The following is a 57,671-nucleotide window of genomic DNA, read 5'->3' as shown; positions in this document are numbered from 1 at the left end:
GCGTACAGATCCGAGTCGCGCCAGCCATCGCGAATGTACGCGGTGCCGCGCATCCGGCCCTCGTATCGCATGCCGATCTTGCGCAACACCGCCGCCGAGGCGAGGTTGCGCGGGTCGCACGTGCCGGATATGCGGTGGAGCCCATGCTCGCTGAAGCCGATACGCAGCAGTTCCCGCGCCGCAGCCGTAGCTATGCCTTGCCCCCATAGCCGTGGATGCACCGCGTATGCGATCTCGCCGGTGCTCGGGCCGCGCAGCTTCAGCTCGGCGCTGCCCACAATGTCGCCATCGACGAGCACCGCGAAAACCAGCCGGTCTGGGGGTGCCGCCACCGCGGCCCGCACATACGCCTGCGTCTGCTCGTAAGTGTTGGGGCCCCACGCCTGATAGCGGCACGATTCCGGCAAGCAGGCCCAGACGTGGACGGCAGTGACGTCGTCGAGTGCGAGCGGCCGGAGCTTGAGCGTCATGGCGGCACCTTAGATCAGCACGCAACGCTGCCTGAACCCTGTGAGACCGGCGCGGCTAGTCGGACGCGACCGGCTGCGCCGGGGCGAAGAAGTGCCACGAGTTTGAGACTGATCACGGCCGCAATCACTGTGAGACAGAGGAGAAACCGCAGGTTAAAAAAGATCGACATGTCATGCGGTGTGAGACCCTACCCGGCTCCTACGCCTCAGGCTTCCCCGACGAACACGCCTTCGAGACCTGGCTACTGCGCCTGGAACAACTCTCCGACGCCGAACACGCGAAACGCACGATTCCGGCGGCGCCCTCCCCGGTAGCCGGGGACCGTGATCTGAACTCACCCGCCCCTGGGAGCGATGGGAGGTCGGTACGAAGTCGAGGCGACTTGCCCGACGAAAGCTACTTGCTGCCGATCTCCTTCCGGAGCGATGCGGTGAACGCACGCAGCTCTCGGACCAGGTCTTCCTGGTCAATGTTCTTGGCACGCCAGCACGCCTTGACGAAGGCATCCGCTTGAGCGCGGGTCTCTTGAGCGCACAGCAGATGGACGGCCGCGCGCCCCCGTTGCAGCTGGGACTGCCATTCGCGCAGCTCGCTCGGTTCGAACGCTTCGGTCCAGTCCTTGCTGCCTCTGCGGAACTCGTAATTCGGCGCGAGCGTGTTGGTCGCCGTGGCGACTTCGTCGGGGTCGAGCTTCTGGAGCAACCGGGTCAGGACTGTGCGTCGCCACGCCAGCACCTGGTGGACGAGCCTTCTGCCTTCGGCGGTGAGCGCCAGCGTGACCACGCTGCGGTTGTCCTTGCTGAGCAGGCGTTTCGTGACCCGGCTGAGGGAGATGCGCGAACGACCGCACCGGGACGGCGGGCCCAGCGTTCAGGGGCCTAGCGCGTCGCGGCGCCACTGGGAACGATCCGGCCTTGCTCGAGACTGCCTCGGGGCACATGGAGTAGCTTGCTGAGCATGGAAGTGGTTTGGGCAGTCGCTTTCTGGATCGTCCTCATCATCGGGCTCACCTGGTGGCTGCTGTTTCTCATCGCTGCGGGCTACGTCATCAGCGTCGTCGTCACCACCGCCCGGGATCCCCGTGACGCCTGGCGCCGGCCTGAACTTTGGGGGCGGCTCGGCGCCGGCTGCGCGCTCGCCTTCCTAGCCACAGTCGGCTACGGGATTACTTCGATGAAGGGCTCCTTGAGGAAGGACCCCACCGACCCGTGCACCATCGACGATGACCTCATGGGCAATCACCCGATCATGGACTGGCCGCTGAGCGACACCAGTTGTAGCGGGTACGAATCGGTGCCCACCTTCGTGAATCCAGCGATCTGCCTGTTCGCTGTGGTGTCCTTGGCATCGATGGCTGCGGTGATCACGACCCGACGCAGGGCACGGGCTCGGCTGAAGTAGCCGCGTCCGGATAGCGAGCCGCACAGGACTACGACACCGATCACGTGACCTACGCCCTGCACAACGCCGTCCGTCAACTCCGCGCCCGCGAACCGGAAAACCCCGCCTACTGGTCCGCCCACGTCCACATCGGACCGTGAGCGGTTCGGGGCGCTATAGCACCCCGAACCGCTCACGGGCCCGACCTCCGGGCGGGAGTGCCGGCGCGCCCGGCCCGGCGGCACCGGGTCAAGGGCGCTGGTCCGCTGGCCACGGCTGCTCGACGAGCTGCGTCGCGTCCGCATCGTCAAGGTCGATGTCGAAGGTCTCGGACAGGATCTCCGGCAGGTCGGCTCGGTCCACGTCGCGGGTTTCACCGGTTCCGTCCGGATACTGGGTGTTCAAGGTGACGCCGTCGAGCAGGTGGTGGACCTCCGGGTGGAATTTCTGGGCGATGGGTCGCGTGGTGAACGGCGAATGGGAGGACGTCGACACGTAGTGGCTGCCGACCTCGTAGTCGATCCGGTACTGCGGGGTCATCGTGAACGTGCGCCGGTTCAGCCAGCCGTTGCGGGAGAAGTGGTGCAGCGCCCCCACCTGCGCGCCGAGTTCGTCCGCGCCGAGTTCGAGCCGGAACCGCCATCCGCCGATGGTGAGTTCGCCATCGCTCGGGGTCAGCTCGATCGGTTCCATCGGGCCCGAGCCGAAGCCGACGTCGCAGAGCCAGGCTCGATCGTCCTCGGCGGTGGTCACGCGCAGCACCGCGTGCGTGGCGGGCAGCGGCCCGTTGTCCGGGCCGATGAAGATCCGCCCGCCCAGGCCGATGACACCGAAGCCGAGCCTTTCCAGCACGGCCGCGAACAACGCGCTGTTCTCGTAGCAGTATCCGCCCCGACGCTGCCGAACCATCTTGTCCTGCAACGACTTCACGTCCAGCAGCACCGGCCGGCCGAGGACGATCTCCAGGTTCTCGAACGGGATCGTCGTGGTGTGCAGGTAGACCAGCCTGCGCAGCGTCGCCACCGTCGGCGCGCGGTCACCCTCGAAGCCGATCCGGGCCAGGTAGGCGTCCAAGTCCAGGTCCTCACCGCTCCACCGGTAGGACGGATGTGTCGGTGTGCTCATGCTCTCCTCGCCTTCTCTCCCGACTAGGGGGTGTTCAGGCAGCCGCGACCGGTTCGGCTGCTGTGGTGTCGTTGTCCGCGTTGACCGTTCGACGGCTGGGCAGGAGCACCGCGGCGAGCAGACCGAGGAGGGTGAGCGCGGCCGCGACGACGACCGTGGTGCGCAGACCTTCCGCAGTCGCGATCCGCAATGCGTCACCGTCCAGCCCGGCCGAACCGGCGTTCGCGATACCGACGAGCACCGCCAGCCCCACGCCGGTGCCGACCTGCATGGAGGTGTTGGCCAGCCCACCGGCGCTGCCCTGCTCCTGCTCGGCGACACCGGTTCCAGCGGCGGCGAACACCGTCGGGAACACGGTGCCCATCCCCGCGCCGTAGACCAGGATCCCGGTCAGGATCGTCCAGTAGGAGCCATCGGTGACCATCCCCGCGGCCAGGAGCGCACCGCCCACCGCGCCGAGCAGCAGACCGCTGATCAGGGTGGTGCGGATTCCGATCCGGACGATGAGCCGCTCAGCGATGAAGTTCGCGACCGCGATGACCGCCGAAAGGCTCAGGAAGACCAGTCCGGTGACGAGTGCGCTGTACCGCCACACGTTCTGCAGGAACAGCGTGAGGAAGTAGACGACGTTCTGCATGGTCGCGCCGAAAACGAAGATGACGGCGAGCACCGGGGCCAGTTTGCGTGCCAGCCGCAACGGCATGAGCGGGCCGGAACTGCGTGCCTCGATGACCAGGAACGCGGCCAGCAGCACGACCGCCAGCACGCCACCGCCCAGGACAGGTGCCGAGGTCCACCCGGTTTCCGGCCCCTGCGCCACGGTGAACACCAGCAGGGTGGTGCCCACGGTTCCGGTGAGCGCGCCGGGCACGTCGAAGCGCCCACGGTCGCGAGGACCGTCCGCGCGCAGCACCAGGAACGCCGCCGCCGTTCCGGCGATCACGAGTGGAACGTTGACCAAGAACACCGCCTGCCACCCGAACGCACTGGCCAGCACCCCGCCGAGCAGCGCCCCGAGGCTGAGTCCGCCGGCACCGGCCCCCGCCCACACCGCGAGCGCTCGGATCCGCTGCTTCCCCTCCTCGAACATGGTGTTGACCAGTGACAACGTCGCGGGGAACAGCACTGCCGCGCCGATCCCCTGGATCGCCCTCGCCGCGATCAGGGCGGTCGTGGTGGCGGCGAATCCGCCCAGCAGCGACGCGGCGCCGAACAGCACCATCCCGAGCACGAACATCCGCCGCCTGCCGAGCAGGTCAGCGGACCGTCCGCCCAGCAGCAGCAGGCCACCGAAGAAGATGGCGTACGCGCTGACCACCCACTGCATGGAGTGGGCGGAGAAGCCCACGTCGCGGGCGATATCGGGTAGGGCGACGTAGATGATCGTGAAGTCCAGCGAGGTGATCAGGCTGGAGAAGGCCAGCAGGGCCAGGGCTGTCGCCGGTCGTTTCAACATCGGTGCCTCCTTCCGGGCTCAGAACGGGTACGGCTGGGCGATGCGGGCGGCGCGCAGCGCGCGGGCCCACCAGGTGAGCTGGTTGAGCAGCGCCGTCGCGGCGGCACCTGCACCGTCGATGTCCAGCGGCTGGCCGTTGTCGTCGAACTTGTTCCAGCACGAGTGGAAGCTCACCGTGTCGCGGATGGTGACGGCGTGCAGCTCTCCCAACACCTGGCGCAGCTGTTCGGCACCCCGCAAGCCACCTGAGACGCCGCCGTAGGAGACGATGGCGACCGGCTTCGCCTTCCACTCGTCGACGTAGGAATCGATAGCGTTCTTGAGCGAGGCGGGATAGCCGCGGTTGTACTCGGGCGAGACGAAGACGAACGCATCGGCCTGGGCGAGGCGCGGCGCCAAGGAGTCGACGGCGTCGTCGGGGTGGCCCAGGACGTCGGGCAGCCCGGTCTCCGCGAGGTCGATCAGGTCCAGGTCGAGCCCACCGTGCTTGATCGCGTGGTCGTGGAACCACTCGGCCACCGTCGGGCCGAATCGCTGCGCCCGCGTGCTGCCGATGATGATCGCCACGCGCAAGGAGTCGGTCGTCTGCATCGGATCCGCCTTTCCGGCTGTCGTCGTGTGGTCACGACCTTCGCCGGAGCGGCCTACAGCTCTCCTACGGCCGCCCTACCGCGTTCCTTACACGGCGCTCGGGCGGGACCGTATCGTCACGGATATGAGGTTCGGCGTGCTCGGCCCGATGATGGCGTGGACGGATGAGGGTGAGCCGGTCACGATCCCGGCCGGACAGGTGCTGAGGGTGCTCTCCGTTCTCCTCGTCCACCGTGGACGTTCGGTGTCGACCGACCGGCTCATCGACGTGCTGTGGCCGCGGCGGGCGCCTCGTGATGCGCCTGCCGCGCTGCAGGTCAAGGTTTCGCAGCTGCGTGGTGCTCTCGCCGCCGCCGAGCCGAGCGCCCGCACGCTGGTGGTTTCGCGGGCCGCGGGCTACAGCCTGGACGTCCCGGCCGACGCGGTGGACGTCGGCCGGTTCGAGGAGTTGCTCGGGACCGGCGGAGCGGATGCCCGATCTCGGGCCGACGCCCTGAGCACCGCGCTCGGTCTCTGGCGCGGCGCCGCTTTCGCCGAGGTCGCCGACGAGGAGTTCGCGGCGGTCGAAGCGGCCCGGCTGACGGAACTCCGGCTGTCCGCGGTGGAAGCCAGGGCCGAAGCGCTGCTCGAACTGGGCGAACACGCCGAGCTGGTCGGCGAATTGGCGCCCGTGATCGCCGAGCATCCGCTGCGCGAACGATTGCGGGCAGCGCACCTTCGTGCGTTGTACCGCGCCGGACGGCAGAGCGAGGCGCTTGCCGACTTCACCGAGTTGCGGGAGCGGCTGCGCACCGAGCTCGGAGTCGATCCGGGCCCCGAGATCGTCGCCGTGCACCAGGCGATCCTCGAGCAGGACCCGCTGATCGCGCCCCGCCCGGTCGCCACTCCGACGAACCTGCCCGGCCAGCTGACCGAGCTGATCGGCAGGGCCGAAGCGACGCACGACGTGTGCGCGCTGGTCGGCGAGCACCGGTTGGTCACCCTCATCGGGCCCGGCGGCGTCGGCAAGACCCGACTGGGGGTCGAGACAGCGCGTGCCCTGATCGCTGAGCACCCCGACGGCGTGTGGTTCGTCGAGCTGGCCGGGATCGACGTGAGCTCCTCCTCGCACACCGCGATCGTGGACACCGTGCACGCGGTGCTGGGCATCCGCGACGACGGCCGGTCCAGCGCCGGTCCGGTCGACCAGCTGATCACCGCGCTGGACGGCAAACGGGTCCTGCTGATCCTGGACAACTGCGAGCACCTGGTGGCCGAGGTCGCCGAACTGACCGAGCGGCTGTTGCGATCGGTGCCGGGACTGCGCGTGCTGGCGACGAGCCAGGAACCACTCGGCGTATCCGGTGAAGCCCTGTACTCGGTCGCCGCACTCGAACTGCCGCACTCGCCCGCGGACACCGGTGCCGAGGCGTTGCCGAAGTTCAGCGCCGTCCGGTTGTTCATGGCCCGAGCGGCCGCCGCGGCTCCCGGCTTCGCCATCGATGCCGGGAACGCCGCGGCCGTCGCCAGCATCTGTCGCCGGCTGGACGGGATCCCGCTGGCGCTGGAGCTGGCCGCCGCCCGAGTGCGGGCGCTCGGGGTCCGCGAACTCGCCGCGCGGATGGACGATCGATTCGAGCTGCTGGTCGTTGGACACCGGAGCGCGCCCGGTCGCCAGCAGACGTTGCGCGCGATGATCGACTGGAGCTGGGAGCAGCTGACCGAACCGGAACAGGCCGTGCTGAGAAGGCTTTCGGTGCACGCCGATGGTTTCGGGCTGGCCGCGGCCGAGCACATCTGCGCGAGCGAGGAGCTGCCTCGCGGACGGGTCCTCGACCTGCTCGCACGCCTGGTGGACCGGTCGCTGGTCGCGATGACCGACACCGAGGAAGGACCGCGCTACCGGCTGCTGGAGTCGGTAGCGCTGTACTGCTCGGATCGTCTGGTCCAGGCCGGCGAGGCCGACCTGGTCCGAGAGGTGCGCAACGAGTACTACACGACCCTCGCCGAACGAGCGCGCGACCGGCTGCGCAGCGCGGACCAGCGGCGGTGGCTCGCGGTGGTGGACACCGAGTACGCGAATCTGCGCTCCGCCGTGGAGGATTCGGTGCGTCGCGGTGATTCCGGCGGTGCGCTTCGCCTCGTCGACGCGCTGGCCTGGTACTGGTTCCTGCGCGGACGGCTCGCCGACGGTGTCCGGCTGCTCGACGCGGCGCTGAGCACGCCTGGCGATTCCGCCTCAACTCTGTGGGCGCGGGCCAACGGCTGGCGGTCGGGGCTGATGCTGCTCAGCGGCAGCGATTCGGACCGGACTGCGCTGGTGGACGCCGGACTGGCCGGATTCGACCGGGTCAGTGATCCGGCAGGCCGTGCGTTCACCGAATGGCTGCTGGCGGAGGCGTTGCTCGGCGGTGGTGACCAATCGGTCGGCGACACGCTTGCGCAGCGCGCCCTGGCCGGATTCCGCGCGGCCGGGGACAAATGGGGCATAGCCGCGGCCTTGGGCAGCGCCGCCCACCACGCCTTGCTGCGCGGTGACGTTGCGACGATGGAGCGTGACGCGACCGAAAGCGCCAGGGTCTTCGCGGATCTCGGTGATCGGTGGGGGCAGCTTCGGACCGCTGGCCTGCTCGCCCGGAGAGCCGAGGTCATCGGCGACTACGCCGAAGCGGCGCGCCTGCTTCGCGACGGCCTGCGCCGGGCCGAGGAACTCGGGCTGTGGCCGCAGGTGGCCGACATGCTGTCGGGGCTGGGCAGGCTCGCCCTGCTCGCCGGTGATCTGGACCGGGCGCGGCTGCTGCACGAGCGTGCCCGCGATCTCTCGGCCAGTAAGGGCCACGTGACCGGCCGGTTCTTCGCAGAAGCGGGACTCGGCCTCGGTGCCCGACGTGAGGGTCGGCTCGACGACGCCGAAAGGCACATCCGGGTACTGCTGGACTGGAACCGATCAGTGGGCTACGCGCCGGGCATCGCGCACAGCCTCGCCGAGCTGGGCTTCATCGCAGAATTGCGCGGCGATCCGGAGCAGGCGCACGACCTCCACGAAGAAGGCCTGGCAGTGGCCCGGGACACCGGCGACCCCCGCGCGGTCGCCCTCGCGCTGGAAGGGCTCGCCGGAGCCGCCGTCCTCGCCGGGAACGCCGAGCGAGCCCGGCAGCTGTTGGCGGCCGCCGCGGCGGAGCGGGACAGCGCGGGGGCGCCGCTACCTGAGCAGGAACGGGCCGATGTGGACCGCATTTCGGCGGCGATCCGCGCGGCGCAATGACCGGTCCGTGCAAGTCATCGGCAGAACGGCACAGGCCTACTGCTCGAACAAGAACGCATTGCCTGGGACCACGCGCATGCAGCACTCACGAAAGCAACGGGCCGGGACTTTGGTCCTCGATGTTCGGGGTGGGAGCGGCAACTTGGGAGGATTTCGGGAGGATCGGTTTCGCGGGTGCGAAATGGGGTCGCGTTGTGGAAGGCGCCGCTGTTCACCCGCGTGGGTGGTTTCGGCGTGCGCTGGACGCTTGGCACTGATCACGCGGAGAGTTGGGTCTGGCCCTCGATGACCATCGACCGGGCCCGGATCATCAGGTTGTTGGCCATCGGTACACCTTGCCCTTGCCGATAACGTCATCCGTCCTGATCAGTCGCGTCGGACGCGGAGTACAGGTAGGTCGCCCGCAGTCGCTCAAGCGGACGCTCTCGCGCGACCGCCCACCCAACTGCCTCGTGGGTAGCGCCGGTCGATGGGCCGGGTCGGCTCCAGCTACGATAACGCTTTGGCGGAATCATCTTTCGCGTCGCTCAAACGCAAAATACTCCACAATGGACATGGCATGTGGGGTAGTGAGACTGAGACCCGGCAGCAGGGCTTCCGATGGATCGCCTTCTACAACCACCGCCGCCGACACTTGGCACTGAACCACCTCAGCCCGAACCCTCACCGGCGAGCAACAACACCGCCAGCACGCCGTGATCAGGCGATCCGGGCTCTCGGCAGGGGCACACCCGCCTCAGCAGTGCCGCCGTGCGGGCCTTGCGGCTGGAGATGTTGCCGCTGGCCGACAGTGCTGTGTCCGGCCGGGGCAGTGGGTACCCAGCAGTGTCGACCACGGCGACATTCATCGGCTTTCCGATCCGATCGGCTTCCTACGATGCTGCATCAAGGGTGTATCGGGTGCCTGTAAGGGCGAGCCGCGGCGCGGGCATCGGTTCCTCGTCCCAAGGGGTTGTTCTTCGGAAGGCGAAAGGTCCACATCAGAGGTCCTTCCAGTGCACCCCGTCCACCCTGAAGTCCAGTTCGACGGGAGGGGCGTCCTCCGTGACGAACCCGATCTCCTTGATCTGCGACAGTGCCGCCCTGGCCTGGTACTTGACCCGGGCCATGTAGTCGTTCTTCGTCGGTACAGGGTCGGGCGCATCGCCCCGCTGCGTGTAGAGAGCGGCGTTCTTGCCGATCTCCTCGAAGATCGCCGGGGTCATCACCGGTGCCTGGGGGAAGAGTTCCAGGTTCTGCAACCGCCGTAGGTCCGCGTGGTGAATGACGGTGGTACCACGGGACAGGATGCCCACACCGATCTTCGATCCGGAGTGCTTGGCCGCCGTGTGTGCCACGGCAGCGACGTCGGCGCTGTGCAGGCAGCGAATGAACCGAGGGGTGCCGCCATGGGTCTTGATGCCTGCGATCAGTGCCTTCAGGATGTCGGCGAAAGCGTACTCGCCGGTGATGGTCGTGCCGCTGAAGCGGCCGAAGCCTGGGGAGAGTGCGATGACGACTTCGTGGGGATCGTCTCGCTTCTCTGCGGGATTCCCCTCCTCGAACGTGAGCCGGCGCATCGCCTGTTCGTCCGCTTTTTTCTTCTTGGCTTCCGGGGTGTCAGCGTCATCTTCACCCGCGTCGTCGACACGTCGGTGGGGGTGGGTCTCGATCAGGTGCCGGAGGACCTTCATCTCCTCCCAGCGTTGTCCGCTGGGGCGGTATCCGGTGCCGGGTCCGGCGTAGTCGTTGGGGTCGTTGACCGCCGAGCGCGGAGTCATTCCGGGATCGGGGTCCAGGATGGCCGAGGTCTGCAGCAGATCACCGGAGACCCGCTGCCGCAGCATGGTCAGCATGTTGCTGACAGTCTCCGCATGCTGGGGGTCCTTGTCCAAGGCCCGCACCACTTCCAACCCGGAGATTCGTTTCTTGTCGATATAGTCGGCGGCCTTGAGGTCCTGGTGGATGTCCCGTTTTGGCATGTCGGCGCTGGAGAAGGCGTTGATTGCGGCCTGGATCTCGTCTTCGCGGACCGTGATAGGCGGGTCGAGCTCCAGGCCGGCGAGCACGGTCTGCAGAGCGCGTGCGGCACTTTCACGGACCGTGCGGATCTCCTTATCGGTCACGTGGCGCAGGCCACCGTCGACTTGGAAGTCACGTTGGAGGGTGTTCCAGTCGTCGTAGTCCAGCACGTCCTCGTTGGAGCCGGCGAACATGTTGTCCTCGTTGGGGACACTGGAGTATCCACCGGTCACCAGGTCTGACCCGGCCAGCAATTGCGGCAGGAACCGGGCGGTGGAACGCATCTTCGAATGCGAGAACGCCTGGTCGTTGCCTGCGGAGCATTCCAGATCGACCATCGCGGTGATCATGTTCTCGGCCACCACGGCACGCATGCCGGCGGGCACGGCTCCGGGCAGACCGATGCAGCTGATCGAGCCGTTCTGCAGGCCCTGCACGCCTGCGCCCTTGGTCACCAGGATGCATCGTATTTCCAGGTAGAGCATGGACTTGCCGTCGGCGTGGCCCATGAGGACCTCTGAGCCGGTACCGGAGGTGAACCGGGCCTTGATGCCGCGGGAGGCGTAGGCAGAGGCGAGGAATGCCTTGGACCATGGGGTGTCGTCCCCGTCCTCGAAGACCTGCTCCGTGCCGTAGACCGAGACCGTCTCGGCGTAGGTGGTCAGTCCGCGCATGCCCAGCTTGAGCGTCGTGGCTTCCTCGAGGGCGCACTGGGTGAGCACTCCTCCTCGCCCCGTCTGCGAACCGACCAGTAGGGCGATCGCGACCAACGGAGCGTATCTCACCACGCCGAGTGTGGTCTCCAGTTCGCGGAATCCCCGTAGCGCCGCCTCGGCGGCGTCGGCGGCGATCAGGACTGGGTTCTCCAGCTTGTTCGTGGTGTGCGCCTGGTTGGCGGGGGTGCGCCGGGCACGCATCTTCTGGAACGCCATCATCAGCTCGACCACGTTCATGGTCTTGGCGACTTCCAGCAGCTTCGCCGGGGTCAGCCCGCGGGAGACCGCGAGTACCTCTTGGCGGGAGATCGTCGGGGCAACGAGCATGTGTGCGATCTCTGTTGCCGAGAGGGCCATTGCCTTCTCGGTCACCGAGGGGTCGATGACCTTGTCGGCGATGAATCTGTCGATGAAGTCGAAATCCGCGCGTTTCCTGCCATCCATTTCGACAATCTGGCCGTGGTCCACACACACGCTGGGTTTCGGGTCGGCTGGACTGTCCATCGCGACCAGGCCCATCGACGGCCATTCCTTGATGAACCCGTCCTTGTTGACCTCGCGCTGCTCCAGGGCCAATGTCCGTCGGAGCTTGCCGTCCGGCGTCGTAACCGGTCCGGTGGGGCTGCCATCGCGGGCGGGGGTGCTGTCGTCTGCGTTCCCGACCCTGGACTGGGTAGGGACGGCGAAATCTGTGGCGGGGTGGGTTCGAGGCTGTGGCGAGCTGGTCACGGCTGGTCCTCATCAGTGCTCGTCGGGTGCTGTCCGGCGCCGTCCTGGTGCTGGAACAGATTGCGCTCCTCGTACACCTCGATCGCTTCACGGACCAGTTGGGCGCAGAGCGGCGCGTCCTTTTCCTCCAGTTCAGCGGCGACCTTCGTCATCTGCTCGCGATTTGCGAGGCTCGGCCGCATAGCATCGTAGAACTCCAGGATTTTCTTCTCATCATCGAATTGAGTCAATTCCGCGGCGCGGCGCAGGTTATCCGCAAGTTCGGGGCGGCCCGCGTCCTTGGCTATCTGCGCCTGCAAAAGCAGGCTCTGCGGGTGAATCCTCAGGTCATTATTGACCAGGCCACCCTCCCGCATCTTCGCGAGGGTGATGTCAGTGAAAGCCTTCTCGCTCTTGGTGCGCAACAACTCGGGACGCTCGGTGGACAGGGGATAGTCATACCTGCTGACCGTTGGTACGTGCGTTCCCGTTCGATTCATAATCTGTTTCCTCTCCGAAGGGGTGTCGACTGTTTTGGGCCACAGGTGACCAAACGTCCTCGCGGGACGTCAAACGAGGAGACACCAACGAGCCTCGCCGTGCAGAACCACCGTTCAGAGAACCGGAAGCAGGAAGCTCTGCGCGTCCGGATGCAGACCGTAGCCGAGAACGCCAGAATGGTGGAAAAACTCACCAATGGTACGGCAATTCGTGGTCAACAACTCATGTCGTGACATAAAGCCAGGAGTCGAAGACGTACCGCCCCGGGTGAGAACCAAGCCATTCCTGGATGCGGGTGCACCTACTTGCTACCGTCAGGTGGTTCCAGTCGGAAACCCTGCCGCGGTGCACGAAAATGCGCGCCGGGAAGTCGAAGCGCCCGCTGTCCGCGGATCAGGAAGTCAGTGTGCCTATGGAGACGCAGATGAGCGCGACCCAGACGTTGGATACGATTCAGGTTTTCCGTCGGCTGCGCGATCAGAGCAGTGGCGTGAACACCGACGAGTTGGATGCACTGTTCCAGAAGTTGGAGCCGGTCTCCTTCGGCAACCTGATCGGCGGTCGTTGGAAGGGGGGCGTGTTCCAGACCGGACACAAAGCGATCAAATGGCTCGACGAGATCAAATGGTACGGCAAGCAGTTCAATTCGCAGCTCGACGTGAAACCCCTGCTGTGTCTAGAGGAAGATGGGGAAATCTATTCCCGGCGGCAGAATGATGGCGAGGCCAGCATCTGGAGGATTGAGTTCAGGGAAGAGCTGTCGACCGCGATGGTGTACGACAAGGTCGCGATCGTCGATCACTTCCGTTTGGTGGACTCGGCGACCGTGATGGGGATCATGACCGGCAAGGACGATATGGTCTACGACAACGGTAAATACTGCTACTTCTATCTCGAGCGGGACCGCGACGCCAGTGGCACCGAAGGAATGTGAGAAGTGGTTGACTGTGAATAGTCGCAAGCGTCACCAACCGCTGTCCGCGGTCCAGGGTCGAATACCTGCGATGTAATCGTGCTCCATTTGCTGGCGACGTCGCCCGCCCTGCCGAGCCCCGGTGGCTAATCGCCTCCCGCGCCGGGTCTCGGCGCCTCGTGCTCGGACCGCACTGCACTCCGTCCCCTTGACCCCGGTGCAGGGGTGGAAGTAGATGACCTGGTCGTTGAGTGCGGTGGTGGAGATAGCGGAGAGCACTGTCTTGCAGCGGTGTGGGCAGAGGCGCCGTCGGTCTGGAGGCGGTGGAGGAAGTCGCGGATGTGGTCGGGCAGGATCTCGTTCATCGCATTGGCCCGAACTCGGCCGGCAGGTATTTCTGGGTGATCTGTTGGTAGCCCTGGCGGGTGGAGTTCCATGGCGTGGGTCGGGCAGCCATACCTCGGCGACGTAGCGTGCGAAGCGTTGACGTCCGCTTGCGAGGTTGACGAGCCGGGTGAAAGTGCCGGCGGAGCGTTGTCGGCCGCGGAGGTCCCAGCAGTAGGCGGGGTAGCGCGCGTCGCCGTAGCTTGTGTAGTGCAGAACTCCGCGCCACCATGACGTGCTGGATCACGTTCAACACACGTTGGCGTTCCGCCTTGATCTGGCGTCGGTGGTGCCCGGCGAGTCCGGCGCCACCGAAGGGTTTCCGCACCGCGCACGGCCGATGGGTCCGTGCCGCACGCCGCAGCCGGGAACGAACTGGCTGCCAGGGCTGGGGTGGACATTGAGCGCGCGGTGGCGTGCGTGGTCGGTGGCGGCGGCCTCGGGGACATCGCGATCGCCTCCGGCCACCAGCGATTCGCAGTGGTGATCACTATCCGGATGGTGCAGGCGGCGCGGTTCACCGGCAACTGGCTGGCGCGCAAAGCGCCACTGTAGTGACGGCGGTCCGTTCCGGACCAGTCGTCTGCGCACTGTGCTGTTTTGTGCCGTGACGGCTGGTCAGTCGTTTGCGAGCACCGGGCTGCCGGTGAGCTTCACGCCGGCCTTGCGCAGCTCTTGTACGGCCGCGTCGGTGGTTTTCGCGGCGACGGCCGCGGTCAGGTCGAGCAGGACCTGCACTTCGAAGCCCTCGCGGACCGCGTCCAGGGCCGTGGCCCGCACGCAGTGGTCGGTGGCGATGCCGACGAGGTCCACCTGGCGGACGTCATGCTCGCGCAGCCAGTTGGCCAGCAGGCTGCCGGGCTCGTTCACGCCGTGGAACCCGCTGTAGGCGGCTGCGTAGTGTCCTTTGTGGAAGACCTCGTCGACGGCCCCAGAAGCGACGACGGGCGCAAAGTTCGGATGGAACTCGCTGCCTTCGCTCCCCGCAACGCAGTGGCGAGGCCAGGAGTGCACGAAGTCAGGTCGCTCGGAGAAGTGATCGCCCGGATCGATGTGGTAGTCGCGCGTGGCGACGACGAAGTCGTAGCCGGTCTGCCGGTCCACGAAATCGGCGATGGCGCCAGCCACATCCGCGCCGCCGGTCACCGGAACGCTGCCGCCCTCACAGAAGTCATTCTGCACGTCGATGACGATCAAAGCTCGGCTCACGGGTATCCGCCTTTCATGGCAGGGGACGGGTCGGTGCGGGTTGGACGTGACGGGCACGTCCGCGCGATACCGGGACGGGCAACGCTCGGAACACAGCGAACAAAATCTAAAGGAGAACTACGTATGGTGCTGAACGAGATGCACTAAGTAGTTGAGCGCCCCGTGGGTCTGGAGCCGGCGGAGGAAGTCGCGGATGTGGTCGGGCAGGATCTCGTTCATCCGCATCGACCTGAACTCCTCAAGCAGATACTTCTGGATGATCTGCTACGGCGTGTTTCGAAGTGAGTGGAGCCACTCGTTGATGGCTGTGTGGTGGAGGTGGCGAGGTAGCGGGCGGCAAGTTTTGTCGAACTGGGTCGCCGCTGCCTGGTGGCGTTGGAGGCGGTTGATGCCGCTTCCACGGCATGTTGGTTTTGCGGTAGGCGACCGAGTCGAGGGAGGGTGGACGGCCGCCGCGACTGCCACGCCGGAGCCGGTGACCGATCCGTCGGGTCCGGCGCAGCGGACCGACCGCTGGCCGCGCACCATCAGTGGAGCCGATCGTGGTCACCATCCGCGAGTCTCGACGCGTGCCAGGTAGTCCCGGATCATGCCGACATACTCACCACGGAGCGGTTCGGCCTCCAGGTAGCCCATGTGCGCCGCGCCGGCCTGCGTGACGTGCTCCGAGTCCGGAATTTGGGCGGCGATGTCGGCCAGGTGCGTGGGAACGCATTCGTCGAACTCCCCGCCGAGGACGAGCGTCGGGATCCTGATCCGTTCGAGTTCGTGGAAGATGTCCCACTCTTTCAGCGTTCCCGTCAGCAGCGCGGTGTCCTCGATGCGATCCGAACGCCCCACTCCCAGCTGGTCGTACCAGACGACTTCGCGTTCCATGGCGAGCGGCTCGAACGCCTCGAACAACACGTCACTCGGATAACCAGGCCCGCCGTGGACCAGGAGCAGCGGTACGCCACCGCTGCCCATCCTGCGGTACCAGACCCTGCCCCCCGGAACCGAAATCCTGCCTTCCGTTGTTCCGGCCGAAGTCACAGTTGGCACCCACCGGAGGACGGATTCTCCCGGCGGAAGAGAGCGTTGGTGCATTTCAGTTTCTTGATCATCGGTTTGTGTCTCTTGTGGTCATCGCGCGCTGGCTCGAGATCGCGCTCGCTCGCCGCCTGGTCGACGTCATCTGGACACTCCTGCGCGACGGCCGCACATTCCAGATCACACCGCCCAACCAGGCTCAAGCGGCTAGACACGATCAATGAAACTCCTGATGCTCCGCGATGTCGTCGATCGCCGGCGCGGAGGTCGCCGTGCGCCACGGGCGTCCCAGCAGCTCTTCGGCGCCCTTGAGGTCACCGGCCGCCAGGCAGCTGCGTATCAGGGTGGAGGAGCAGGCCCGGCCGCCGTGGGCGACGAGCGGCACGGCGTCCACGGTGAAGCCGAGCCGCCTTCCCGCGCGGCCGAGCAGGGCGGTGTCGCCACCGCCCCCTCGGCCGAAGCGGAAGTTCTCGCCCACCACCACGGCGCGAGCCCGGAGCGCGTGGCCGAGGACTCGATCGGCGAACTCGTCGGCCGCCATGCCGGCCAGCGCCGCGGTGAACGGCAGCACGAGTACGGCGTCGATGCCGAGGCCGTGGGCGAGGCGGACGCGTTCTTCGAGCGACGCCAACTGCCTGGGCGCGCGTTCCGGGCAGGTCACCGTGAGCGGGTGCGGGTCGAAAGTGAGCAACACGGACGGCAGCTCGTGCTGGGCCGCCCGCTCGCGCACCCGCCGGACCAGCGCGGCATGACCACGGTGGAATCCGTCGAAGACGCCCATGGTCACCGCGCCGCCTTGCCAGTCGGAGGGCACGTCGCGCAGGCCCGTCCACGTAGTACCCGAGGACCGGAGTGCCGACGCGAACTCCGGGCGGCTCGGGGACGATTGTGCTGTCACATCCGCATCCTTGGTATCAGGCCCGTTCGAGGACGAAGTCGTACCGCCGCGCGAGGCCGCCTTCTCCGTCGGCCATGGGGCGCGGGATCAGTTCGGGCTCAGCCGCCCGGTCCACGTCGTGATGCACCGCGCCGAGCAGCGCCCTCACCCGTCGCGGTGAGGGGCGTCGAAGTACGGGTGATGCTCATCGTGCTGCTCGGAGCTGGGCCGGGGCGGCACCGGACCGTCCCGGCAGCAGCGGTCAGCGGCCGTGGATGCTCACGTCATCCGGGTTGATCAGATCAGGCACGGTCCAGCCGTTCAGGTCGTACTCGGCCATGCACTGCTCCGCGAAGCCCTTCATGGCGTCGGCGGTGCCGGAAGCCTGAGCGGTGAAGAGCATCTCCGCGCGCACCTGCTCGTGGTTGCCGGAGTAGTTGCGCTCGTACAGCTCGTGCCGGCCGCCGAACTCGCTGCCGATGGAGTCCCAGATCAGCTTCATCAGCTTGACCCGCTCGACGGAGTCGTAACCGTTGGACCCGCGCACGTACTTGTCCAGGTAGGGGCGGATCTCCGGGACGGAGAAGTCCTTGGCGTTGGAGTTGAGGTAGATCAGTCCACTGCCCAGGTCCTGCATGATGATTTCCTTGATCCGCGGGTAGCCCAGGGTCATGAACCAGCGGTAGGCCAGGCCGTAGTCGAGTTTCGGCAGGAGGGCGTCGTCCTTCCAGGAGTCCGGGTTGTTCGCCATGGCGTCGGTCAGGCCCCAGAACAGGTTGCGCCAGGCGATGACCTCGCCCACGCGGGTCTGGATGCCGCGGAAGTCCTTGGTGCCGGTGACCTCCACGCCCTTCATCAGCAGTCCGGCGATGAAGTCGAGCTTGACGGCGAGGCGCGTGCAGCCGTGGAAGGTGAAGCGGTGCAGGAAACCCGAGCCGGGGAAGAACGTGCTGGCCTTCTCGGCATCACCGTAGATGAAGACGTTCTCCCAGGGGATCTTCACCTTGTCGAGGATGAAGATGGTGTCGTTCTCGTCGAAGCGGCTGGACAGCGGGTAGTCGAACGGGCTGCCCATGACGTCGGCGTTCATCGCGTAGGAGTGCCGGCTGATCAGCTTCATGCCGGGCGTGCCCATCGGGACGGTGCAGACCAGCGCGAACTCCTTCTTCTTGATCGGCAGGCCGTAGTGGGCGATGAAGTTGAAGTGGGTGATGGCCGAGCCGGTGGCCACCACCTTGGCGCCGCTGATGACCAGGCCGTCGTCGCGTTCCTCGTCGACGTGGACGAAGATGTCCTTGACCTCGTCGGGGTTGCGGTCGCGGTCGACCGGCGGGTTGATGATGGCGTGGTTCCAGTAGAGGACCTTCTCCTGGGACTCGGTGTACCAGCGCCGGGCGTTGTCGCCGAAGGGCTGGTAGAAGTCGCTGTTGGCGCCGAGGGTGCCGAGGAAGGACGCCTTGTAGTCGGGGCTGCGGCCCATCCAGCCGTAGGTCATCCGCGCCCACTCGGCGATTGCGTCGCGGTCGGCGATCAGGTCCTCGCGGCTGCGCGGCGTGCGGAAGAACGGGTGGGTGAAACCGTCGCTGCCGGTGTCGGTCGGCACGGTGAGCACCGACTGCTTGTCCGCGTCGTGCAGGGCGTCGTACAGCCGCGCGGTCATGCGCACCGAGTTGCGGAAGGCGGGGTGCTCGGTGACGTCCTTGACCTTCTCGCCATAGACCCACACCTCCCGTCCGTCGCGAATGGACTCGATGTACTCGTCGCCCGTCAGCGGGCGGGTCTTGCGGACGTTCGCCGCGGGTGGGGCGGCCGGGGAACGGGTGTCTTCCTGAGTCATGTCTTTCCTAGCTGATCTCGAAGGTGTGTGATCGGGAATTACGAGGCGTGCCGCGTGGCGCGCTTCGCGTTCATCGCGGTGAAGGCCGGTGCGCCGGTGAACCATCCGCTCTCGGGGCTGTCCAGGCAGGCGCCCCAGTGGGCGCCCGCGTCCCGCCGGTCCAGGTGGCGGAAGGTTCCGGCGTGGAACAGCAGCGGTTCCAGATCGGTGATGTCGGCCTCGACCACTTCGCCGATGACGATCAGGTGGTCGCCGCCGTCGTAGGTGCGCCACGGGCGGCACGAGATCGTGGCGGCCGCTCCCGTGAGCACGGGGCCGAGGGGACCGTCGGACCACCGGGGTTCCGGCTCCACGGGCCGGCCGGCGAAGTGCCAGGCGGTGTCGGCCTGGCCGGCTGCCAGGATGTTGACCGCGAAGGGCGTGTCCTTCAGATACCGGCACGCCTTGGACTGGCGGGTGAGGGTCACCTGGCACAGGGCCGGTTCCAGGGAGACGGCGGTGAACGCGTTGACCGTGGCGCCGTGGCGTCCGCCGTCGGAGGTGGCGCAGGTGACGACAGTGACGCCGGTGGCGAAGCGGCCGAAGGCGTTCCGGAGGTGGCGCTGGTTCATGTGGCCCGCCCCGGAGAGCCGGCGGATGCGAGGCGCTCGCTCTTCCCGCATCCGGTGCCGCCGATGGCGGACGCCTGGTCGGCCGCTCTGCCAGGTTCCTTCACCAAGCGGCTCCTCCTCGTATGTGACATCGCCCCGCTCCTGTCTGTGGAGGTATGGCACCCGGGCCGGTGCCGTGCCCGCCACGGCATCGGCCCGCGTCGTGGTGATAGAAGACTGAACACGGGCGTGGCCGCGGTCTCGGGTGAGATGACCCCCTTCGGTACCCCCTCTGCCCGTGCGGGTACTCATCACTTCGAACCCGTGATCGCATTGATTCGCGGAAGATATGGGCTGTGGTCGCGGGACTATGAATCGGAGCGCTGGCCGGGGAAAGCCCGTGTTTCTCCGGGCGTGCGTCCTTGGCACGAAGTGTCCTTCGACATAGGGTCAGCGGAACGGCCGAGGCGAGGACATCGAAGACCATGCACGACGACAGTGGACGCGGTTGTCTGGTCGGTGCTGGCGGTCTCACCAGTTTCGTGGGGCGTCGGCAGGAGATCGCCGGCGTGCGCAGGAATCTGTCGGCCTCCCGGCTCGTCACGCTGACCGGTCCCGGCGGCATCGGCAAGACGCGGCTCGCCCTGGTGGTCGCGGACCGGGCCCGCAGGGCGTTCCGGGACGGTATTCAGGTCGTCCAGCTGGCCAGCCTCGACGATGCGCGCGAGGTGGCCTCCGCGTTCACCTCGGCGCTCGCCGTCCTGGACCAGTCGAACCGGTCCGCGACCCAGCAACTGGTCGATCATCTGGGAACCCAGCAGGTGCTGCTGGTCGTGGACAACTGCGAGCACGTGCTGACGGCCACCGCCGAACTGCTGGCCGAACTTCTCGAAACGGCACCGGGCCTGCGCGTCCTGGCCACCAGCCGCGAACCGCTCGGCATCGCGGGCGAGCTTGTCACCGTGATCCCGCCCCTGTCGGTACCGACGGCCGAGCAGTTGCACGACGCCGCGAGCGTCGACCACAGCGAAGCCGTTCAGCTGCTGGTCGACCGGGCGCGCAGCGTCGCCCCGGACTTCGCCGTCACCGATGCCAACCGCCTTGCCGTCCAACAGCTGTGCGAACGGCTCGACGGGATGCCGCTCGCCATCGAACTCGCCGCCATCCGGCTGCGCACGTTGTCCGTCGGCCAGGTCGTCGAGCGCCTGGACCACCGATTCGAACTGCTCACCGGCGGCAGTCGCGTGGCTCGGCCGCGACAGCAGACGCTCCGAGCACTGATCGACTGGAGCCACGAGCTGTGCTCCGATGACGAACGCCTGCTGTGGGCGCGGATGTCGGTCTTCCCGGGCGGATGCGACCTGACGGCGGTCGAGGAGGTCTGCGGGTTCGGCGACTTCGCCGCCGAGCGCGTCGTCGACGTCCTCGACCGGCTCGTCGCCAAGTCGATCGTGATAGCCGAGCACATCGGTGAACGGGTTCGCTACCGGCAGCTGATGACCGTGCGCGAATACGGCGCCGAGCGGCTCGACGAACTCGGGGAACTGCCAGTGCTGCGGCGCCGCATGCGCGATCACTATCTGCGCCAGGCCCGCTCCATGGTGGAGCGCTGGTGCGGGCCCGGGCAGCACGAGATGCTCGCAACCATGCGGCGAGACCACGCCAACCTGCTCGCGGCGCTGGAATGGTCCCTCGCCACACCCGACGAGCGTCCCGCGGGCGGCCGGCTCGCGTCCTTCCTGCGCTACCACTGGATCGCCGGCGGCTCGCTCAGCGAGGGAAGGCGATGGCTGGACCGCATCCTCGACGTGCTGGACGGCGACACCGTCGAGCGGGGCTCGGTGCTGTGGGTGGCGGCCTGGGCGACGCTCCTGCAGGGGGATCGCGAGGCCGCCGCCGTCCGCCTAGCGGAGCTGGAGCACGTGGCAGTGGTGCTGGGCGACCAGGAGCTGGCCGCGCACGCTGCGAACTGGCGGGCCTTGTACCACCTCTTCAGCGGCAGCCTGCCCACGGCGATCGGCCTGTACCACCGGGCTGTGCAGGGGCACCGGGCGCTCGGCAGCACCGGCGCGGTGCTCACCGCGCAGTTCCAGCTCGCCATGGCGCGCAACTTCCAGGAGCCCGCGGGCGACGCCCTGGAGACCTGCCGGGAGGTGCTAGCCGTGAGCGCCCGGCACGGAGAACGCTGGAATCACGCCTACGCCCTGTGGATCAGCGGCCTGCAGCACTGGCGCGCGGGCGACATGGCCGCGGCCAAGCAGGCCGCGACGGCGGCCCTGGAGATCCAGCGCGATTTCACCGACGGCGTCTGCACGGCCCTGGTGCTGGAGCTGATGTCCTGGATCGCCATGTCCAACCAGCAAGCGGACAACGCCGCCATGCTGGGAGCTGCCGCCGGAGCGGTGTGGCACCGGCTCGGCACCTCCATCGACGCGTTCGGACCCCACATCACCGCAGACTCCCTGCGCCTGGCCCAACAGGTCGTCGAAACGGTGGGCGCGGAACGGGTGGCGAAGGTCACCCAGCGCCTGGCTCATCTGACCAAGGCCGAGGCGATCGAGCTCGCCCTGGAAATCGACGCAGCCGTCAAGCCCACCACCGCGACGTGCGTCGCCCGAAGCTGCCCGCTCACGGACCGGGAACTGGAGGTGGCGCGCCTGATCGCCACGGGACTGAGCAATCGCGCCATCGCCGAGAACCTGGTGATCTCGCCCCGCACCGTGGACGGCCACGTCGAGCGCATGCTGGGCAAGCTCGGCTTCGCCTCCCGCACCCAAGTCGCCTCCTGGATCGCGTCCCTCGACGAATCCGGTGACGAAGCCCGCGCACATCGGGCTCCAGCGCCTTGACCCTCCGATGCCGACTGAGATGGGCAGACGAGGGCAAGGTCGTTCGTTGGTCTGGTCATGGGCGGGGATGTTGATGTCGCCCGGTGGGCCGGCGGGGCTGGCCCGCATGGGCCAGGTCGTTCCTCGTGCCTGGCCGACCCGTCGGCGAAACCACCGAACAGCGGCGCCGGCGGGTGAGGGGCAACCTCGAACACCTTCGTGCCCCGTCGGCTGGGATGGAGCTCATGTGCTCCGATCACGCGTTGCTGACCTGGGTCGCCGGCGCGAATACACGGTCCGGGTGGTGGCTGGCCCGGGTGGTCGTCGCCGGTTCCGGGCGGCGCGTGGTCTGGGCAGCATTCGCCCGGATCGGGTGGTGGTTGTTTCAACCGTCCAGTGCAGGTGGTACTCGACGGCGGGGCGCGGGCGTGGCTGTTTGTGCGCCCCGCACGGGACTCGGCTCCGCGCGCGTCAAAATCGGATGTGCTGGGGGCTCGAACAATTCGTCGAACCTGCCGTGCGGGTTCTTCCTGGTCGGGAGCGCTTCGACGAACGGCAGCAGCTCTCGTTTCGCGACCTCGTAGATCCTCCGCAGCTCGGCCACCGGTTCGGGGTGATCGTCCACGCGCAGGTCCAGGTACGGGTAAGGTTCTCCGTTGTTCACGTATAACGCTGCGCTTTGCTTTCCGCGCCTGTCCCCGCCGGCTTGCTGGCCCGCTTCAAGCGACAAGAGCAATCGTTCGTGAAGTGGTTTGCCCGCAGTGGCTTCGAACTGCTCGGCCATGGCGTCAACCGTTCGCATATCGACGAGCATGTTTCCCGCCACCGCGTAACCCGGCGCTGCTCTGTGACCGCTCCACGGATGCGTTTCCGGACCGGTGTGGGCAGCAGAACGACCATATTTGTCCACAATGGCCACTTGTCGGGAATCCGCTCCGGGATCCGAAGCGAGAAGTCTGCGCAACGTCTCGTCGGCAGAATGCGTCCGAAGCAGCTCCAAGCCGTCGATCCCGAGCAACGGGTTGATCAACGCCTGGGTCGCGATAGCCCCGGAAGCGGCGCGGGCGAACACCGACAACGCCCCGATCGAAGGCATCCGGCTGCTGACCGCGACACCTGCGCACCCAGCGACTACGTCGTAGGCAGCGATCGAGAACGTACCCACGTGCACGGCGCACCCCTTGTGTTGAGTCGACGGTTCACATCTGGACGCGGACGAGCGGATGACCGTGACGGCGACGCGCTGTTCATGCGTCACACCTGCGACGCCGCCCCCAGGACCACGGCCGCCCGTCATGTGTCGGTGGCGCGGTCCCGTGCTGTTTTTCGGGCGTCTACGGACGGTGGTGCCCGTGGGGTACCGCCCGCAGGAGCGTTACTTGCACCGTCCCACCGTTGGGAACGCTGTACGTCCGTTGCTCGCCCTGCCTGGCCCCGGACAGGGCGGCCCCGAGGGGTGACTCGGGCGAGTAGACCGCAAGCCCGTCGAGGTCGGCTCCATCACGCGCACCGAGCAGGAACGTTTCGGTCTCGCCGTCGTCGAAGCGGACGGTGAGGACCATGCCGGGCTCGGCGACCCCGTCGTCCGGTGGTGCTTGACCGACCACCGCGTTGTACAGCAACCCCTGGATCTGGCGGATGCGGGCGCGCCGACGCCCCTCATCCACGAACTGGTCGGACTCGCTGTCGACCGTGCCATCGCCGCGTTCAGAACCAGCGGAACGGTGGGCGAGCAGTTCTACGAGTTCGTCCCGCAGCCGGTCGTAAGCATCCTGGGTCAGCCAGCGGCGTTGAGTGGTGGTCATGGTATTCCTCTGTGTCGATCGATTGGTTTGGTCGCGGATCTCTAACCACCGAAATGCGTTCGGCGGTTGAAGAGGTGGCGGTGACTTGCCCGAGCGAGGCCGGTGTTGATCAGCGATGTCCCGGGTGCGTGGCGGCGCGTGCATCGCAGCCCGTGTCCGCTTCGTTGATCAACCTTCCGCGACGCGGATGAAGCCGGAACATATCTCGGTGCGATAGCGCGTGCAGGCGCGCAGTGCCGGAACCGGCAGTCCGTTCAGGGCTCGCTGATCTTGGTGATACGCAGACTGCGCATTACCAAGGAGCCGCGGTGCTGCATCGGCCGAGAGGGGCGGTCACCGCCGGTTGCGCGCCTGTTTGAACCAGTTGGCCGCATGGTTGGCCGGGCGTGCGCCGGTCACGAACGCGATCCGCGGACCACGACGGGTGTTTTCGATATCGCCGACCATGACCAGCCCTCCCGTGATTCGACGCAACCGCTCCATGCCGAGGATGGCCGAGGCCTGGGCCGTGCCCATTGTCGTGAGCGAACAAATATCCAATCGATCTTGTCTGCTTTCTCCACTCGTCAGAGCCGGGGGATGTGCTCTTCGTACGCCTTACGCACCCCGCAACGCTGGAGAGGGCCCAGGCATCAGCCCGAGTGCTGGGAACTTGGTCGAGCCGACACCTGCCGTCGCAGCCGGCCGCAACGCGATCATCGTCAGTGCGCCGATACGGATCCAGTTCAGCGGGTGGGCGATCTTCGACTCCTCCAAGCACCGAGCCCAACGCGAGCGACCTCGCGATCACCCGGGGACTGCGAGATCAAGGCCCCCGCAGTCACGTGCTTTGATATTGGAGGGATGGACAGAGGCGCGGGTGCCATGCGCCCGGCGCGTCACTTCTTGCGGAAATCGCATTCGCCCTGCTCGGATGGCACCACGGCCTGTGCCGCCTTCTTCGACGGCACGGCACCTGCGTGTACTGGTCGACCGGTGAGGCTCACGTGCGACTCGAGCCGCATCCGCTCCGAGATGTGCGGGTAGTGCAGCTCGAAGGCCGGGCGCTCGGAGCGGATGCGGGGTAGCTCGGTGAAGTTGTGCCGCGGCGGTGGGCAGGAAGTGGCCCATTCCAGCGAGTTCCCGAATCCCCACGGATCGTCCACTCCGACGGGATCGCCGTAGCGGTAGCTCTTCAGGGCGTTGTAGAGGAACGGCAGCATCGAGGCGCCCAAGATGAAGGCGCCGATCGTGGAGATCGTGTTCAGCGTGGTGAACCCGTCGGACTCCAGGTAGTCGGCGTACCGGCGCGGCATGCCCTCGTTGCCCAGCCAGTGCTGGACCAGGAACGTGCCGTGGAAGCCGATGAAGGTCAGCCAGAAGTGCAGTTTGGCCAGCCGCTCGTCCATCATCCGACCCGTCATCTTCGGGAACCAGAAGTAGATGCCGGCGAAAGCAGCGAAGACCACTGGGCCGTAGAGCACGTACGTGGTGAAGGCGAAGAATGGCAGCAGCACCGCGCCGGTGGCGTACATGTGGTGCGCCCACACCACTACCGACAGCGCAGCCACTCCCATGGTCGCGAACACAAGTCCCTTGTATCCGAACAGAAGTGGTCGACTCCGCTTACCACGTCAACGTCGTTTCCACCGGCACGGTTGTGTCCGCCTGCGGCAGTCAGGAAGTCATCGCCACACGGAACAGGGCTGCGGTGTTCACTCCGAACGAATACCACGTGCTGCGGCGGTGCAGCCCCGGCGCCGCACAAATCGCCCTTAAGATCGACCGCCGCTCACTTGACGCAGAACTCGACGGACTCCTTGGGCGCCCGCCCAGCGCTCCGCTTCGTTTCGCCCTGGACTTCGACCTCGGGTCCCCGGCCGGTCGCAGTTGGCTGGCGCTGGTCAACCTGCTGCTCGCCGATGCCGACACTCCGACGAGCCTGTTGGCCCATGACGCCGTACTGGGGCACGTGGAGCGTTCACTGCTCACTGGCCTGCTGATCGCGCAACAACACAACTACACCGACGAGCTTTCCCGTACGCAGCCTCCCGCGCGTCCGCGAACGGTTCGGCGGGTCGTAGACCTGATCCAGGCTCATCCGGATCGGCAGTACACCCTCGGCGAGCTGGCCCGCGTCGCCGGGGTCAGTGCCCGGCGGTTGCAGGAAAGCTTCCGAGAGCACGTCGGCGTCCCACCAATTACCTACCTCCGCGACACGAGGCTCGAACGCATTCACGCCGAACTCAGGGCCGGAGCGGACAGCGTCTCCGACGTCGCCCACCGCTGGGGATTCACCCACCTCGGACGGTTCGCTTCGTCTTACCGCAAGCGCTTCGGCGTCCACCCCTCCCAGACCCTCCGAAACGGCGGTGTTTGACGGGGACCGCAGCGAAAGAGTCCGCTCGAGCGACTTGTACCGCTCGAGAAGTCATCGCTGCCCGTCAAGCCGCGCGGGAAGCCAGTAGGGGGATCACGCCGCCTGCGATCACCGCTTCGACCTGTCGAGGGGATAGGCGGTGTCGCACTCGGAAGGTTCGGTCGCGGGTGGTGTTGCGTACGTCGAGTTCGTCACCGGTCAATAGGGCCTCGCGCAGGCCGTCGAGGACGAGGGTGTCGTCGGTGCCGATGTCGGCGTAGTCGCCGGGCTCGGAGAACTCCAGTGGCACGATGCCGAAGTTGGCGAGGTTCTGCCAGTGGATTCGCGCGAAGGACTTCGCGATCACCACTTGGAGTCCGAGGTAGCGAGGTGTGATCGCGGCGTGCTCTCGCGAGGAGCCCTGCCCGTAGTTGTGCCCGCCGACCACGATGTGGCCCTCGGGGTGGGAGCGGGTGCGGCGCGGGTAGTCGGTGTCGATCCGGGTGAAGGTGTACTCGGCCAGCGCGGGGATGTTGGAACGCAGCGGCAGGGCCCTGGCGCCCGCCGGCGAGATTTCGTCGGTCGAGATGTTGTCACCGGCTTTGAGCAGGACCGGCGCCTCGAACCTGTCGGGCAGCGGCGGGAAGTCCGGCAGGGCGGAGATGTTGGTCCCTTTGACCAGTTCCACCGCGCGTGCCTGCTCTTCCGGAAGGGGCGGTACGAGCATGGCGGTGTTGACCGAGGCGTTTTCCGGGAGCGCGAGTTCGGGGTAGGCCTGGTCAAGGTCGCGCGGGTCGGTGATCACGCCGGTGAGCGCTGAGGCGGCCGCGGTCTCCGGAGAGCACAGCCACACCGAATCCCCGCGTGTGCCCGAGCGGCCGGGGAAGTTGCGCGGGAAGGTGCGCAGGGAGTTCCGCCCCACCGCGGGTGCCTGTCCCATGCCGATGCAACCCATGCAGCCGGACTGGTGGATTCGCGCCCCGGCCGCGATCAGGTCGAACGTGGCGCCCATGCGCGTCATGTCTTCGAGGATCTCCCGCGAGGTGGGGTTGATGTCGAAGCTGACCGCGTGGTCGGTCTGGCGGCCGCGGACCATCGCTGCGGCGATCGCGAAATCGCGGAGGCCGGGATTGGCCGAGGAGCCGATGACGACCTGGCTGATCTCGGTCCCGGCGACTTCCCGTACCGGTACGACGTTGTCCGGGGCGGAGGGGCGGGCGATCAGCGGTTCCAGCGTGGTCAGATCGATGTGCTCCTCGACGTCGTACGGCGCGTCGGCGTCGGCGGCCAGCGCCCGGAAGTCGTCCTCTCGGCCCTCGGCGCGCAGGAAATCGCGGATTGCGGAGTCGGCGGGGAACACCGTGGTGGTCGCGCCCAGCTCGGCGCCCATGTTGGCGATGACGTGCCGGTCCATCGCCGTGAGCCCGCCCAACCCGGGGCCGTGGTATTCGATGATGCGGTTGACACCGCCGGAGACGCCGTGGCGGCGCAGCATCTCCAGGATCACGTCTTTGGCCGAGACCCACGGCGGGAGTTCTCCGGTCAGCCGCACGCCCCAGATCTCGGGCATCCGCACCCGCAGGGGGTGGCCGGCGATCGCCAGCGCCACTTCCAGGCCTCCGACGCCGATGGCGAGCATCCCCAGCGAGCCGGCCGCGCAGGTATGCGAGTCGGAGCCGACCATGGTCTTGCCGGGAAGACCGAAGCGCTGCATGTGGGTGGGGTGCGAGACGCCGTTGCCGGGCTTGGAGAACCACAGGCCGTAGCGCTGGCTAGCTGACCGGAGAAACTCGTGGTCCTCGGCGTTCTTCTCGTCGGTCTGGAGCAGGTTGTGGTCCACGTATTGCACGCTGATCTCGGTTCGGGCGCGCGTGATCCCGAGGGCCTCGATTTCCTGCATGACCAGCGTGCCCGTGGCGTCCTGGGTCAGGGTCTGATCGATGCTGATGGCCACCTCCGAGCCGGGTGAGAGATCGCCGTCGACCAGGTGCGAGGCAATGAGCTTGTGGGCGAGGTTGCGAGCCATCGACGTCTCCTTCCAGACAACAGAGGCGCACCGCCTTCAGACCTACCCAGCATGTCGATCTGTGAAACGGTGCTCACGTTCCTGGGCCAGCTGCCCGACCGGGCCGAGGTGCTCTCCACGGAGATGGCAAGCGAAGGCGTACAGCAATCAGATCCCGCTTCCGCATTCGCTACGCCGAGTCGATGTGACCCCAGCGCGGGCGCAGTCGGCGCGCCACTTCCACCTGCGGCGGTGGATCTTCGCAATGCCGGACCTCTCCGGTAACTCGCGATGTTCAGATACCCGGATGGTGCCACCGCACGGCGAGCAGATCGCCGGCGGTGGGGTGGATGCCGGAGGGCGCAAGCACCAGGTCTCCCTCGTGCAGGACGGTCGCCGCTGCGGTGGCGCCTGTGAGGCGGTCTTGCACCAGCCTGCGCAGGCGTGCGCCGCACTGGCGGTAGAAGCGCAGCTGGGTGCGGCGGCCGAACAGCGACCAGCCCAGCCGGGTGATCGGGCCCAGGGCGGGCGAGCGTTGCGAGAAGCCGGTGATCACGAACTCGACCTTGCCGGACTCCAGGTCCTTGACGAGTTCGTAGCTCATTCTGCCGCGCTCGAGGTGGCCTTCGAGCGTCGCATAAGCCCAGCCCCACACCTGCTGCGAGCCACCACGCGTCTCGTCGACCACATGGGTCACACGCACGCCCATGTAGAAGCGCAACCCGTGGAAGCGCCCTTCGAGGAGCATGTCCCGCCCCAGCAGGGGGTCGCGGCGGTCGTAGACGGCACGGACGATCGCAGGCACCGAGAACTCGTAGTCCCGGACGAGTCGGCAGGCGATCTCCCAGGCGCCGCCGGGCTCCGGCGGGCCTGGTCGTTCGCGCGCGAGGTATTGGCGGTAGGTGTCGAAGTGCCATTCCGGCGGTTGGACTTGCTCAGCGGTGAAATTCACCTGGCGGTGCCGCAAGTTCCCCAGAGCTGAGACGTAGTCAACGCCGCGGAGCAGTCGAGCGCGCATCGCGACTTCGTTCGAGTTCGTGCAGCGAAGCACCAATCAACCACAGCGTTGGTGGCCACAAACCGGTGAACAGGGCTCGGCGCTCGGCGTTGCCGCGCTGTTCCTCGTCGACGGTCTTGGCCCTGACCCACAGGCCCAAGCACAGCAGAACCGACCCCAGCGACAGCACCTGTAGATGGGTGCTGCGCAGCCCAACCTGGTGCAGTGTCCGAACGACCACTGGTCCTCCCCGTGTCATCGCTGGCGTTTCGGGGCATGACACGAGCATGCCCGGCCCGGGCAATCCACGCGAAAGGAGTGCCGTTGTGGCGTCCAAGGGTTCTTTCGTCCGCCGCGCGCTCGCGGTGGCGCGTTTGCTGCTCGGCATGGCTTTGATCTCGTGGCGCTACCTGTGGCAGATCACGCCGCTGCACCGGAGCGAGGAGTGCGGAGATGAGTCGGACCTGCCCCCTGCGTTGCCCGATGACCTCATCGACGAGCGCTGCCAGCTGGTCGGTGATGGGACCGGCCAGCTGTTCCACCGCACCTTCAGCGTGCGGATCGAGGCCGGCGACCTCGACGCCCCCACGTTGATGGCGGTGGTCATGACTGATCTCAACCGAGCCTTCCCGCGCGAGGTCGCGACGGTGCAACGAACCCGAGGTGGGGAAGGTGGTCTGCGGGTCGGTGACGAGCTCGTGGTCCGGATGCCGGGGCCGTGGAACGCGCCGGTCCGGGTGGTGGCCTGCGAGGACGCTTCGTTTCGGATGGTGACGCTGCGGGGGCACCTCGAAGCCGGGCAGATCGAGTTCCGCGCCCGGCCGGAGGAAGAGGCGGTTCGATTCGAGATCGAAGCCTGGGCGCGCCCCAGCACCCGGCTGGTGAATCTGCTCTACGCACGAGCGCGGCTGGCCAAGGAAATGCAACTCAACATGTGGGTGCGCTGCTGTCTGCGCGCCGCCGACCTCGCCCACGGCCGAGCACGCGGAGGCGTCCATATCCACACGCGCCGCACGACTACATGCGCCCAGGAACCGAGAGCGGGTCCGGATTCAACGTCGACATGCCCCTGAGCCAGGGCTGCATCACAAAAAGGGGCGGTTCAGCCGCACCAACACTGGATCGCGGTGGCGAAACGGGCCGTGAGTCGTGTGGCAGCTATGGCGGCCCAGACGACTCACTGCCGGCTACCGGCAGATTTCCGGTCGCGCGTTGCCCGGTGCCCGCGACGTTGCGGGTTTACCTTGGCGGCACGGCGTCACGAACCTCCAGGACATTTCAGGGGTGTGGGAGACATGTCCGAGGGTGCATCGGAAGAACCCGGCGAGGACCGGTTCGAGGTCGAGCCGGAGGATGGCGACACCGACGAACAGCAGAGCTACGACGAACTCGAGCTAGGCGGCGAGGCGAACGGGCGGCCGGACGTTTTCCTGGACATCCCTGTCCTGAAAGTGGACGAGATCAGCCTCGAGGTCGAGGATCTCCGCGCCCGGGTGTCCCTGCAAGCCGAGGTCCTGGACCTGCTCAAGCTCAATGTCGGGGTGGACGCGGCACTGGGGCGCGTAGCGCTCGAGATCAAGGGCGTCGAGGCGCAGGCGCTGTTGAAGGTTCGCCTCGACAACGTCGCCGCGATCCTGGACCGAGTGCTGAAGACGATCGACCGCAACCCGCAAATCCTCGAACACGTGACCCGGGGCGTGGAGTCGGCGGCCAAGGGTGTCGGTGAGGGAGCTGGTGAGGCGGTCAAGGGTATCGGTGCGGGAGCTGGTGAGGCGGTCAAGCAGGTCGGGCGCGGTGCGGGTGAGGCGGTCGAAGAGGTCGGGGGAGGTGCAGGTGAGGCGGTCAAGGACGTCGGGCGCGGTGCGGGTGAAGCGGTCGAAGACGTCGGCGAGACCGTCGAAGAGGTGGGCGAAACCACCAGAGGCGCCGTCGAACAGGTCGGACGAACTGTGGACCAAGCGGTCGAAGATGTCGGGGAAGCCGTCGGTGACGAGGACACGAGCCGTCCCACCAAGGGCGGTCAACGCCCACGGGAGCGAGCAGGGGGAAAGGCCAGACGTGGCGCCCAGGCCGGCACACCCACCGAACGCTGGGCGCCAGGCGGGCCACGGCGGGAGCCTCCCAAGCGGCCCAGACCGACGGGACGGGATGTGAACCAGTGACAGTCGATGGAGCAGCGGAGGTGACGTTCACCAGCATGGTGTACGCGCGGGAGATGCGCTTTCACGAAGTGCCGGACACCCAGGTCGAATTCACGGGCCATCCCGGCGAGGAGTCGGTGTCCGGCAGCGAGCGCACCCACCTCCCAGACCCCGTTCTCGCGGGCGTCACATACCGCGAGGTTCACGTCGACTACCGGATCGTGTCCAGGCTGCGGACGGAGCCTGGTTGCGGCAGCGACGGCTCATCCTGAACGCCCCTGCCTTGTCGCGATGCGTCCGGTGACGGTGCGCAGCGGCCACGGTTAATCAGGGGCGATATCCTTGCAGCACAAGGGAAAGCCGACTGGCTGCGCGCGGCCGAGACGGCTGGGGGCACATAGCGATTGCCGAAGCGGCCGGCCAGTTTCCGCGATGACCGCTCGTCGGCAGGCGAGCTCGAAGGGACCTGGACCCTTGTCCTACCTGCATCGCCTGCTGTGGCGGCACCCCGTGACCGCGCTCCGCCACATCCGCGGCTACGCCGCCCTCCGCCGCTGGCCGCTGCGGGCCACGCTGGCCGACCTGCTGCGCCCCGGTGACGTCACGACCTGGTGGAGCCAGCAGGTGCCCCCCCGTTCATCAACATGCGACATCGTCAACCGGATGCCGCGACGCCGGTTTTTGGGGGAAATTGGCTACTGGTTCTTGTTGGTGCTGTCAGAGCCGCTCGGCCAGGCGCGCCCGCAAGGGTTCGTAGTCGTGGCTTGGGAAAAGCTCGGTCAGCACTTCGAGCACGCTGGTGAGCTTGTTCGCGGCGATGCCGAACTCCTCGTCCGCGAGCGACACGTCAGCGAACAGGTAGTGCCAGCCCGGTGCGCCTTTCGTGGTGATCAGCTCATCGAGGTAGCCGCAGTAGTCGACGTCTTCCCTTGCTCGTCGTCCATCTCCAAGCCGAGCACCCTGGCCACGGCGTAGCCGTCCATGTACTTGTCGCTGATCGCCAGCAGTCCGGCGTTGCGGAGGAACTTCTCCTTGTCCTCGCAGGACTTGAAGTACACCGCGACCCAGTACTCCGAGTCGGTGGCGAGCCGGAACCGCTCGGCCAGGTCACCCGTGTACTCCACGCAGGCCATACCTCCGCCGGCCGTGCACTGAGGGTTCGAAACTCGGCACACACCCAGGCTCGCCTGGCGATTGGTCGCACAGGTACGCCACCGCACGAGAGCACCGGTTCAGCGCCGTGACCGGGGTGCCCTGGTGGCGACGCATCTCGTCGACTGGCCCCGATCTCGTCTCCGGGGACTTCCGGCCCTTTGGACCCATTGCGAAATCGCCAATGGTGGCGTGGTGCGGCACATTGGGGCGCTGGCGTGGTGGTCGGCGCTGACGTGGTGAGCAGAGTTTTCGCCTGAGCGAATCTGCGGGGGTGCTCAGCGTGCGGTCTCGGCTGAGGCGATGGGTGGGTTGTCCAGCTGGTCTCTTGGTGGAAGGCCGAATAGCCACGTAGCCGAATGAGCGCGTCGATGGTTCGTTGTGGGCCGGGAGGTACGGACGGCGGAAGGGGTTTGCCCATGCGGATCGTGGTGGACCTGAATCGGTGCCAGGGATACGCACAGTGCGTGTTTCTGGCCCACGAGGTCTTCAGGTTGAGTGGTGAGGAGGCGCTTACCTACGAGCCGAACCCCGATGACGCGCGGCGCCTGCAGGTTCAGCGAGCTGTTGCGGCCTGCCCGGTGCAAGCGATCGTGATGGACCGCTTGGACGGTGCGGAGGCGGGTGGGGCGTCATGACCCTGGCGGCAACGGTCGCGGAGTTGGTGCGAGAGTTCAAGGCCAACGGCCGGATCGTCATCGTCGGTGCCTCCCTGGCGGGACTGCGGGCCGCCGAAGCCTTGCGCGAGGAGGGCTTCAACGGACGTTTGACCATCATCGGGGACGAGCCCTATGAGCCCTACGACCGTCCCCCGCTGTCCAAGCAGGTGCTCAAAGGGTGGGTGCCGGCCGATCACACCCAGCTGCCCCGCTTGCGGGCACTGGATGCGGAGTGGCGGCTGGGGGTGGCCGCCACCGGGTTGGACCGGGCCACCAGGCAGGTGCGCCTGGCCAACGGCGAGCAGGTTCCGTACGACCGGTTGCTGATCGCCACGGGCACCCGCGCGCGGCAGTGGCCCAACCCGACCGAGGCCGCCCTGGAGGGGGTGTACACGCTGCGCTCGCGTGATGACGCCGCGCGGCTGCAACAGGCGCTGGCCGCGCGGCCGTCGCGGGTCCTGGTCATCGGCGGCGGGTTCATCGGCTCGGAGGTGGCCTCCGTCTGCCGGGAACTCGATCTTCCGGTGACCGTGGCCGAGCGGGGCTCGGCGCCGCTGGTCGGCCCGCTCGGCGGGGTGATCGGCGAGATCGCCGCGGATCTGCAGCGCGACCATGGCGTGGATCTGCGCTGCGGGGTGGGCGTGTCGTCGCTGGAGGGCGACGCCAGCGGACACGTACGGCGTGCTCGGCTCTCAGACGAAACCACCATCGAGGCCGATGTGGTGGTGGCCGCGCTGGGGTCGATCCGCAACGTGGAATGGTTGGAGGGCTCCGGGCTGGCGGTCGGTTTCTGGGGCGTCGGCTGCGACGCCGGTGGTCGAGCCTTCGACATCAACGGCGTGGCGACCGACACCGTCTACGTGGCAGGGGACGTGGCGCGCGCACCCCACGTGCTGTACGAGTACCAGTTTCTCGCCATGGAGCACTGGGACAATGCCGTCCTCGGTGCCGAGATCGCCGCCCACAACATGGTGAACCTCGAGCCCAACTACTACCCGCACCTGTTGCTGCCCGGCTTCTGGTCCGGTCAGTTCGGCGTCAACATCAAGTCCGTCGGCGTGCCGCCCTTCGGGGACGAGATCGTCTTCACGCAGGGATCCGTCGAGCAGCGCCGCTTCACCGCCGCCTACGGTCGTCGGGGCCGCATCGTCGCCGCCGTCAGCTTCGATCACGGCAAGTGGCTGGAGCACTACGCACGGCTGATCGAGCAATCGGCTCCGTTCCCGCCTCCGCCGCCGGGCTGGGATCGGCCCGACGACATGAAGCCGATCCCGGCCGAGTTCCCGCAACCGGGCGTCCCGACCGCGATACCCGACGTTGTCCTGACCGGCCACGACCCGAGCGAGCGCAGCGCCGAGTTCCGGCCTCGAGGTCGCTGACGCGCCCCTGGAGATCACGCGTGTCACCGGACAGCACAACAGAATCGATGAGGAGCATCATGGTCGAGGAAACCCCCTGGCAGCAGGTCCTCCGCTACGAAAACCGCGCCAATCCGTACCCCTTCTACAACGAGCTCCGCAAGACCCCGGTGGCGCGGCAGCCGGACGGCACCTATGTCGTCAGCACCTACCGCGAGATCGTCACGCTGCTCCACGACCCCCGGGTCAGCTCGGACATCACGAAGCGCCCCGGGGCCGCCCCGGCGGCGGCGGAGCAGGGGACCGAGACGATTACGGAGGTCATTCTGGAGCCGAACATCATCACCTCCGACCCGCCCGAGCACGATCGAGATCGCGGCCTGATGACGCCACACTTCTTCGGCCCGCCCCATTCGCCCCACCAGATCTCTGACCTGGAACCCGAGATTCGCCGTATCGTCGCCGACCTCCTGGACAACCTGCAGGGCAAGACCCGGATCGATGTCGTCGACGAGTTCGCCTACCCCCTGCCGGTGACCGTGATCTGCAAGGTCCTGGGCGTGCCACTGGAAGACGAACCGCGTTTCCACGCCTGGATCCAGACAGCCCTGGAGAGTTTCGACCTTGGCCCGGAGTTCGCCTCCGCGGAGATCCAGCGCCAGGTCGAAGGGGGGCGCCGGGCCGTGCAGGAGTTCGGGCAATACATAGCAGGGCTGCTCGACCAGTACGCCAAGCAACCCGGCCCGGGCATGCTCTCGGCGATGGTGCACCACGACGGCCCGGAGGGGCGCATGTCCCAGGGCGCTCTCGTCAGCAATGCCGTGCTCCTGCTCTTCGCCGGGCACGAAACCACCGTCAATCTGATCGCCCACAGCGTGCTCACCCTGCTGAGGCACCCCGACGCGCTCGAGAAGCTGCGCCGCCGGCCCGAGCTGATCGTGCCCGGGGTCGAGGAGCTGCTGCGCTTCGAGTCGTCGGTCCAGTTCTGGCACACCCGCTCCGCCCTCGAAGACATCGAGATCGCGGGCACCACCATCCCGAAGGGCGCGCCGATCTTCCTGGCGTACGGCTCGGCGAACCGCGACCCGCAACGGTTCGACAACCCCGATGAGCTCGACCTCGAACGTCCCGACAACCAGCACCTGGGCTACAGCCAGGGGATCCACTTCTGCTTCGGCGCTCCGCTCGCGCGGCTGGAGGTCCAGGCCGCGGTCGGTGAGTTCGTCCGCCGCGTGCAGAACCCGCGGCTCGTCGCGGACCCGCCGCCGTACCGGCGCAACCAGATCTTCCGCGGCCCGCGCCACGTGCTGGTCGACATCGACGGGATCTCCGACTGACCGCACCACGGATCGTCCGTAGGCATCAACGTGGTGCGCATGGTCGCCGGGGCCGCCGAGCGGTCAACCCGGTCCTGGCCGCAGTGCTGCACAACGCCGGCGGGATCGCGGTCCTGGCGAACTCGGCGAGGATCGCCCGCGAAAACGGGTGCAAAGGCAACGATTTCCCGTCAAGCGCCTGCTCTTCTTGGAGCGATGGCACGAGCATTGCAGTCCTGCAGACTCCGTTTGTGTGGAACGGTGTCGTTCGGAAGGACACAGATCTGGCCACTATGGACACCGGAATGCCTACGGAGTCCAGCGGTTGTCGAAGAATTGCTCAATGGGGGTGGGTTTGCCGATGTAGAAGCCTTGTGCCTGGTCGCAGCCGAGGCGGTGGAGGAGGTCGAGTTGCTGGGCGGTTTCGACGCCTTCTGCGACGACTGTGAGCTTGACCGCGTGCGCCATGGCGATGATGCTCATGACGATGGCCTCGGCGTCGGGGTTCTCGTCGATCCCGGTGATGAACGATCGGTCGATCTTGAGGGTGTCCAGGGGCAGTCGTTGGAGTTGGGCGAGTGAGGAGTAGCCGGTTCCGAAATCGTCGATGGCCAGCCTGACCCCCAGTCGGCGCAGGTTGCTGAGCACCTGCGCCGCCGCTGTCGGGTCGTGCATGAGGGCGCTTTCGGTGACCTCGAGGCAGACGGCGCTGGCGGGAAGCCCGGCTTCGGTGAGGGCTTCGTGCACGTCGTTGTGCAGGTAGGGGTCCTCGAGCTGGCGTGCGGAGAGGTTGACCTTGAGCCGCAGAGCGAGCTGGTGCTGGGCGCGGTGGGCGGCGAGTTCACGGCTGGCCATGCGCAGCATGTGGGCGCCGATGTCGTGGATGAGGTCGCTTTCCTCGGCCAACGGGATGAACTCTGCGGGCGATACCGTGCCGTACAACGGGTGCGTCCACCGCAGCAAGCCTTCCGCTGCGACCGTCTGTCCGGTGCCCAGGTCGATGATGGGCTGGTAGGCCATCCAGAGTTCGTCCTTGTGCGCCGCCTCGCGGAGGTCTTGCTGCAGGAGGAGGTGACGCTGCATGCGTTCACGCAGTTGCACGTCGAAGAACGCGGTTCGGCCGCGGCCGAGCGTTTTGGCGTGGTACATGGCCACATCGGCGTCGCGGAGCACGTCCGCGGCGGTCCTGGGATCACCGGGTGGCGCCAGCACGATCCCGATGCTGGCATCAACATGCAGTTTCCTGCCCTCCACGCTGATCGGATCGGTGAGGCTCCGACGCAGCCCTTCGGCGAGCAAGCGGAGCTTCCTGCGATCGTCCTCATCGTGAGAGATGACGACGAACTCGTCACCACCAAGCCGGCCGACCACCTCGCCCTCACGCACCAGCTGCCGCAGTCGCTCTGCCACAACGCGCAGTACCTCGTCGCCGACACCGTGACCCAGTGAGTCGTTGATGACCTTGAACTTGTCCAAGTCGATGAACAGCACCCCGGTGGGGCGCGTTCGGTGGGCGGATCGCAATTCGGATTCGAGGTGCCGGAGCACCAAGGTGCGGTTGGCCAGGCCGGTCAGCGGGTCGTGCGTGGCCTCTCGCTCCAACCGCTCCCGGATGGTCCGGGACTCGGTGATGTCGGTGAACGAGATAACGATCGGGTGCGGCGCGTCGCTGTCCGGCGTGAGCGATCGCGAGGCCAGCGCGAGCCACACGCCGCGTCCGTCACTTCGCCGGGCGCCGAGCACTCGGGCATTCTGCGGGACTCCGGTGCGGCAGGTCTGCGTTGACGGGCGGGCGTCAGGTGGCAGCGGTGCCCCGGTCTCATCGAACAGCGGCCAGGCTTGCAGCGGTGAGCCGACGAGCTCCGCACGGGTGGTTCCGAGAATGTGCGCCGCTGCGGGGTTCGCCGATAGGACGAGTCCCTTCGCATCAGCCACGATGACGCCTTCGTCCAGCGCGTTCACGACGGTGGCGTAGTCCTGTTCGGCCCGCCGTCTTGCGGTCTCGTCGGCGCACACCAGGACGAAGCCGGAGGGCATCTCCGCAGCGGAGACGCGGATGGCCAGTGCCGATCCGTTGGCGTGCAGGTGCCGCGCTTCGGTGAGGCCACCAGCGGCGAGCAGCGCCGCGGGATCCAGCGGCGCGCCGACCACCGCACCGATGTGCTGGCCGAGGGCCCGCTCGGCGGGCCTTCCGTAGATGGCCGCTGCCGCCCGGTTCCAACTGGTCACCACCCCTTCCCGGGTGGTGGCGATGATGGCGTCGCTGACGTGCTGGACCAGTGCGGCCTGGTGGTGCAGCGCGACCTCGGCCGTCTGATGGGCCGTGACGTCCCGTTGGATGACCTGGAACGCGGGTCGGCCTTCCCAGTTGATGAGCACCGCCACCGACTGGACCGGAATCGTGCTGCCGTCCAAGCGCTTCATCTCGACCTCTGCCGGCATCGCGGCCGTGCCCGGGGTCGTCAGCACCGCGAGCCGTTCCTGGATGGCTGGAATCGCGTGCCCGGCGATGAAATCGGTGATCGGGCGACCGACGATCTGCGCGCTTGACCCAGCCGCGAGCATGCGCACGGTAGCGGGGTTGGAATAGACGACCATTCGGTCTTGGTGAACCCAGATCGCGTCCGGACTGCGCTCGACGAGGAGCCGGTAACGGGCCGCCAGGTCGGCCATCGCCTGCCGGTCCTGGTGTCCTTGCGTGGCGTCGGTGGTGATTCCGAGCAGGCCACCGGTACAGGTGTCCCCGACCATGCGGGCGCGGGAACGAAGCAGCCGCTCTTCCCCGGTCGCCGTGGTGCAACGCTGTTCTTGTTCAAGGACCTCCCCGGCCGGGGCCGAGCGGGCGGTCGCGATCAGGGGGCCGATGAGCTCGATCAGCCGGGCGCGGAGGTCGTCGCAGGGCGCACCGGGCAGGCCCAGCAAGGCGTCCAGGCCAGCCGCCCAGCTCGGCTGATCACGGGCGAAGCTGAACGACCACGGGACCGCCTCGTTCAACGACCACACCGCATCCAGAAGCTCGCGATCAGACGCCGCGAACCCATCGGCATCATGCCGCTCGGTCATGGTCCTCCGGAACCGCCAGGAAAGGGTGGGGAAATCTGCGCGACGTGATTGGAATACCCGCTTTGCTCCGGTCACGCCACCCTGTGACGCGTCGTCATTTCTAGACGTGTTCCGATGTGCTTTTCAAGCCCAGCTCGTTCAGGTCTCAACTTGACCGATTCGGTAATCATCTGTCCATGTGACCAGTGAAAACCGTGGTCCATGTGTGATGGAGGAGAGAAGTGGGGTGCAATTCAAATGGGAGTTGCGAGCCGTCGTAAGTCGAATGGCTCTCGTGTTCGCTCCTACGTGGTTTCCGCCGTGCCTCCGCGGCGCTCGCTTGAGACGCGCTTGCGCAGCAAGGCGAGCGCGGCAGCTGGGAACAGGAGAACCGACAAGAGACCCGCGCAGATCAGCGCCGCCGCAGTCACCGGAGTCATCAGGCCGAGCGCGACGCCGATCTGCGTTGCGGCAACCAAGAACGGCAGCGACGTCGCCTGCAGTAGCCCGGCCGCGACCGAGGAACGTGTGCCAAGCGAGCGCTGGTAGAGCAGCGCTGGAGCGCCGCGCACGAGCAGCAGCGCGAGCAGGAATAGCGGCACTCGCAGCAACGCGGAGGGAGTCGCGATCAATCCTCCGAGGTCGAGCTGCACACCGCTGGCGACGAAGAACACCGGAATCACGAACCCGTACCCGATCGCCTCCAGCTTCGTCCGGAAATGCGGATGCGTAGCCGAGTCACGATCGACCAAGCCCACGACCGCACCGGCCAGAAACGCGCCCAGGATGCTCTCGAGGCCGAATCCCTCGGCGAGCACGACGAAGGCCACGAGCAGCACGACCGCCGCACGAACCCGGATCTCCGCGGTGGTGTCCTGCAACCGCAGGAAAAGATCTCCCAGACGCATTGACCGCCCTGCCAAAGCCACCGCCATCCCAATGGCGGCCACGAAGGCGACGAAGACGATCAGCGACACGAGCCGGCCTCCGGTGCTGCCGCCGGACGTGGAGAAGAGCAGCGACAGCAGGACCACCGCGGCGAAGTCGGCCACGGAGGACGCCGTGATCGTCGTTTGCCCCATCGCCTGGTCCGCACGCCCCGCGTCCTTGAGCACCGGGACAACCAGACCGAGCGATGTCGCTGACAGCGCCACCGCGATCAGCATCGGGTCACGCACCCAGCCCGCCGCGCCGAACGAGAAGCCCACCGCCACGCCGATCGCCAAGCTCACCCCGTAGCCGATCAAGGCCACCCGCAGCAGCGGCCCGCGCAGGCGATGGAAGTCAACCTCAAGCCCCGCGAGAAACAGGAGGAACGCCAGCCCCAGCAACGCGACGACCTGCACCGCCTGATCCATGCGCACGAGTCCCAGCACCGATGGCCCCACGATGACCCCGGCCACGATCTCCAGGACCACCGACGGGATCCGCAGCCGCGGTGCCAGCCCGAGCAACAAGGGCGCCAGCAGGGCGATGATCGTCAGTATCAGAAGGTTCCCGAAGCTCGGCATCGCTCACCCCGTTCAACCGCTGGCCCACCCCGACCAGGCACAGCCAGACCTCGCTGCCTCCGGGAAACGCAGGCACCGCATGCACGAGCTGGTTCAGCGGCACGACGCCCACGATCCCGATCGTGGCGGAATGCAAGAGGTCCTGCACGCCCAGATTAGATGCCGCGCACCAGTGCTGCGGATTGGTCGTAGGTGTAGTCGTTGCTGTCGGCGGTGTGGTGGAGCGCGGCGGCCTTGGTGGCCAGGGAATCTCAGGGCGCTGTGACCGTGGTGACCGCACGCGAGTACCCGTCACGGAACGTGATCGCACGCCGCCATGCGTCCGTTCCCAAACCAAAGCGCCGGTGTCGTCAACGCGACAACAAGTGCCGAGGGCTGGGGCGAGTGGGGATTGGGGGTCAGCGAGCGGGCCAGGGGCGGGCGTCTCGCAGCAGTCCGAGCATCCCGGAGACGAGCCGCATCTGCTCGACCGTCCGGATGTCCGCCTCCAGCAGCTGCGGGCTGCACACCAGCACCGCCACCGACTGCGCTCGCGACAGTGCCACGTTCAACCGGTTGCGGGACAACAGGAAATCCAGTCCGCGGGGCAGGTCGATCGCTGACGAGGACGTCATCGTCGTCACCACCACCGGGGCTTCCTGGCCTTGGAACCGGTCCACCGTGCCGACGCGCACGTCGCCGAAACCGGCGTCGGCAAGCGCGTGCGTGACCGTCCGCGCCTGCAGGTTGTACGGCGCCACCACGAGGAAATCCGCGTCCGTCAGCGGACGGCCTTGCCACGTGCGCCCGTGCAGGTCCGCGATCACCGACACGACCTGCGCCGCTTCCTCGATCGACCGCGTGGTGTTCCCGCGGTGCTCCACCGACGCGAGGTACAGCCCGGAGGCGAAGCCGTCGACCGAACGGTCCGCGGACGGGTGCGAGTGCAGCAAACCCGCGTACGACAACCGGGAAACCGGCGCGCACACGGCCGGATGCATGCGCCGTGTCTGGTCCAGGAAGTAGCCCAGCTCGGGCGGCATGATGTCCGCGTCGCCGATCAGGTGCCCCAACGCCGACGCCTCCGCACCCGCCGGGTGCGTGCCCTGCACGACCTGCGGCAGCTGCTGAGGATCGCCCAGCAGCACCACGTTCTTCGCGCACATCGACACGGCCAGCGCGTCCGCGAGCGCGAACTGCCCGGCCTCGTCGATCACCAGGACGTCGAACGGTTCCTCGCGCACGGCGGCGTTCGCGAATGTCCACGCGGTGCCGCCGACGAGGTGCCCGTCGTTCTGCCCGTCGTTGTGCTCGTCGCGCCATTTGGCCAACGCGTTGTTCGTCTTCGGCTGTTCCCACGGCAGCGCGGGATCCGGCGTCCGGCGCGGTCGTTTCGCGCACGCCATCGACGGCGCGTTGCCGAGCGCGGCGGACAGCACGTTCTCCACGGCCTTGTGGCTGTTGGACGTCACGCCGACCGTCCGCCCGGACCGCACGAGGTGCGCGATCAGCTTGCCCGCCAAGTACGTCTTCCCCGCCCCGGGCGGGCCCTGCACCGCGAGCACCGACCCGTCGAGCGCGTCGACCGCCTCGATCACGGTGGCCACCGAGTCCTCGCCGGGTGCGGGCAGCGCACCGCCGCGCAACCGCGGGATCCGGCGCAGCAGGTCCACTCCCGGATGCGCAGGCAGCTCCGGGAGTGTTTCCCCGACCAGTCGGGCCAGATCGGCCACGGCCTCGTCCTTCGGCGCGGGCCGCACCGGGCTGCCCGGCAGGACCGCGACCGGTCGCTCGTTCGACGTGCTGTCCGGCGCGCTGCTCTCCTCCAGCGTCAGCTCGACCGCCGACGCCGCCACGACTTTCGCCTCCCGCGCATCGGCGCCGTACCGCAGCCGCACGCCGTCCCCGACCGCGAACGGATGCGGCCGGTCCGGGTCGCACGTCACCACGAGCGTGCGCTTGGCCGTGCGCAGCCGTCCCGACGGCGGCACCCACTCGCCTGCGGACACTGACACCGGTACAGCACAGGTCGTGTCCACCTCGAGGTCGCCGACCGGTGCGGCGAGCTGCCGGAAGAACTCCCACCACGCCGGGTTCGTCTCGCGCCGGTGGTAACCGACGGAGGCGGCGAGCAGCGCGCGAGCGTGGTCGTCCGGGGTGAAGTCGGCGGGATCGTCGGGCAGGCCGTCGAGCAGCGGGTCGACCAGCGCCGCGAGCGCGGCCGCGCGTTCGGCCCGGCGCAGCGCGGCCTCTTCCTCCTCCGTCCGCCGCAGCAGAGCGTCCACTTCGGACTCCGGCGCCGGGGTTGCGAGCTCGATGCCCGCTTCCTCGCGGACGCGGTGCAGGAATTCCAGCAGCCGCAACGTGGACACGCAGTCGTACTCGTTGTAGTCGGCGATGCCGCGCAGCACCTCGTCGGCCTCTTCGATGTCGCCGGCCTTGGCGAGCGTCAGGTAGTCCTCGTACGCCTCGATGCTCGACACGGCCGTCTTCACGTCGCCGTCGCGGGCTTCCGGCATGTACAACGGTTCGAGGTACTTGATCGAGTACGACCGCTGGCCGACGCGCAAAGCCTTGCGCACCACGGCATACAGGTCGACCATCCGGCCGCTGCGCAGCAGTTCGTCCACGGCTTCCTCGCGCGTTCCGTGCACCGCGGCGAGCCGCTTGACGGCCGTGACCTCGTACGGCGCGTAGTGGAAGATGTGCGCGTCCGGATCATCGGTCAGCCTGGCGGTGGCGAAGTCGACGAACTCCTCGAAGGCACGCTTCTCCTGCGGACGCGTATGCGCCCAAAACGGTGTGAAGCGCGCGTCGGGCGTGACGGCGCCGAACAGGTACTCCAGCCCGGAGCCGGCGAGCGCATACGGGTCGCCTTCCATGTCGAAGAAGATGTCGCCCGGGCTCGGTGGCGGCAGCTCGGCCAGCGCCGACGGGTCGATGACCTCGTACGCCAGTTCTCCGGTTTCGTCCTGCCGCACCTGGATCGCGGCCTGCGCGCGCAAGGTCGCGAACGTGCCCGCCGACATGTCACGCGGCCGGTCCGACGGCTCGGCGGTGGCGAGCGCGTCGATCGTGCCGAGCCCGGCCGTCGCGAGCTTGCGCCGCTGTTCGCCACGCATGCCCGCGACCAGCGACAGGTCCCGGTCCGCTTCGCGCGCGGACGAGCAGTGGTCAGCGAAGCCGCAGCCGGTGCAGGCGGGGCGTTCGTCGGCCCACATGCGTTCCGGCAGCCGTGGCGGGCGCGTGACGAGCCGGTCACGGAGGCGATCGAGCAGCGGCAGGAAATCGTCGACGCGCAGGCTGCGCGTGGTGCCGTCACCGAGCAGCAGGTGCATCTCCGGCCCGGTCGGCCAACCGGCGCGGCGCAACGCGTCGGCGTACGCGGTGAGCTGCACGACCGCGGACGGCTTCGCGTGCCGCGCGAGCTTCGTGTCGTAGACCTCGTAGCGGCCTTGGTCATCGCGGAGCAGGAAATCGGCGCGGCCGGAGAACTCGCCGTCGTGGAAGACGGCCTGGTAGACCACCGGAGCATTCGCCCGCAGCGCTTCCTCGGTGGCCTTCGCGGCGGCGACCTGGTCGCGCTCGTCGATTTCGATCACGGTCTTGTGCTCGCCACGCAGCCGTTCGAGCGTGGCTGCCTCGTGCGCGTGGCCGTGCTTGACGGCCAGCCGGTCGGGCCCGGAGCCCGGGCGAGGCGCGCCGGGCAGTCCCGCCGCCAACGCTTGCTTGAGGATGCTGCGGTGTTCGCATTCGAGCAGGTCGGCGAGGTCGGAAGGGGTATGCATCGCCTGGCAGTCTGACATGCGCGCCTGTCCGGGTCGGCGCCGTGGGTGCCGACACGCCGTGGCAGTACATCCCGGTCGTGCGGGCGGTGATGACCTCGACGGCCGCCGGGTTCGACCGCTCCGCGCTCGATTTGTCCGGGTTCCTGGGTGAGGCCACCCGGGTGCGTGATGTCGAGGTCATTCTCGACGAGTCAGAAGCATCACAGCATCGAGGGCGAGCAACGGCGTCCACTGTGGAAGTCCTGGCCCGTGCGGTGCCGTAGGTCTCGGATCACGTTGCGCTGCAAGCGGAGTTGCTCGCGGGCGTGGCGAAGCGGCTGCGGGAAGCGCCGAAACCGATCCCAGGCGCTCTCGAAGCAGTGACGACGGCGGCTGCGAGATGGCCGGTGGCGGTCGTGTCCAACGCGCCGATCCTGCGAGCGGCGGAGGACCTAGGTGTAGCGCCGGAATCGCTTCTGGTGGTGGAGGATTCGCCCACTGCGTGCGAACGGGGCGCTCGGCGGGGGTGGTTCACCCGGCCGCGGACAGTTCGCCGAAGTCCTGCACGCCGCGCCCGACATGTGGTCGGTCGCCCGGATTCTCAGCAGTATGCCCGCCTGGCGAACGGGCCCGAATGCCGTCAGCTGGTTGAAATGCTGCTTGATCGGCCTTCCGGCCTCGTCCACCCTGCTGCCGGTGTGCTGGTCAGTGGGTACTGAGCCCGGCTCAGTCCAGTTTTTCGAATGCTGCGACGGCTTCCCAGCGGGCGCCGAGCGCGTTGAGCAGTGTTGCGATGTCGGCGTCGCGGGCGATGTCGTTGCCGGCGAGCAGCGCCTCGTCCAGTTGCCGGGCTCGGTGGTGCACCTGGCTCAGCACCGCCTCGCCTTCCTCGGTGAGGGACAGCAGTTTGCGCCGGGCGTCGCGCGGGGATTCGATGCGCTGGATGAGACCTCGTCGCTCGAGCCTGCGACACAAGTCGGCCATCGTCGAGGTGTCCAGCGCGGCGGCACCGGCCAGCGAGCTCTGGTCGTTGCCCGGGTAGGCGCGGACGGCGGAGAGCACCGCGAACTGCGGACCGGTCAGCACCGAGTCGACGTGCCGGTTCCAGGCAGCGAGGTAGGCCTGGTACAGCCGGCGGGCGCCGTAGCCGGGGGCGGCTAGCAGGTCGGCGGGTGGTGCCGCAGCGACGGCGGACGTATCTGCAACACGTCGGTCCGTGCGCGCTGGCTCCCCCATTGCGTTCCTCCCATGCAGCTCGGCACCTGGGTTAGGTGCCCATTAATAATACGTACCCGGATGGTTGTACTGGTACGGGACTGGCTCGGCCGGGGTGGATCCAGGTCGCTCCGGTGCGATCCGAGCCAGGTCGCGCTCGTTCAGGTGTGGGCTCGCCTGGGCGGCGCAACTCGGTGCTGCGTAAGGGAATCATCTTGTCCGCCATGTCATCTGGTTGACCAGCTCTCGGCGTGTAGCAGGGGGCGTTCTCGCGCGTGACGTGTGCAAGCGCCGTTGCTGACGTGTGGATCTTGCTCGCAGGTTCGGGTGCACACAGGTTCCGTGAAAACAACTCTTGCGTGCTCGGATAATACGTGCTCGGATTACACCCGGAGGTGGTCAACGGTGGACCAGAACCTGTTCAACGACATCTGCTTGCAACAACTGCGCCTGTCCGGCGTGCACGAGGGTGAGACGGTCGTCGTGCTCACCCGCGGCGGGGAGCGTGCGGAGTACGCGGACGCGTTCCTGTGGGCCGCTCAGCAGTTGGGAGCTGCGGCGTTCCACATGCGGTTGCCCTCGCCGGCGAGCGCCTCGGGGGCGTGGGCCGTGGGCGACTCCGGCCTCGGGAACATCCCCAAGGCGGTGGATGCCCTCAAGGGCGTCGACATGGTCGTGGACTGCACCTTCTTGCTGTTCAGCAAGGAGCAGTTCGCCATCCAGGACGCCGGAGTCCGGATCCTGACCGCCGTCGAGCCGCCGGAGCTGCTCGCCCGGTTGATGCCGACCAAGGAACTGCGCGAGCGGGTGGAGATCGGCGCCGAGCTGCTGGCCAAGGCGAGCACGATGCGGATCACCAGCCCGGCCGGTACCGACGTCACCTACCAGCTCGGCATGTACCCGACGTTGTCGGAGTACGGCTACACCGACACCCCGGGTCGATGGGACCACTGGCCGGCAGCGTTCGTGTTCACCGGCGGAGCCGACGACGGTGTCGACGGGAAGATCGTGCTCTCGCCGGGGGACGTGCTCCTGCCGTTCAACACCTACGTGCAGACCCCGGTGGAGATCACCATCGAGAAGGGATTCATCCGGGACATCCGCGCCGGCGCCGGGTCGTCCGGGCTGGACGCGGACCTGCTGCGCTCGTACATCGAGAGCTTCGACGACCCGCGCGGCTACGGGATGAGCCACGTCGGCTGGGGTCTCGACGAGCGTGCCCACTGGCACGGCCTGACCCAGTTCCCCGGCGGGATGGGCATGGAGCTGCGCAGCTTCTACGGCAACGTGATGTTCTCCATCGGGCCGAACAACGAGCTGGGCGGCCCGAACGACACCGCCTGCCACTTCGACATCCCGATGCGCGGCAACTCGCTGTACCTCGACGACGAGCTGATCGTCGACGCGGGCGAGCTGACCGTTGCCGAGATGCGCCCGGTCGGCCGCCGATGAGCGCGAACGCGGCGGTGCGCGAGCACCACATCGGAATGATCGTGCCCAGCTCGAACCTCACCATGGAGACCGAGCTGCCGCGGATGCTGCGAGCTCGGGAGGAGGTCGATCCGGGGGACCGGTTCATCTTCCACTCCGCGCGGGCGCGGATGCAGCACGTGACCCCGGAACAACTGCGGGCGATGAACGCGCAGGCCGAACGGGCGGCGGCGGAACTGGCCGACGCTCGCCCGGCGGTCGTGGCCACCGCGTGCCTGGTGGCGATCATGGCGCAGGGGCCGGGTTACCACTGCACCGCGGAGGACGACATCACCCGCGCGCTGCGCGCCGAGGGGTCCGATGCCCCGGTCGTTTCCAGTGCCGGTGCACTGCTGTCCGGCATCGGTGCGTTGGGCGCGCGCAAGGTCGCGATCCTGACGCCGTACATGAAGCCGCTGACCAAGGCGGTGGCGGACTACATCGAGGACGCCGGGGTCGAGGTGGTGGACGCGCTCTCGCTGGAGGTGCCGGACAACCTCGCTGTGGCGCGGCTGGATCCGGCCGATCTGCGCGAGCACTACCGCAAGCTCGACCTGTCCAACGCTGACGCGCTGGTCCTGTCGGCCTGCGTGCAGATGCCGTCCCTGCCCTCGATCCAGCCGGTCGAGGACGAGGTGGGGATCCCGGTGCTCTCGGCCGCGACCGCCACCACCTTCCGGATCCTGTCCGAACTCGGACTCGAACCCCGAGTGCCCGGTGCGGGCAAGCTGCTCAGCGGAGCGGTCGCCGCCCCGGGAGTGCCGACGCACGCGGTCTGACCCTCCGGCGCGCGACGCTCGTGGCCGGGACTGCTCTCTGGTGGGGCGTCCCGGCTCCTCGGGCTGCGCTGCACGTATTCACCCGATGCGAGCTCGTGCTCGCTCGTCCGCATCCTGATCACCTGCGCCCTCTTCGCGCTGATCAGAAGCGCATCAAGCGGTAATCACCCGCGAACAAAACCTTTTCAAACAAGACCTTGCATATCCGGATAGTACGTGTTCGGATCATCTGAATCCGACGCGGGTCCGGCGAGGACGAGGAGGCCAGCGTGGCTGCGAGCCAGTCGTTCGAAGTCGTTGTTGTCGGTGCCGGCTTGGGAGGCCTGTGCGCCGCGCTGTCGCTGCGGCAGCGCGGCCTGCGGGTCACCGTGGTCGAGGCGGCGGCGCAGCTGGGGGAGATCGGCGCGGGAATCCAGACCGCGCCCAACGCCAGCCGGATCCTGATCGGGCTGGGGCTTCGCGCCGAGCTCGAGCGCGTGCGCACCGAACCCCAGGACCAGGTCCGCCGTCGCTGGGCCGACGGGAGCATCATCGGCCAGCTGCCGCTCGGGCAGCGGGTGATCGACCAGTACGGGGCGCCCTACTGGCACTACCACCGCGCCGACCTGCACAGCGTCCTGCTCGAGGCGTGCTTGGACCCGGCGGGGCCCGGTCCGGTGGTCGAGGTCGCCACCTCGGCGCAGGTGGTCGATCTCGATCGCACCGATCCGGCGCGCCCGGCGGTGCTGACCGCTGATGGACGCCGGTTCACCGGGGACCTCGTGATCGGGGCGGACGGCATCCGGTCCGCGGTGCGGGATCTGGCGGGATTCGACGACACCCTGGAGTTCTCCGGGGAGATGGCCTACCGTGCGCTGATCCCCGGCGACCTGGTGGCCGCCGACCCGGCGACCCGGTTCCTCGTGGACCGCTTCCACTCCACGATCTGGTACGGCCCGGACAAGCACCTGGTGCACTACATGATCCGCGGCGGTCAGTACCTCAACATCGTCGCGATCGTCCCGTGCACCGAGGAGATCGCCCGGGACTGGAGCGGCCCGGCGACCGCGGCGCAGCTCGCCGCGGAGTACGAGGACTGGGACGACCGCGTTCCGGCCGTGCTGGCCAAGGCGAAGGACGAGGACGTGTCGGTGTGGGCGATGTACCGCCGGCGCCGCGACCCGGTCTGGGTCGACGGGCGGGTCGCCCTGCTCGGCGATGCCTGCCACGCGATGCTGCCCTACCAGGCGCAGGGCGCTTCCCAGGCGATGGAGGACGCCGCTGTGCTCGCGGAGGAGCTCGGCCGGGTGACCCGCGACGGGATCGAGGCGGCCCTGGTCCGCTACGTCGATCGGCGGGCGAAGCACGCGGGCATGGTCCAGGATGCGTCCCTGCAGAACATGAGCTTCTACCACCTGCCCGATGGCCCGGAGCAGCGTGAGCGCGACGAGAAGCTGCGTCGCTTCGATGGTGAGTCCGACGTGTCCTACGACTGGCTGTGGAACGGCAGCCCGCTCACGGACCCGGACACCGAATCCATCCACTACCAGTTCGCACGCTGACGCTTGACGCCGCCGCTACAGCACAACGGAGTTACTCATGCGTACCGGAGACCAAGTCGTCCAGGACCTGCCCTGGCGATGGAGTGTGCAAGGCAAGATCTTCCTGATCGGCGGACTGGGCTACATGTTCGATGCCTGGGACGTCGCGCTGAACGGCTTCCTCACCCCGCTGGTGGGGACCGAGTTCGGGCTGTCGCCGGGCCAGAAGGGGTTGGTGGCCACCGCCAACCTGATCGGCATGGCGGTCGGTGCGGTCGCCTGGGGGACGGTGGCCGACCGCATCGGCCGCAAGCGGGCGTTCAGCATCACGCTGCTGCTCTTCGCGCTGTTCTCCGCGGTCGGGGCGCTGTCGCCGAACCTGGAGATCTTCCTGCTCCTGCGCTTCCTCGCCGGCGTCGGTCTCGGTGGGTGCATCCCCGTCGACTACGCGATCGTCAGCGAGTTCTCACCCCGCCGACAACGGGGACGGGTGCTCTCGGCGATGGACGGCTGGTGGCCGGTGGGGACCACGCTGGCAGGCGTCTCGGCGACGTTGCTGGTCCCGGTGCACGGGAACTGGCGCTGGATGCTGGTGCTGATGATCCTGCCGGCGGTTCTGCTGATCTGGGTGCGGCGCGGTGTTCCGGAGTCTCCGCTGTACCTGGTCCGCAAGGGCCGTGAAGAAGAAGCCCGCGCAGTCATCGACGATCTCGTCCGGCGCACCGGAGCGAAGCCGGAGCCCTACGCGATTCCGGCGGCGGTCGTGGAGGACACCCGCGGCGGGGCACTGGCGGCAGCGTTCGACCAGCTTCGCCGGGTGTGGGCCTTCAACCCGCGGATCACCGCGATCTCGTGGACGTTGTTCACCAGCGTGATGCTGGTGTACTACGCCGCGCTGAGCTGGATGCCGTCGATCCTGAAGGCGGAGGGCTTCGGCGAGATCGCGGCCTTCGCTTCGACCGCGCTGATGAACGCGGTGGGCATCGTCGGCGTCGCACTGGCGGTGCTCGTCGTCGACAGGGTGGGCCGCAAGCGGGTCATCGCGACCGCGGGGCCGATCATGTCGGTGATGCTGGTGGTGTTCTCGTTGCTGCTGGGAACGCCTGCGTTGGCGGTCGTGGCGATCGGCGCCTTCGGCCTGTTCGCCCTGGTGGTCATCCCGGTCATGTACGCCTACGTCTCCGAGCTCTACCCGACGGAGCTGCGCGCCTCGGGCTTCGGCTGGGCGTCGTCGTCGAGCCGCGCCGTCACCGGCTTCGCCCCGCTGCTGTTCGGCAGCGTGCTGTGGCCGGTGCTGGGCCTGCCGTTGACCTTCACGGTGCTCGGTGTGCTCGTGGTGGCCGCGGTCGTGTTCATGATGGTCGCCGCGCCGGAGACCCGAGGTCGCGAACTCGACCACATCACCGATCTCAGCGCTGAGCCGACGGTTGTGAAGGCCGTCGCCACAACGGACACTCCGGCGCACTGACGGCGAAATCCGTTCCAGGTATCGAACAACGAGGAGGTTGACCGCGTGAAGCCCGCTGCGTTCAGCTACCACCGGGCGCATGACGTCGCCGATGCCGTCGGCTTGCTCGGCGAACTCGCCGCAGCGGGCGAGGAGCCGAAGCTCATCGCCGGTGGCCAGAGCCTGATTCCGATGATGAACTTCCGGCTCGCCCGGCCGACGGTCCTGGTCGACATGGGACTGCTGCGCCGCGATCCGGCGATGAGCTCGATCCGGCGCGACGGCTCGGAACTCCGGATCGGGGCGTTGAGCACCCATCGTGCGGTCGAGACCGCCGGCCGCACCTTGGGGCCGGAGTTCGACGTGATCTCCCGGGCCATGCGGTGGGTGGGCCACCTGCCGATCCGCTCGCGCGGCACCGTCGCGGGCAGCATCGTGCACGGAGACGCGACCGCCGAGTGGTGCCTGCTCGCCCTGCTGCTCGACGCCGTGATCGTCGCCGAAGGCCCGAACGGGCAACGGGAGATCCCGGCCGCGGAGATGTTCTACGGGTTCTACGCCACGGCCGTCGAACCCGACGAGGTCGTCGTGGAAGTGCGCTTCACGCGCCCGGCGCCGCGAGCCGCGCTCACCGAGTTCGCCCGCCGCCACGGGGATTTCGCGACCGTCGACGCAGCGGTCGCGCTCGACGCGGACCCCGTCGCCGAAGCGGGTCCGCTGACCGGAGGTCGGGTGGTGCTCGGCGGCGTGGCCCCGGCGCCCATCCGGGTACCCGCGGCCGAGGCCGTGCTGGCCGGTGGTGTCCCCGGGCCGGATCTGTTCACCGCGTGCGGGGAGGCTGCCGCTGCGGCCATCGATCCACCCGACGACGCAGCGGGTACCGGCGCCTATCGCCGTCGGCTCACCCGGACGCTCGTCGCCCAGGCCCTGCACGAGGCGTGGGAGAAAGGAGTGACGCGATGACCGGACGCGATACCGGTGTCCGACACGGGTCTCCGCAGTCCGACGGGAAGCGCTGGGTCGGGGCCGCCGTCCCCCGGCGCGAAGACCCCCGCCTGCTGCGCGGCCGGGGGCGGTTCATCGACGACGTCCAGCTGAGCGGGATGCTGCACGCGGGTTTCGTCCGCTCCACCGTCGCGCACGGCCGGATCCTCGACATCGACCTCTCCGCGGTCCGCGAGGTCGAGGGCGTCGTCGCCGCCTACACCGCTGAGGATCTCGACCTCGGCGACATCGTGGCGCTGCTCGATCGCCCGCCGGAGGAGTTCGCGCCCACCGCGATGCCCATCCTCGCAAAGGAGAAGGTGCGCTTCGTCGGCGAACCGGTGGCCGTGGTCATCGCTCGCGACCCGTACAGCGTGGAAGACGGCATCGAAGCCGCGGTGGCCACCTACGAACCCTTCGACGCGGTCGTCTCGGAGGAGACCGCGTTCGCCGCGGACGCACCGCTCGTGCACGAGGAAGCGCCCGGGAACGTCCTCCTCGACGTGTCGATGTTCGACACACCCGGTGTCGACACCGCCTTCGAGGCCGCCGAATCCGGACCGGGGTGCGTGGTCGAGGTCGTCACGCGAAGCGGGCGGCAGAACGCGCTGCCGCTGGAAACGCGCGGTGTGGTCGCCTCCTGGGACGACCGCGACGACCAGCTGCTGGTGCAGACCTGCACGCAGGTCCCGCACCAGGTGCGCACGGTGCTGGCCCGCTCTCTGCGCGTTCCGGAGCGCACCGTGCGGGTCACCGTCCCCGACATGGGCGGCGGATTCGGCCAGAAGTGCGTGGTCGGCCGCGAGGAGATCGCGGTCGCAGCGGCGGCCCGGAAGCTGGACCGCCCGGTGAAGTGGATCGAGGACCGCCGGGAGGCGCTGACCGCCGCATTCCTGGCCCGCGAGCAGCGCTACCGCACCCGCGCGGCGTTCGACGCCGAAGGCAGGATCACCGCCCTGGACGTCGACGTCGTCTGCGACATGGGCGCTTACTCCTGCTACCCGTTCACGGCCGGCATCGAACCGCTGATGGCCTCCGCCGAGATGCCGGGCGTCTACCAGGTGCCCGCCTACCGGGTCCGCGGCCGCGCCATCACCAGCAACAAGGCGCCGACCGCGCCCTACCGCGGGGTCAGCCGTCCGCAGTACGTCATGGCGATGGAACGCGTCATGGAGCGCGCCGCGCGCGAACTCGGCATCGACCCGGTCGAGATCCGCCGGCGCAACGTGATCACCGAATTCCCCTACACCGGCGTCAACGACGTCACCTACGATCCCGGCACCTACCGGGAATCGCTCGACCTCGCCGAGGCCACCCTCCGCGATGAGGGCTGGTACGAGTTCCGGGAGCGGGCCGCCGCCGAGGGGCGGCACATCGGCATCGGCTACTGCTGCTTCTCGGAGCGGACCGGCTACGGATCCGACGCTTTCGCCAAGCGCAAGATGCAGGTGGTTCCCGGTTTCGACATCTCCGAGATCCGGATGGACACCACGGGGTCGGTGGTGGTCACCAGCGGCACGATGAACCACGGGCAGTCGCATGAGACGACCCTCGCCCAGATCGTGGCCGACCGGCTGGGACTGGACCTGGACAAGGTCAAGCTGCGGCAGGGCGACACCGAGCGCATCGCCTACGGATGGGGAACCTTCGCCTCGCGGTCGGTGACGATCGGCGGGTCGGCCGTGTCCGTCGCGGCCAGACGGCTCGGCGAGCTGCTGTGCACCATCGCCGCGCACCTGCTCAAGACACGCCCGGACAACGTCCGCCTGGACGGCGATGGGGGAGTCGTCCGGATCGACGACCCCGCGCAGCGAGTGTCCTTCGAGGACATCGCGGACGTGGCCTATCTGCGCAGCCACCTGTTGCCCGAGGGCGTCGAACCGACGTTGACGGCGACCGCGAGCTTCGACGTCGCCGGTGACGGCACGTTCTCGAACGCCACCCACGCGGTGGTCGTCGAGGCGGATCCGGGCACCGGCCAGATCAAGATCCTGCGCTACGCCTGCGTGGAGGACTGCGGAGTGGTGATCCACCCGCAGGTCGTCGATGGCCAGTGCCGCGGTGGGATCGCCCAGGGCATCGCCGGAGCGCTGTTCGAGGAGGTCACCTACGCCGACAACGGCGAGCCCTCGGCCGCCAGCTTCATCGACTACCTCGTGCCGACCGCGACGGAGATCCCGGACATCACCGTCACCCACCTCGAAACACCTTGCGCCTTCACCGAAAGCGGCGCCAAGGGTGCTGGCGAGGGCGGCACCATCGGTGCGCCGGCCGCCGTGCTGAACGCGATCAACGACGCACTGCGCCACACCGGAGTCGAACTCGACACCACGCCCGTGCACCCGCAGACCGTGCTGGCCGCGCTGGACGCGGCCATTTCCCCGCAGTTGTCCAGCCGAGAGGAGGCGACCACCCCGTCATGAGCGAGCGACACCTGATCGGGCTGAACGTCAACGGTGCAACGCACGAGGCCCTCGTCGAACCGCGGAAGACCCTGCTCGACGCCCTGCGTCACGACCTCGGTCTCACCGGCACCCACGTCGGATGCGAGCACGGGGTGTGCGGGGCCTGCACAGTCCTCGTCGACGGCGAACCGGTGCGGGCCTGCCTGATGTTCGCCGTACAAGCCGAGAACAGCGACATCCGCACAGTCGAGTCGCTCGGCGAGGACGGGGAGCTCTCCGATCTGCAGCGGTCCTTCCGCGACCACCACGGACTGCAGTGCGGGTTCTGCACTCCCGGATTCCTCATGCTCGCCGAGGGTTTCCTCGCCCAGCAGCCGGACGCCGACCGCGAGGAGATCCGAGAGGCGGTCTCGGCCAACCTGTGCCGCTGCACGGGTTACCAGACGATCGTCGACGCGATCGCCGCGACCGCTGCGTGCCGACGGTCCACTTCGGACACCGAACCTGCTTGTCCTGGCGGCAACTCTGCCGAGAAAGAAGCGACACCGTGATCCTGGAAAACCACCTTGAAGTCCCGGCCGACCCGGACGCCGTGTTCGCCCTGATCAACGACGTCGAGCGGGTGGCGGGCTGCCTGCCCGGCGCGACCCTCGACGGGCGGGACGGCGACACCTACCGCGGCCGCGTCAAGTTCAAGGTCGGCCCGATCAGCGCCGCCTACTCCGGCACGGTGAGGTTCAGCGAGGTCGCTGCCGCCGATCGCCGGCTGCGACTGCTCGCGCGGGGAGCGGACAGCCACGGCAACGGCGACGCCGAAGCCGATGTCACCCTGACCGTGCTCGAAGCTCCCGGGGGAGCGACGCTCAACCTGCACACCGACCTGTCCGTGCGCGGAAAGCTCGCCCAGTTCGGCAAAGGCGCCATCAACACCGTGTCCAACCGGCTGCTCGACCAGTTCGCCCGCAACCTCGCCGTTCAACTGCAGCAGGGGCCGAGCACCGCAGCTCCGGAACCGGCCCTCGGAACCCCGGGCAGCAACGGCGTCGCGCCCGCTCCGGCCGCGAGCCCCGCTGCGAACGACAGCCTCGACGGGCTGGCGATGCTGCTTCCACCCGAGACCCGGCGATACGCCGCGCTGGCGGCCGCCGCAGCGCTCGGGTTCTTCCAGGGCTGGCTGCTCGGCCGGATCCGCACCCAGGACAAACTGATCAAGGAGTTGCAGCGTGCCCGTCGATGACCACCGATCCGCCGGCCTCCACGGGGCCGAGACCGATGCCACCTACGACCGTGCCGGGTTCGGCGCCGCCGTTCCCCGGGGCAGCCGCCCGGCACTGGTCGTGGTCGACCTGACCCGCGGATTCACCGAACCCGGCTTCGCCTCCGGATCCGACCTCACCCGGGAGGTGACCGCGGCGGCCGTCCTCGCGACCACGGCCCGGCAACACGACGTGCCGGTGATCTACACCGCGATCAGCTACACGCCCGCCGAGGCCGACGGCGACTCCATCGCCTGGCTCCGCAAAGCGCCGGGCATGCGAGCCCTGCGGGAAGGAAGCGAAGAGGTCGCTCTCGATCCCCGGCTCGAGCAGCACGCCAGCGACCACCTGGTCCTGAAGAAGGGCGCCTCCGCATTCCACGGAACCGGCCTGGCCACCCTGCTGACCAGCCTGGGCACCGACACGCTGCTCGTCTGCGGCGCCACCACCTCCGGCTGCGTCCGCGCCACCGCGGTCGATGCCGTGCAGTGCGGCTTCAACACCCTTGTCGTGCGGGAAGCCTGCGGTGACCGAGCGCAAGGCCCGCACGATGCCGCCTTGTTCGACCTGCAAGCCAAATACGCCGATGTCATCGGCCTCTACGACGCCTTGGCCCACCTCGACCGCCTGCCCGGGCGCAACACCGCCGCGCCCGTCGCATCGGCGGCTGGGTAGCGCGCCGACCGCTGAGCCGACTCGCCGACACGGAAAGGCCACTCGTGACCACGTCCCTCCCGCCGATCCCGACCGAACCACCGACCGCCCGCACCATGAGCCAACCGGCGTTGGCCGATCTCGGCGCCGTCCCCGCGGTGAGCCGATGGGTGCGTTCGGGACCGCTCCGGCTGCACCTGCTCGACTACGGCCCGGCCGACGGCGTGCCGGTGCTGATCCTTCCCGGCATCACCAGCCCCGCCATCACGATGGACTTCGTGGCGCGAGAACTGACCGACCTCGTGCGCCCGCTCGTGCTCGACATCCGGGGCCGCGGACTCTCCGACAACCCGCCCGAGCCCATCGCGGCGAACGGTGCGGTTGCACTGCATGGCTACGACCTCGCCAGCTACGCCGCGGACGTTGATGCGGTCGTCTCCGGGCTACAGCTGGAACGCCCCATCCTGCTCGGACACTCCATGGGTGCGCGGATCGCGGCGCTGGCCGCGACCACCGGCCACCACGAGCTGCGAGGGGCCGTTCTGGTCGACCCCCCGATGAGCGGCCCGGGCAGGGATCCTTACCCCACAACCCTCGAAGCCTTCCTCCGCCAACTCGACCAAGCCCGCGACGGCACCAACGCCGACGAGGTGGCGCAGTCCTGGCCCCGCTGGCCCCGCAGGGAACAGGAGCTGCGCGCCCGCTGGCTGTCCTCCTGCTCGCGGACCGCGATCGCGGCAACTCACGCCGGGTTCGAATCCGAGGACTTCTTCGCCCATTGGCCCGACGTGCCCGCCCCCGTGGTTCTCGTCCACGGAGCCGACAGCCCGGTCGTCACCGCCGCCGGCGCGCAGGAAGCCGCCAAGGCCAATCCCGCCGCCGAACTCGTCGAAGTCCCCGGAGCCGGGCACATGGTCTTCTGGGACGAACCCAACGCCAGTCTCGCCGCAGTGCGTGCAGCACTGCGGAAGCTGAGCTGATCGCCTCACCGACGGCCTGACCGCGACGGCGAGCCCCGCCACCAGCCACCCTGCGGCACACCGAAACCGATCGCGACCTCCGCTGAGTTCAAAGCGCTGATCTGTCGGCTGAAGCCGGGGGTCAGCGCGAGGCGGGCGGTGGGTCGAAGGGCCCGCGGTCGGCGTCGCAGACCGTGTCGGCCGGTGGCAGCTCCAGGTCGGTCAGGTAGCCGTCCAGCCACCGGTCCACGCACTGGTTCCGGCCGTCGTAGGCGACGCCGTGCCCGGAGATGTCCGCGGTGAGCAGGCGGGCCCGGCCGAGCAGGTGGCTGGTGGAGACCGCGTCCTCGTACGGTGTCGCCGGGTCGCCGAGCCGGTTGGCCACGAGCAGCACCGGGTTGGCGGTCGGCCGGTTCCACGGACCGGTGTACCGGTCGGGGTCGGTCACCGTGGTGCGGTGTCGTGACGGCTTGGTCGACGTCCGGGCGGAGCCGTGATCCGCGATCACCCTAGGGCGGGATTCAGAAATCCGGAACCGCCGGGAAGCCGACAAGTGGCTGTTCGGCCAATGTCCACCGGCCGGGGAAATGGGCCACGACTCCGGCGGGAAACCGCACCTTCGATGAGAACACTCGCACCGCTACGGTGATACCCACTGGCCACTGGCACCCGAGCACGCCAACCCCGGCAGTGCACGTCGCGGACACCAGTTCTCCGCTACATCCCGCGCACGAAAACGAGTGGCTGAACCGCCGGGCGCCAGGCCACATTTGGCAATACCCCATTGCCGAGCCAGGGGGACGACCATCGCCGCGTGAACCTCTGATGCAACCGGCGGGGCGCCCGCTCGGGGGAGCCCCGCCGGTTGCGGAGCGGTCTACTGCGGCGGCGCGAGTTCGATCGTGTGGAGGACGATCCCGTCGATGTCGCGGAGCCGGACCGTCATGGCACGGGTGTCGTGGTCGATGGCGACCTCGCCGAAGAACTGGTACCCGAAGCCGGGGTTGCCGACCTGCTGCGAGGGCGCTGCCTTGGAGTAGACGACCTCGGGG

Annotated in this window: 48 protein-coding genes and 3 pseudogenes (1 of these 51 running past the window's edge); 24 read left to right on the top strand and 27 right to left on the bottom strand. The window is 68.0% G+C overall.

The genetic code is table 11. From position 1 onward, the window contains the following. Both AB0H93_RS33735 and AB0H93_RS33730 read right to left on the bottom strand, forming a co-directional pair. Positions 1-470, bottom strand: partial view of a GNAT family protein gene (locus AB0H93_RS33735; RefSeq protein ID WP_358578445.1) — the 5' portion only. 19 nt of this gene lie to the left of the window's left edge; the window shows 470 of its 489 coding nt (coding positions 1-470); it begins with the start codon at positions 468-470; its stop codon lies off the left edge, out of view. 397 nt (positions 471-867) lie between these two features. Then, positions 868-1,254, bottom strand: a complete 387-nt coding sequence (locus AB0H93_RS33730) for a hypothetical protein (RefSeq protein ID WP_358578443.1) — start codon at positions 1,252-1,254, stop codon at positions 868-870. 165 nt (positions 1,255-1,419) lie between these two features. On the opposite strand from AB0H93_RS33730, the gene AB0H93_RS33725 reads away from it, so the two are divergent. Then, on the top strand, positions 1,420-1,872 hold the full coding sequence (locus tag AB0H93_RS33725) for a hypothetical protein (RefSeq protein ID WP_358578441.1): 453 nt from the start codon (positions 1,420-1,422) through the stop codon (positions 1,870-1,872). Between the two features lie 228 nt (positions 1,873-2,100). On the opposite strand, the gene AB0H93_RS33720 is transcribed toward AB0H93_RS33725, so the two are convergent. Genes AB0H93_RS33720 through AB0H93_RS33710 form a run of 3 tightly spaced genes read right to left on the bottom strand, consistent with a single transcriptional unit; the run spans position 2,101 to position 5,023 of the window. Further along, a complete protein-coding gene (locus AB0H93_RS33720) occupies positions 2,101-2,976 on the bottom strand; it encodes an arylamine N-acetyltransferase (protein ID WP_358578439.1) in 876 nt (291 codons plus the stop codon). Positions 2,977-3,010: 34 nt separating this feature from the next. Further along, the gene (locus AB0H93_RS33715; protein ID WP_358578437.1) at positions 3,011-4,432 is read right to left on the bottom strand and encodes an MFS transporter; all 1,422 of its coding nucleotides are present in this window, start codon (positions 4,430-4,432) and stop codon (positions 3,011-3,013) included. Between the two features lie 18 nt (positions 4,433-4,450). Next, complete coding sequence (locus AB0H93_RS33710) at positions 4,451-5,023, bottom strand: NAD(P)H-dependent oxidoreductase (protein ID WP_358578435.1); 573 nt, start codon at positions 5,021-5,023, stop codon at positions 4,451-4,453. A 124-nt stretch (positions 5,024-5,147) separates the two neighbouring features. Here AB0H93_RS33710 and AB0H93_RS33705 point away from each other — a divergent pair, with 124 nt between their 5' ends. Together AB0H93_RS33705 and AB0H93_RS33700 are read left to right on the top strand one after the other, a co-directional pair. Next, a complete protein-coding gene (locus tag AB0H93_RS33705) occupies positions 5,148-8,267 on the top strand; it encodes a BTAD domain-containing putative transcriptional regulator (protein WP_358578433.1) in 3,120 nt (1,039 codons plus the stop codon). A 469-nt stretch (positions 8,268-8,736) separates the two neighbouring features. Then, a pseudogene (locus AB0H93_RS33700) lies at positions 8,737-8,880 on the top strand (IS3 family transposase); the annotation flags it as partial. 37 nt (positions 8,881-8,917) lie between these two features. Here AB0H93_RS33700 and AB0H93_RS33695 read toward each other — a convergent pair. The 3 genes from AB0H93_RS33695 to AB0H93_RS33685 form a co-directional block, all read right to left on the bottom strand. Continuing rightward, positions 8,918-9,103, bottom strand: coding sequence for a hypothetical protein (locus tag AB0H93_RS33695; protein ID WP_358578530.1), 186 nt, complete (start codon positions 9,101-9,103; stop codon positions 8,918-8,920). 144 nt (positions 9,104-9,247) lie between these two features. After that, positions 9,248-11,713 (bottom strand): propanediol/glycerol family dehydratase large subunit, encoded by a 2,466-nt coding sequence (locus tag AB0H93_RS33690; RefSeq protein WP_358578430.1) that lies wholly within the window; start codon positions 11,711-11,713, stop codon positions 9,248-9,250. Beyond that, entirely contained in the window at positions 11,710-12,192 is a 483-nt protein-coding gene (locus AB0H93_RS33685) for a diol dehydratase small subunit (RefSeq protein WP_358578428.1), read from the bottom strand. The genes AB0H93_RS33690 and AB0H93_RS33685 overlap by 4 nt, the downstream gene beginning before the upstream one ends. Positions 12,193-12,617: 425 nt before the next feature. Between AB0H93_RS33685 and AB0H93_RS33680 the strand changes: the two genes are divergently transcribed. Continuing rightward, positions 12,618-13,127, top strand: a complete 510-nt coding sequence (locus AB0H93_RS33680) for a DUF4334 domain-containing protein (RefSeq protein WP_358578425.1) — start codon at positions 12,618-12,620, stop codon at positions 13,125-13,127. Between the two features lie 756 nt (positions 13,128-13,883). Next, the gene (locus AB0H93_RS33675; RefSeq protein WP_358578423.1) at positions 13,884-14,045 is read left to right on the top strand and encodes a hypothetical protein; all 162 of its coding nucleotides are present in this window, start codon (positions 13,884-13,886) and stop codon (positions 14,043-14,045) included. A gap of 63 nt (positions 14,046-14,108) precedes the next feature. Here AB0H93_RS33675 and AB0H93_RS33670 read toward each other — a convergent pair whose 3' ends face one another. The 5 genes from AB0H93_RS33670 to AB0H93_RS33650 all read right to left on the bottom strand — a co-directional run bounded on the left by AB0H93_RS33670 (position 14,109) and on the right by AB0H93_RS33650 (position 19,053). Beyond that, entirely contained in the window at positions 14,109-14,699 is a 591-nt protein-coding gene (locus tag AB0H93_RS33670) for an isochorismatase family protein (protein WP_358578421.1), read from the bottom strand. A gap of 546 nt (positions 14,700-15,245) precedes the next feature. Continuing rightward, complete coding sequence (locus tag AB0H93_RS33665) at positions 15,246-15,665, bottom strand: hypothetical protein (protein WP_358578418.1); 420 nt, start codon at positions 15,663-15,665, stop codon at positions 15,246-15,248. Positions 15,666-15,945: 280 nt separating this feature from the next. Continuing rightward, positions 15,946-16,626, bottom strand: a complete 681-nt coding sequence (locus AB0H93_RS33660; protein WP_358578415.1) for a hypothetical protein — start codon at positions 16,624-16,626, stop codon at positions 15,946-15,948. A gap of 241 nt (positions 16,627-16,867) precedes the next feature. Next, a complete protein-coding gene (locus AB0H93_RS33655) occupies positions 16,868-18,442 on the bottom strand; it encodes a 4-hydroxyphenylacetate 3-hydroxylase N-terminal domain-containing protein (RefSeq protein WP_358578413.1) in 1,575 nt (524 codons plus the stop codon). Positions 18,443-18,480: 38 nt separating this feature from the next. After that, positions 18,481-19,053 carry a flavin reductase family protein gene (locus AB0H93_RS33650; protein ID WP_358578410.1) on the bottom strand — a complete coding sequence of 191 codons (573 nt, stop codon included), beginning with the start codon at positions 19,051-19,053 and terminating at the stop codon, positions 18,481-18,483. A gap of 464 nt (positions 19,054-19,517) precedes the next feature. On the opposite strand from AB0H93_RS33650, the gene AB0H93_RS33645 reads away from it, so the two are divergent. Further along, complete coding sequence (locus tag AB0H93_RS33645; protein WP_358578408.1) at positions 19,518-21,881, top strand: LuxR C-terminal-related transcriptional regulator; 2,364 nt, start codon at positions 19,518-19,520, stop codon at positions 21,879-21,881. Between the two features lie 364 nt (positions 21,882-22,245). Here AB0H93_RS33645 and AB0H93_RS33640 read toward each other — a convergent pair whose 3' ends face one another. The 4 genes and pseudogenes from AB0H93_RS33640 to AB0H93_RS33625 all read right to left on the bottom strand — a co-directional run. Beyond that, positions 22,246-23,025: a DUF1028 domain-containing protein gene (locus AB0H93_RS33640; RefSeq protein ID WP_358578406.1), complete on the bottom strand. Its 780-nt coding sequence runs from the start codon at positions 23,023-23,025 to the stop codon at positions 22,246-22,248. A 169-nt stretch (positions 23,026-23,194) separates the two neighbouring features. Continuing rightward, positions 23,195-23,665 (bottom strand): GreA/GreB family elongation factor, encoded by a 471-nt coding sequence (locus AB0H93_RS33635; protein ID WP_358578404.1) that lies wholly within the window; start codon positions 23,663-23,665, stop codon positions 23,195-23,197. Positions 23,666-23,998: 333 nt separating this feature from the next. Then, positions 23,999-24,181, bottom strand: a complete 183-nt coding sequence (locus AB0H93_RS33630) for a hypothetical protein (RefSeq protein ID WP_358578402.1) — start codon at positions 24,179-24,181, stop codon at positions 23,999-24,001. Between the two features lie 362 nt (positions 24,182-24,543). Further along, positions 24,544-25,266 (bottom strand): annotated as a pseudogene (locus AB0H93_RS33625) (cbb3-type cytochrome c oxidase subunit I); the annotation flags it as partial. Here AB0H93_RS33625 and AB0H93_RS33620 point away from each other — a divergent pair. Beyond that, positions 25,149-26,024: an AraC family transcriptional regulator gene (locus tag AB0H93_RS33620; RefSeq protein WP_358578400.1), complete on the top strand. Its 876-nt coding sequence runs from the start codon at positions 25,149-25,151 to the stop codon at positions 26,022-26,024. The pseudogene AB0H93_RS33625 and the gene AB0H93_RS33620 sit on opposite strands and share 118 nt — an antisense overlap. Positions 26,025-26,088: 64 nt before the next feature. Here the strand turns inward: AB0H93_RS33620 and AB0H93_RS33615 are convergent, their stop codons facing one another. From AB0H93_RS33615 to AB0H93_RS33605, 3 genes are all read right to left on the bottom strand, one after another. Next, entirely contained in the window at positions 26,089-28,029 is a 1,941-nt protein-coding gene (locus AB0H93_RS33615) for an aconitate hydratase (protein ID WP_358578397.1), read from the bottom strand. A gap of 274 nt (positions 28,030-28,303) precedes the next feature. Beyond that, on the bottom strand, positions 28,304-28,960 hold the full coding sequence (locus AB0H93_RS33610; protein WP_358578394.1) for a DUF1990 family protein: 657 nt from the start codon (positions 28,958-28,960) through the stop codon (positions 28,304-28,306). Positions 28,961-28,997: 37 nt separating this feature from the next. Continuing rightward, entirely contained in the window at positions 28,998-29,246 is a 249-nt protein-coding gene (locus AB0H93_RS33605; protein WP_132490720.1) for a hypothetical protein, read from the bottom strand. Between the two features lie 85 nt (positions 29,247-29,331). Between AB0H93_RS33605 and AB0H93_RS33600 the strand changes: the two genes are divergently transcribed. The 3 genes from AB0H93_RS33600 (at position 29,332) to AB0H93_RS33590 (ending at position 31,418) form a co-directional block, all read left to right on the top strand. Then, positions 29,332-30,078 (top strand): DUF1990 family protein, encoded by a 747-nt coding sequence (locus AB0H93_RS33600; protein ID WP_358578392.1) that lies wholly within the window; start codon positions 29,332-29,334, stop codon positions 30,076-30,078. 222 nt (positions 30,079-30,300) lie between these two features. Continuing rightward, positions 30,301-31,167, top strand: a complete 867-nt coding sequence (locus AB0H93_RS33595; protein ID WP_358578389.1) for a hypothetical protein — start codon at positions 30,301-30,303, stop codon at positions 31,165-31,167. Positions 31,168-31,187: 20 nt separating this feature from the next. Then, complete coding sequence (locus AB0H93_RS33590; RefSeq protein WP_358578387.1) at positions 31,188-31,418, top strand: hypothetical protein; 231 nt, start codon at positions 31,188-31,190, stop codon at positions 31,416-31,418. Positions 31,419-31,863: 445 nt separating this feature from the next. Here the strand turns inward: AB0H93_RS33590 and AB0H93_RS33585 are convergent, their stop codons facing one another. Together AB0H93_RS33585 and AB0H93_RS33580 are read right to left on the bottom strand one after the other, a co-directional pair. Next, complete coding sequence (locus tag AB0H93_RS33585; protein ID WP_358578385.1) at positions 31,864-31,992, bottom strand: hypothetical protein; 129 nt, start codon at positions 31,990-31,992, stop codon at positions 31,864-31,866. Positions 31,993-32,036: 44 nt separating this feature from the next. Further along, on the bottom strand, positions 32,037-32,270 hold the full coding sequence (locus tag AB0H93_RS33580) for a hypothetical protein (RefSeq protein WP_358578382.1): 234 nt from the start codon (positions 32,268-32,270) through the stop codon (positions 32,037-32,039). Between the two features lie 447 nt (positions 32,271-32,717). On the opposite strand from AB0H93_RS33580, the gene AB0H93_RS33575 reads away from it, so the two are divergent. From AB0H93_RS33575 to AB0H93_RS33565, 3 genes are read left to right on the top strand one after another with little or no spacing between them, the layout of a single operon-like run. After that, on the top strand, positions 32,718-32,936 hold the full coding sequence (locus AB0H93_RS33575; protein ID WP_358578379.1) for a ferredoxin: 219 nt from the start codon (positions 32,718-32,720) through the stop codon (positions 32,934-32,936). Beyond that, the gene (locus AB0H93_RS33570) at positions 32,933-34,336 is read left to right on the top strand and encodes an FAD-dependent oxidoreductase (RefSeq protein ID WP_358578377.1); all 1,404 of its coding nucleotides are present in this window, start codon (positions 32,933-32,935) and stop codon (positions 34,334-34,336) included. Before AB0H93_RS33575 ends, AB0H93_RS33570 begins: the two co-directional genes overlap by 4 nt. Positions 34,337-34,395: 59 nt before the next feature. Then, positions 34,396-35,652 carry a cytochrome P450 gene (locus AB0H93_RS33565; RefSeq protein ID WP_358578375.1) on the top strand — a complete coding sequence of 419 codons (1,257 nt, stop codon included), beginning with the start codon at positions 34,396-34,398 and terminating at the stop codon, positions 35,650-35,652. 288 nt (positions 35,653-35,940) lie between these two features. Here AB0H93_RS33565 and AB0H93_RS33560 read toward each other — a convergent pair whose 3' ends face one another. The 3 genes from AB0H93_RS33560 to AB0H93_RS33550 form a co-directional block, all read right to left on the bottom strand. Beyond that, the gene (locus AB0H93_RS33560) at positions 35,941-38,553 is read right to left on the bottom strand and encodes an EAL domain-containing protein (protein ID WP_358578373.1); all 2,613 of its coding nucleotides are present in this window, start codon (positions 38,551-38,553) and stop codon (positions 35,941-35,943) included. A 425-nt stretch (positions 38,554-38,978) separates the two neighbouring features. Then, a complete protein-coding gene (locus AB0H93_RS33555; RefSeq protein WP_358578370.1) occupies positions 38,979-40,184 on the bottom strand; it encodes a cation:proton antiporter in 1,206 nt (401 codons plus the stop codon). 398 nt (positions 40,185-40,582) lie between these two features. Beyond that, the gene (locus AB0H93_RS33550; protein ID WP_358578368.1) at positions 40,583-43,951 is read right to left on the bottom strand and encodes a TM0106 family RecB-like putative nuclease; all 3,369 of its coding nucleotides are present in this window, start codon (positions 43,949-43,951) and stop codon (positions 40,583-40,585) included. 41 nt (positions 43,952-43,992) lie between these two features. On the opposite strand from AB0H93_RS33550, the gene AB0H93_RS33545 reads away from it, so the two are divergent. Then, on the top strand, positions 43,993-44,214 hold the full coding sequence (locus tag AB0H93_RS33545; RefSeq protein ID WP_358578365.1) for a hypothetical protein: 222 nt from the start codon (positions 43,993-43,995) through the stop codon (positions 44,212-44,214). Between the two features lie 442 nt (positions 44,215-44,656). Here the strand turns inward: AB0H93_RS33545 and AB0H93_RS33540 are convergent, their stop codons facing one another. Beyond that, the gene (locus AB0H93_RS33540) at positions 44,657-45,166 is read right to left on the bottom strand and encodes a MarR family transcriptional regulator (protein ID WP_358578362.1); all 510 of its coding nucleotides are present in this window, start codon (positions 45,164-45,166) and stop codon (positions 44,657-44,659) included. A gap of 384 nt (positions 45,167-45,550) precedes the next feature. Between AB0H93_RS33540 and AB0H93_RS33535 the strand changes: the two genes are divergently transcribed. The 10 genes from AB0H93_RS33535 (at position 45,551) to AB0H93_RS33490 (ending at position 56,640) form a co-directional block, all read left to right on the top strand. Beyond that, the gene (locus AB0H93_RS33535) at positions 45,551-46,597 is read left to right on the top strand and encodes a leucyl aminopeptidase (protein ID WP_358578360.1); all 1,047 of its coding nucleotides are present in this window, start codon (positions 45,551-45,553) and stop codon (positions 46,595-46,597) included. Between the two features lie 14 nt (positions 46,598-46,611). After that, complete coding sequence (locus AB0H93_RS33530; protein WP_358578522.1) at positions 46,612-47,394, top strand: Asp/Glu racemase; 783 nt, start codon at positions 46,612-46,614, stop codon at positions 47,392-47,394. Positions 47,395-47,663: 269 nt separating this feature from the next. Next, positions 47,664-48,935 carry an FAD-dependent monooxygenase gene (locus AB0H93_RS33525; RefSeq protein WP_358578357.1) on the top strand — a complete coding sequence of 424 codons (1,272 nt, stop codon included), beginning with the start codon at positions 47,664-47,666 and terminating at the stop codon, positions 48,933-48,935. A 37-nt stretch (positions 48,936-48,972) separates the two neighbouring features. Beyond that, positions 48,973-50,382, top strand: a complete 1,410-nt coding sequence (locus tag AB0H93_RS33520; protein WP_358578355.1) for an MFS transporter — start codon at positions 48,973-48,975, stop codon at positions 50,380-50,382. A 45-nt stretch (positions 50,383-50,427) separates the two neighbouring features. Continuing rightward, positions 50,428-51,324 (top strand): FAD binding domain-containing protein, encoded by an 897-nt coding sequence (locus AB0H93_RS33515; protein WP_358578352.1) that lies wholly within the window; start codon positions 50,428-50,430, stop codon positions 51,322-51,324. Then, complete coding sequence (locus AB0H93_RS33510) at positions 51,321-53,768, top strand: xanthine dehydrogenase family protein molybdopterin-binding subunit (protein WP_358578350.1); 2,448 nt, start codon at positions 51,321-51,323, stop codon at positions 53,766-53,768. Before AB0H93_RS33515 ends, AB0H93_RS33510 begins: the two co-directional genes overlap by 4 nt. Then, positions 53,765-54,301, top strand: coding sequence for a (2Fe-2S)-binding protein (locus tag AB0H93_RS33505; RefSeq protein ID WP_358578347.1), 537 nt, complete (start codon positions 53,765-53,767; stop codon positions 54,299-54,301). Before AB0H93_RS33510 ends, AB0H93_RS33505 begins: the two co-directional genes overlap by 4 nt. Beyond that, a complete protein-coding gene (locus tag AB0H93_RS33500; protein ID WP_358578345.1) occupies positions 54,298-54,987 on the top strand; it encodes an SRPBCC family protein in 690 nt (229 codons plus the stop codon). The genes AB0H93_RS33505 and AB0H93_RS33500 overlap by 4 nt, the downstream gene beginning before the upstream one ends. Then, complete coding sequence (locus AB0H93_RS33495; RefSeq protein ID WP_358578342.1) at positions 54,974-55,681, top strand: isochorismatase family protein; 708 nt, start codon at positions 54,974-54,976, stop codon at positions 55,679-55,681. The genes AB0H93_RS33500 and AB0H93_RS33495 overlap by 14 nt, the downstream gene beginning before the upstream one ends. A gap of 44 nt (positions 55,682-55,725) precedes the next feature. Further along, positions 55,726-56,640, top strand: a complete 915-nt coding sequence (locus tag AB0H93_RS33490) for an alpha/beta hydrolase (protein WP_358578339.1) — start codon at positions 55,726-55,728, stop codon at positions 56,638-56,640. A gap of 121 nt (positions 56,641-56,761) precedes the next feature. Here AB0H93_RS33490 and AB0H93_RS33485 read toward each other — a convergent pair. Beyond that, positions 56,762-57,067 (bottom strand): annotated as a pseudogene (locus AB0H93_RS33485) (alpha/beta hydrolase); the annotation flags it as partial. Positions 57,068-57,671 lie beyond the last annotated feature (604 nt).

The sequence above is a fragment of the Saccharopolyspora sp. NPDC050642 genome, from assembly GCF_040654735.1.
Classification (GTDB): domain Bacteria; phylum Actinomycetota; class Actinomycetes; order Mycobacteriales; family Pseudonocardiaceae; genus Saccharopolyspora; species Saccharopolyspora elongata.
The sequence above is the reverse complement of the archived record's forward strand: the minus strand, read 5'-3'. Positions and strand labels throughout refer to the sequence as shown.

What these genes read in the sequence shown, in the direction of transcription:
- AB0H93_RS33715 (WP_358578437.1), bottom strand. Translation starts at nt 4,432, where the DNA reads ATGTTGAAACGACCGGCGACAGCCCTGGCCCTGCTGGCCTTCTCCAGC.
- AB0H93_RS33635 (WP_358578404.1), bottom strand. Translation starts at nt 23,665, where the DNA reads ATGACCACCACTCAACGCCGCTGGCTGACCCAGGATGCTTACGACCGG.
- AB0H93_RS33720 (WP_358578439.1), bottom strand. Translation starts at nt 2,976, where the DNA reads ATGAGCACACCGACACATCCGTCCTACCGGTGGAGCGGTGAGGACCTG.
- AB0H93_RS33680 (WP_358578425.1), top strand. Translation starts at nt 12,618, where the DNA reads ATGAGCGCGACCCAGACGTTGGATACGATTCAGGTTTTCCGTCGGCTG.
- AB0H93_RS33510 (WP_358578350.1), top strand. Translation starts at nt 51,321, where the DNA reads ATGACCGGACGCGATACCGGTGTCCGACACGGGTCTCCGCAGTCCGAC.
- AB0H93_RS33570 (WP_358578377.1), top strand. Translation starts at nt 32,933, where the DNA reads ATGACCCTGGCGGCAACGGTCGCGGAGTTGGTGCGAGAGTTCAAGGCC.
- AB0H93_RS33550 (WP_358578368.1), bottom strand. Translation starts at nt 43,951, where the DNA reads ATGCATACCCCTTCCGACCTCGCCGACCTGCTCGAATGCGAACACCGC.
- AB0H93_RS33505 (WP_358578347.1), top strand. Translation starts at nt 53,765, where the DNA reads ATGAGCGAGCGACACCTGATCGGGCTGAACGTCAACGGTGCAACGCAC.
- AB0H93_RS33615 (WP_358578397.1), bottom strand. Translation starts at nt 28,029, where the DNA reads ATGGCTCGCAACCTCGCCCACAAGCTCATTGCCTCGCACCTGGTCGAC.
- AB0H93_RS33540 (WP_358578362.1), bottom strand. Translation starts at nt 45,166, where the DNA reads ATGGGGGAGCCAGCGCGCACGGACCGACGTGTTGCAGATACGTCCGCC.
- AB0H93_RS33650 (WP_358578410.1), bottom strand. Translation starts at nt 19,053, where the DNA reads ATGAACCAGCGCCACCTCCGGAACGCCTTCGGCCGCTTCGCCACCGGC.
- AB0H93_RS33685 (WP_358578428.1), bottom strand. Translation starts at nt 12,192, where the DNA reads ATGAATCGAACGGGAACGCACGTACCAACGGTCAGCAGGTATGACTAT.
- AB0H93_RS33565 (WP_358578375.1), top strand. Translation starts at nt 34,396, where the DNA reads ATGGTCGAGGAAACCCCCTGGCAGCAGGTCCTCCGCTACGAAAACCGC.
- AB0H93_RS33620 (WP_358578400.1), top strand. Translation starts at nt 25,149, where the DNA reads ATGGCAGCAGCACCGCGCCGGTGGCGTACATGTGGTGCGCCCACACCA.
- AB0H93_RS33555 (WP_358578370.1), bottom strand. Translation starts at nt 40,184, where the DNA reads ATGCCGAGCTTCGGGAACCTTCTGATACTGACGATCATCGCCCTGCTG.
- AB0H93_RS33575 (WP_358578379.1), top strand. Translation starts at nt 32,718, where the DNA reads ATGCGGATCGTGGTGGACCTGAATCGGTGCCAGGGATACGCACAGTGC.
- AB0H93_RS33655 (WP_358578413.1), bottom strand. Translation starts at nt 18,442, where the DNA reads ATGACTCAGGAAGACACCCGTTCCCCGGCCGCCCCACCCGCGGCGAAC.
- AB0H93_RS33705 (WP_358578433.1), top strand. Translation starts at nt 5,148, where the DNA reads ATGAGGTTCGGCGTGCTCGGCCCGATGATGGCGTGGACGGATGAGGGT.
- AB0H93_RS33595 (WP_358578389.1), top strand. Translation starts at nt 30,301, where the DNA reads ATGTCCGAGGGTGCATCGGAAGAACCCGGCGAGGACCGGTTCGAGGTC.
- AB0H93_RS33645 (WP_358578408.1), top strand. Translation starts at nt 19,518, where the DNA reads ATGCACGACGACAGTGGACGCGGTTGTCTGGTCGGTGCTGGCGGTCTC.
- AB0H93_RS33665 (WP_358578418.1), bottom strand. Translation starts at nt 15,665, where the DNA reads ATGGGCAGCGGTGGCGTACCGCTGCTCCTGGTCCACGGCGGGCCTGGT.
- AB0H93_RS33520 (WP_358578355.1), top strand. Translation starts at nt 48,973, where the DNA reads ATGCGTACCGGAGACCAAGTCGTCCAGGACCTGCCCTGGCGATGGAGT.
- AB0H93_RS33630 (WP_358578402.1), bottom strand. Translation starts at nt 24,181, where the DNA reads ATGGGCACGGCCCAGGCCTCGGCCATCCTCGGCATGGAGCGGTTGCGT.
- AB0H93_RS33710 (WP_358578435.1), bottom strand. Translation starts at nt 5,023, where the DNA reads ATGCAGACGACCGACTCCTTGCGCGTGGCGATCATCATCGGCAGCACG.